This window comes from Neorhizobium sp. SHOUNA12A, from assembly GCF_023006505.1.
Taxonomy (GTDB): Bacteria; Pseudomonadota; Alphaproteobacteria; order Rhizobiales; family Rhizobiaceae; genus Neorhizobium.
Window position 1 is genome coordinate 57,672 of record NZ_JALBGV010000010.1, and the last position, 57,671, is coordinate 115,342.

51 protein-coding genes and 1 tRNA gene (1 of these 52 only partly in view) are annotated in these 57,671 nt (G+C 61.1%); 22 read left to right on the top strand and 30 right to left on the bottom strand.

Annotated elements, in window-relative coordinates; genetic code table 11:
- Positions 1-206, bottom strand: the 5' portion of a protein-coding gene (locus MOV63_RS07255) for a hypothetical protein (RefSeq protein ID WP_247032972.1). The gene continues 97 nt to the left of window position 1, outside the view; only the first 206 of its 303 coding nucleotides appear in the window; it begins with the start codon at positions 204-206; its stop codon lies off the left edge, out of view.
- Between the two features lie 142 nt (positions 207-348).
- Between MOV63_RS07255 and MOV63_RS07260 the strand changes: the two genes are divergently transcribed.
- Positions 349-855 carry a hypothetical protein gene (locus MOV63_RS07260; RefSeq protein ID WP_247032975.1) on the top strand — a complete coding sequence of 169 codons (507 nt, stop codon included), beginning with the start codon at positions 349-351 and terminating at the stop codon, positions 853-855.
- 3 nt (positions 856-858) lie between these two features.
- A complete protein-coding gene (locus MOV63_RS07265; protein ID WP_247032976.1) occupies positions 859-1,671 on the top strand; it encodes a ComEC/Rec2 family competence protein in 813 nt (270 codons plus the stop codon).
- Positions 1,672-1,834: 163 nt separating this feature from the next.
- Here MOV63_RS07265 and MOV63_RS07270 read toward each other — a convergent pair whose 3' ends face one another.
- From MOV63_RS07270 to MOV63_RS07290, 5 genes are all read right to left on the bottom strand, one after another.
- Positions 1,835-3,784 (bottom strand): ParB/RepB/Spo0J family partition protein, encoded by a 1,950-nt coding sequence (locus MOV63_RS07270; protein ID WP_247032977.1) that lies wholly within the window; start codon positions 3,782-3,784, stop codon positions 1,835-1,837.
- Positions 3,785-4,288: 504 nt separating this feature from the next.
- A complete protein-coding gene (locus MOV63_RS07275; protein WP_247032978.1) occupies positions 4,289-4,969 on the bottom strand; it encodes a hypothetical protein in 681 nt (226 codons plus the stop codon).
- Positions 4,966-5,106 (bottom strand): hypothetical protein, encoded by a 141-nt coding sequence (locus tag MOV63_RS07280; protein WP_247032979.1) that lies wholly within the window; start codon positions 5,104-5,106, stop codon positions 4,966-4,968. Before MOV63_RS07280 ends, MOV63_RS07275 begins: the two co-directional genes overlap by 4 nt.
- Positions 5,107-5,248: 142 nt before the next feature.
- On the bottom strand, positions 5,249-6,226 hold the full coding sequence (locus MOV63_RS07285) for a hypothetical protein (protein WP_247032982.1): 978 nt from the start codon (positions 6,224-6,226) through the stop codon (positions 5,249-5,251).
- Between the two features lie 206 nt (positions 6,227-6,432).
- Entirely contained in the window at positions 6,433-7,284 is an 852-nt protein-coding gene (locus MOV63_RS07290) for a hypothetical protein (protein WP_247032984.1), read from the bottom strand.
- Between the two features lie 394 nt (positions 7,285-7,678).
- Between MOV63_RS07290 and MOV63_RS07295 the strand changes: the two genes are divergently transcribed.
- Together MOV63_RS07295 and MOV63_RS07300 are read left to right on the top strand one after the other, a co-directional pair.
- On the top strand, positions 7,679-9,412 hold the full coding sequence (locus tag MOV63_RS07295) for a type IV secretory system conjugative DNA transfer family protein (protein WP_247032986.1): 1,734 nt from the start codon (positions 7,679-7,681) through the stop codon (positions 9,410-9,412).
- Positions 9,372-10,307, top strand: coding sequence for a M48 family metalloprotease (locus tag MOV63_RS07300; protein WP_247032988.1), 936 nt, complete (start codon positions 9,372-9,374; stop codon positions 10,305-10,307). The genes MOV63_RS07295 and MOV63_RS07300 overlap by 41 nt, the downstream gene beginning before the upstream one ends.
- A 343-nt stretch (positions 10,308-10,650) precedes the next feature.
- Here MOV63_RS07300 and MOV63_RS07305 read toward each other — a convergent pair whose 3' ends face one another.
- The 8 genes from MOV63_RS07305 to MOV63_RS07340 all read right to left on the bottom strand — a co-directional run bounded on the left by MOV63_RS07305 (position 10,651) and on the right by MOV63_RS07340 (position 15,798).
- Complete coding sequence (locus tag MOV63_RS07305) at positions 10,651-11,004, bottom strand: hypothetical protein (protein ID WP_247032989.1); 354 nt, start codon at positions 11,002-11,004, stop codon at positions 10,651-10,653.
- An 88-nt stretch (positions 11,005-11,092) separates the two neighbouring features.
- Entirely contained in the window at positions 11,093-11,716 is a 624-nt protein-coding gene (locus MOV63_RS07310; protein ID WP_247032990.1) for a hypothetical protein, read from the bottom strand.
- 659 nt (positions 11,717-12,375) lie between these two features.
- Positions 12,376-12,678, bottom strand: coding sequence for a hypothetical protein (locus MOV63_RS32745; RefSeq protein WP_293402058.1), 303 nt, complete (start codon positions 12,676-12,678; stop codon positions 12,376-12,378).
- Positions 12,678-12,875, bottom strand: a complete 198-nt coding sequence (locus tag MOV63_RS07320; protein WP_247032991.1) for a hypothetical protein — start codon at positions 12,873-12,875, stop codon at positions 12,678-12,680. The genes MOV63_RS32745 and MOV63_RS07320 overlap by 1 nt, the downstream gene beginning before the upstream one ends.
- 377 nt (positions 12,876-13,252) lie before the next feature.
- Positions 13,253-13,672 (bottom strand): hypothetical protein, encoded by a 420-nt coding sequence (locus tag MOV63_RS07325; RefSeq protein WP_247032992.1) that lies wholly within the window; start codon positions 13,670-13,672, stop codon positions 13,253-13,255.
- A gap of 212 nt (positions 13,673-13,884) precedes the next feature.
- Positions 13,885-14,355, bottom strand: coding sequence for a hypothetical protein (locus MOV63_RS07330; RefSeq protein WP_247032994.1), 471 nt, complete (start codon positions 14,353-14,355; stop codon positions 13,885-13,887).
- A gap of 24 nt (positions 14,356-14,379) precedes the next feature.
- Complete coding sequence (locus MOV63_RS07335; RefSeq protein WP_247032996.1) at positions 14,380-14,694, bottom strand: hypothetical protein; 315 nt, start codon at positions 14,692-14,694, stop codon at positions 14,380-14,382.
- Positions 14,695-14,733: 39 nt separating this feature from the next.
- Positions 14,734-15,798, bottom strand: coding sequence for a MobA/MobL family protein (locus MOV63_RS07340; protein ID WP_247032998.1), 1,065 nt, complete (start codon positions 15,796-15,798; stop codon positions 14,734-14,736).
- Between the two features lie 329 nt (positions 15,799-16,127).
- Between MOV63_RS07340 and MOV63_RS07345 the strand changes: the two genes are divergently transcribed.
- Positions 16,128-16,301, top strand: coding sequence for a hypothetical protein (locus MOV63_RS07345; protein ID WP_247033000.1), 174 nt, complete (start codon positions 16,128-16,130; stop codon positions 16,299-16,301).
- Positions 16,302-16,338: 37 nt separating this feature from the next.
- Here the strand turns inward: MOV63_RS07345 and MOV63_RS07350 are convergent, their stop codons facing one another.
- Positions 16,339-17,505, bottom strand: coding sequence for a site-specific integrase (locus MOV63_RS07350; protein ID WP_247033002.1), 1,167 nt, complete (start codon positions 17,503-17,505; stop codon positions 16,339-16,341).
- Positions 17,506-17,591: 86 nt separating this feature from the next.
- A tRNA-Lys gene (locus tag MOV63_RS07355) sits at positions 17,592-17,667 on the bottom strand.
- 205 nt (positions 17,668-17,872) lie between these two features.
- On the opposite strand from MOV63_RS07355, the gene MOV63_RS07360 reads away from it, so the two are divergent.
- Both MOV63_RS07360 and MOV63_RS07365 read left to right on the top strand, forming a co-directional pair.
- The gene (locus MOV63_RS07360; RefSeq protein WP_247033004.1) at positions 17,873-18,631 is read left to right on the top strand and encodes a cytochrome c biogenesis CcdA family protein; all 759 of its coding nucleotides are present in this window, start codon (positions 17,873-17,875) and stop codon (positions 18,629-18,631) included.
- 46 nt (positions 18,632-18,677) lie between these two features.
- Positions 18,678-19,640 (top strand): AEC family transporter, encoded by a 963-nt coding sequence (locus tag MOV63_RS07365; protein WP_247033006.1) that lies wholly within the window; start codon positions 18,678-18,680, stop codon positions 19,638-19,640.
- Here the strand turns inward: MOV63_RS07365 and MOV63_RS07370 are convergent.
- Positions 19,617-20,819: a UbiH/UbiF family hydroxylase gene (locus MOV63_RS07370; protein ID WP_247033008.1), complete on the bottom strand. Its 1,203-nt coding sequence runs from the start codon at positions 20,817-20,819 to the stop codon at positions 19,617-19,619. The two genes, MOV63_RS07365 and MOV63_RS07370, sit on opposite strands and share 24 nt — an antisense overlap.
- Before the next feature lie 186 nt (positions 20,820-21,005).
- Here MOV63_RS07370 and pcsA point away from each other — a divergent pair, with 186 nt between their 5' ends.
- The 9 genes from pcsA to MOV63_RS07415 all read left to right on the top strand — a co-directional run bounded on the left by pcsA (position 21,006) and on the right by MOV63_RS07415 (position 32,437).
- A complete protein-coding gene (gene pcsA / locus MOV63_RS07375; RefSeq protein ID WP_247033012.1) occupies positions 21,006-21,734 on the top strand; it encodes a phosphatidylcholine synthase in 729 nt (242 codons plus the stop codon).
- Between the two features lie 167 nt (positions 21,735-21,901).
- Positions 21,902-23,476, top strand: coding sequence for an ABC transporter ATP-binding protein (locus tag MOV63_RS07380; protein ID WP_038586812.1), 1,575 nt, complete (start codon positions 21,902-21,904; stop codon positions 23,474-23,476).
- Positions 23,466-24,557, top strand: a complete 1,092-nt coding sequence (locus MOV63_RS07385; RefSeq protein WP_038586814.1) for an ABC transporter permease — start codon at positions 23,466-23,468, stop codon at positions 24,555-24,557. The genes MOV63_RS07380 and MOV63_RS07385 overlap by 11 nt, the downstream gene beginning before the upstream one ends.
- Positions 24,557-25,483: an ABC transporter permease gene (locus MOV63_RS07390; RefSeq protein ID WP_247033014.1), complete on the top strand. Its 927-nt coding sequence runs from the start codon at positions 24,557-24,559 to the stop codon at positions 25,481-25,483. The genes MOV63_RS07385 and MOV63_RS07390 overlap by 1 nt, the downstream gene beginning before the upstream one ends.
- Before the next feature lie 47 nt (positions 25,484-25,530).
- Positions 25,531-26,604 carry a BMP family ABC transporter substrate-binding protein gene (locus tag MOV63_RS07395; protein ID WP_038586820.1) on the top strand — a complete coding sequence of 358 codons (1,074 nt, stop codon included), beginning with the start codon at positions 25,531-25,533 and terminating at the stop codon, positions 26,602-26,604.
- 128 nt (positions 26,605-26,732) lie between these two features.
- Positions 26,733-28,094, top strand: coding sequence for a bifunctional UDP-N-acetylglucosamine diphosphorylase/glucosamine-1-phosphate N-acetyltransferase GlmU (gene glmU / locus MOV63_RS07400; protein WP_247033016.1), 1,362 nt, complete (start codon positions 26,733-26,735; stop codon positions 28,092-28,094).
- A gap of 120 nt (positions 28,095-28,214) precedes the next feature.
- Positions 28,215-30,041: a glutamine--fructose-6-phosphate transaminase (isomerizing) gene (glmS, locus tag MOV63_RS07405; protein WP_046601002.1), complete on the top strand. Its 1,827-nt coding sequence runs from the start codon at positions 28,215-28,217 to the stop codon at positions 30,039-30,041.
- Between the two features lie 92 nt (positions 30,042-30,133).
- The gene (locus tag MOV63_RS07410; protein WP_038549191.1) at positions 30,134-30,817 is read left to right on the top strand and encodes a DUF502 domain-containing protein; all 684 of its coding nucleotides are present in this window, start codon (positions 30,134-30,136) and stop codon (positions 30,815-30,817) included.
- Positions 30,818-30,952: 135 nt separating this feature from the next.
- The gene (locus MOV63_RS07415) at positions 30,953-32,437 is read left to right on the top strand and encodes an esterase-like activity of phytase family protein (RefSeq protein WP_247033018.1); all 1,485 of its coding nucleotides are present in this window, start codon (positions 30,953-30,955) and stop codon (positions 32,435-32,437) included.
- Between the two features lie 98 nt (positions 32,438-32,535).
- Here the strand turns inward: MOV63_RS07415 and recG are convergent, their stop codons facing one another.
- A complete protein-coding gene (gene recG, locus MOV63_RS07420) occupies positions 32,536-34,641 on the bottom strand; it encodes an ATP-dependent DNA helicase RecG (RefSeq protein ID WP_247033019.1) in 2,106 nt (701 codons plus the stop codon).
- Between the two features lie 90 nt (positions 34,642-34,731).
- Here recG and MOV63_RS07425 point away from each other — a divergent pair, with 90 nt between their 5' ends.
- Together MOV63_RS07425 and mfd are read left to right on the top strand one after the other, a co-directional pair.
- The gene (locus tag MOV63_RS07425) at positions 34,732-35,061 is read left to right on the top strand and encodes a succinate dehydrogenase assembly factor 2 (RefSeq protein WP_038542977.1); all 330 of its coding nucleotides are present in this window, start codon (positions 34,732-34,734) and stop codon (positions 35,059-35,061) included.
- An 11-nt stretch (positions 35,062-35,072) separates the two neighbouring features.
- Positions 35,073-38,579: a transcription-repair coupling factor gene (gene mfd, locus MOV63_RS07430; RefSeq protein ID WP_247033070.1), complete on the top strand. Its 3,507-nt coding sequence runs from the start codon at positions 35,073-35,075 to the stop codon at positions 38,577-38,579.
- On the opposite strand, the gene MOV63_RS07435 is transcribed toward mfd, so the two are convergent.
- The 3 genes from MOV63_RS07435 to MOV63_RS07445 are packed head-to-tail and all read right to left on the bottom strand — an operon-like array spanning position 38,580 to position 42,047.
- On the bottom strand, positions 38,580-39,518 hold the full coding sequence (locus tag MOV63_RS07435; protein WP_247033021.1) for a DMT family transporter: 939 nt from the start codon (positions 39,516-39,518) through the stop codon (positions 38,580-38,582). It lies immediately after the preceding gene.
- A 14-nt stretch (positions 39,519-39,532) separates the two neighbouring features.
- A complete protein-coding gene (locus tag MOV63_RS07440; protein ID WP_247033023.1) occupies positions 39,533-40,204 on the bottom strand; it encodes a DsbA family oxidoreductase in 672 nt (223 codons plus the stop codon).
- A gap of 37 nt (positions 40,205-40,241) precedes the next feature.
- Positions 40,242-42,047, bottom strand: coding sequence for an extracellular solute-binding protein (locus MOV63_RS07445; protein WP_247033072.1), 1,806 nt, complete (start codon positions 42,045-42,047; stop codon positions 40,242-40,244).
- 285 nt (positions 42,048-42,332) lie between these two features.
- Between MOV63_RS07445 and MOV63_RS07450 the strand changes: the two genes are divergently transcribed.
- Complete coding sequence (locus MOV63_RS07450; RefSeq protein WP_038542985.1) at positions 42,333-42,980, top strand: invasion associated locus B family protein; 648 nt, start codon at positions 42,333-42,335, stop codon at positions 42,978-42,980.
- A gap of 117 nt (positions 42,981-43,097) precedes the next feature.
- On the opposite strand, the gene hspQ is transcribed toward MOV63_RS07450, so the two are convergent.
- From hspQ to MOV63_RS07465, 3 genes are all read right to left on the bottom strand, one after another.
- Positions 43,098-43,427, bottom strand: coding sequence for a heat shock protein HspQ (gene hspQ, locus MOV63_RS07455; protein ID WP_007753924.1), 330 nt, complete (start codon positions 43,425-43,427; stop codon positions 43,098-43,100).
- Positions 43,428-43,699: 272 nt separating this feature from the next.
- Positions 43,700-45,109: a type I glutamate--ammonia ligase gene (glnA, locus tag MOV63_RS07460; protein ID WP_037087011.1), complete on the bottom strand. Its 1,410-nt coding sequence runs from the start codon at positions 45,107-45,109 to the stop codon at positions 43,700-43,702.
- Between the two features lie 69 nt (positions 45,110-45,178).
- Positions 45,179-45,517, bottom strand: a complete 339-nt coding sequence (locus MOV63_RS07465) for a P-II family nitrogen regulator (protein WP_038542987.1) — start codon at positions 45,515-45,517, stop codon at positions 45,179-45,181.
- Between the two features lie 343 nt (positions 45,518-45,860).
- Between MOV63_RS07465 and MOV63_RS07470 the strand changes: the two genes are divergently transcribed.
- Positions 45,861-47,342, top strand: a complete 1,482-nt coding sequence (locus tag MOV63_RS07470; protein ID WP_247033026.1) for an NAD(P)H-hydrate dehydratase — start codon at positions 45,861-45,863, stop codon at positions 47,340-47,342.
- Here the strand turns inward: MOV63_RS07470 and MOV63_RS07475 are convergent.
- Both MOV63_RS07475 and uvrA read right to left on the bottom strand, forming a co-directional pair.
- The gene (locus tag MOV63_RS07475; protein WP_247033027.1) at positions 47,339-48,151 is read right to left on the bottom strand and encodes a DUF72 domain-containing protein; all 813 of its coding nucleotides are present in this window, start codon (positions 48,149-48,151) and stop codon (positions 47,339-47,341) included. The genes MOV63_RS07470 and MOV63_RS07475 overlap by 4 nt on opposite strands.
- Positions 48,152-48,175: 24 nt before the next feature.
- Positions 48,176-51,097, bottom strand: coding sequence for an excinuclease ABC subunit UvrA (gene uvrA, locus MOV63_RS07480; protein ID WP_247033029.1), 2,922 nt, complete (start codon positions 51,095-51,097; stop codon positions 48,176-48,178).
- 249 nt (positions 51,098-51,346) lie between these two features.
- Between uvrA and MOV63_RS07485 the strand changes: the two genes are divergently transcribed.
- Positions 51,347-51,895 carry a single-stranded DNA-binding protein gene (locus MOV63_RS07485; protein ID WP_007763736.1) on the top strand — a complete coding sequence of 183 codons (549 nt, stop codon included), beginning with the start codon at positions 51,347-51,349 and terminating at the stop codon, positions 51,893-51,895.
- A 49-nt stretch (positions 51,896-51,944) separates the two neighbouring features.
- Here the strand turns inward: MOV63_RS07485 and MOV63_RS07490 are convergent, their stop codons facing one another.
- Together MOV63_RS07490 and MOV63_RS07495 are read right to left on the bottom strand one after the other, a co-directional pair.
- Complete coding sequence (locus MOV63_RS07490) at positions 51,945-53,093, bottom strand: HPP family protein (RefSeq protein ID WP_247033074.1); 1,149 nt, start codon at positions 53,091-53,093, stop codon at positions 51,945-51,947.
- A 106-nt stretch (positions 53,094-53,199) separates the two neighbouring features.
- Positions 53,200-53,829 (bottom strand): MarC family protein, encoded by a 630-nt coding sequence (locus MOV63_RS07495; protein WP_247033031.1) that lies wholly within the window; start codon positions 53,827-53,829, stop codon positions 53,200-53,202.
- A 227-nt stretch (positions 53,830-54,056) separates the two neighbouring features.
- Here MOV63_RS07495 and gyrA point away from each other — a divergent pair, with 227 nt between their 5' ends.
- Positions 54,057-56,873: a DNA gyrase subunit A gene (gyrA, locus tag MOV63_RS07500; RefSeq protein ID WP_247033034.1), complete on the top strand. Its 2,817-nt coding sequence runs from the start codon at positions 54,057-54,059 to the stop codon at positions 56,871-56,873.
- A 119-nt stretch (positions 56,874-56,992) separates the two neighbouring features.
- On the opposite strand, the gene MOV63_RS07505 is transcribed toward gyrA, so the two are convergent.
- A complete protein-coding gene (locus MOV63_RS07505; RefSeq protein WP_247033037.1) occupies positions 56,993-57,136 on the bottom strand; it encodes a hypothetical protein in 144 nt (47 codons plus the stop codon).
- A gap of 29 nt (positions 57,137-57,165) precedes the next feature.
- Positions 57,166-57,321, bottom strand: coding sequence for a hypothetical protein (locus tag MOV63_RS07510; protein WP_155414821.1), 156 nt, complete (start codon positions 57,319-57,321; stop codon positions 57,166-57,168).
- Between the last annotated feature and the right edge of the window lie 350 nt (positions 57,322-57,671).

The following is a 57,671-nucleotide window of genomic DNA, read 5'->3' on the forward strand; positions in this document are numbered from 1 at the left end:
ACCACGGACGCCACAAACGAATTTGAGGAATGGGAACCCAGCCGCTCATCAATCAGCTGCTCGGCGTGAGTTATTGCTGCCTCGATGCTGCCGGGATCTTCCGGATCAAATTTGACGCTCCCAAGCTCGCCGTCCATCTCGGCAAAGGCTTTCTCGATCTGCTTCAGTTCTTTGGTAAGCTTGTCCAGCCCTTCAATCTTGAACATGGATATTCTCCTGCTTCCGCCTCTTGGCGTTATATCAGAACGTCCTCCCGCAATCGAAAAATTACTGGCGGGGCGTGCGGGTATCCACAGGGAAAACATAACCTTAAATTGAGGCGGAGGCTGTGTTGTAGTAGAATAGGCTATGAACGATCTTATCGCCAAACTCTCTTCCTACGATATCTTCATCAACGTCATACCGGGCGCGGTTTTCGTCCATTTCCTCTCCGTGACGGGCATCTACGTCTTGGCGTCGGAAACTTTGGTGGGCAACCTTGTCCTCTATTACTTCTCAGGCCTCATCATTAGCCGGATCGGATCGGTCGTTATTGAGCCATTGCTCCGACTGCTGCGGGTCGTGAAGTACGGCAGCTATAATGATTTCATTGTCGCGTCCGAAAAGGACCCCAAGATCCTGATTCTGCTGGAAGCGAGCAACCTGTACCGCTCCATCCTCGCACTGATTGTGGTCTGCGCCGTGGGCTACAACTGGGATGCAATGGCTGGTGCCGTTGGTTTTTCCCGGCGGACGTGGGTTCTCATGGGCTGCGTAGCGTTGGTGATCCTGTTCACGGCATCATTCAAGAAGCAAAACCGGTTCATTACACAACGCGTCCACCGCCACAGCATTGCACATAACCAGGACAGCTGACGCATGGAGATCAGGATTTTCGACGTTGAGCACGGTGGGTGCGCGCTTGTCTCAACTGACAATCATAAGCATTTCTTAATTGATGCAGGACACAACTCGACCACCGGGTGGCGGCCGTCGATCTACCTGCCGCAGATGGGTATTCACAGCCTTGAGCGCCTCATTATCACCAATATGGATGAGGATCATGCAAGCGATCTCCACCACCTGCGAAACCGCGTTTCCATCGAGGCTCTCTATCGGAATCCCTCAGTCACCGCTGAGAACATCCGTTACCTGAAGGGCCAGGATGGGATTGGGCCAGGTATCAGCGCGTTGGCCGATATAATGTCCTCCTATATCGGCGGAATACCTTATATCCCGGACTTGGGCGGCATTACTATCGACACGTTTTGGAACCGGTATCCCCACGACTTCGAGGACGAAAATAACCTGAGTTTGGTGTGCATCCTCCGCTGCCCGGGCCTGGTGGTCTGCTTTCCGGGGGACATGGAATTGCATGGCTGGCGCCGTCTCTGGGAAAGGGCTGATTTCCGGGCGGCCATGGCTGACGTGCATGTTCTGGTAGCTTCACACCACGGGCGCGCCAATGGCTGTTGTCCGGAGCTCTATCAGTACGGGTGGAAGCCGCAGATAACGATCATCTCGGATTCCGGCATCCAGTATGCGACCCAAGAGACGGTGGCTTGGTATCGAGAGCGAACATTGGGCGTAATGCTGGACGGGGAACGCCGTCGGGTGCTGACGACACGGCGGGACGGTAGGATTCTGATCGCCACATCGCCGCATGGTGCCTATGTCCGAACGGGTGTCTAGTACGATCCCATTATTGCGGGCGGGAAGAGAGTGCGAGGGGAGGGGCTTGGGGCTCTCCTCGCGCTGACGCGGCTCGGGTCGAACCCGGCCACGTCAGCCCCTAGCCACCATGCAAACAGCCCGGAACCAAGTCCCGGGCTGCTTCTGTGGAATGTGGCCTCGTTCACTCGGCGGCTTCACCTCCGGCAACACGCAGCTGGAGAGGAAGCCAACCCTTACCTTCCATTTGCTTTGCGGCCTCCGCCACTGCCTCGGTTTTCGGGGCCTTTTCAATCATCCGCACTGTCTGTGACGCGCAGCCGGCTTCGGCCAGCACTTCGGCAATGCCTGCCTTGGACAGGCGGTTGAAGAATGCCGCGTCCGCTGTCCAGTGCTCGCGCATGTCGAGCGCGACGGCGATGGCGATCTGGTCGGCATTCGCGAGCCGCCCCTTGCTCTGGTCGTGCTTGGCCTTCACGCCGTTGAGGTTGGCGGCGGTCACGAAGGCCAGCAGTTCGAGCAACCTGTCGGTCGGCTGTTCGAGCAACCATGCCCACAGGTCAGCAGGCTGGCCGGGGAGGATGTCGCCCCATGCTTCCTTTGTCGCCTGCCATGCGGCAAGGGCGCGGACCTCACTCGGCTCCTTGACCGAGGCCGCAAGGTCTTTCCGCTGCCCGCTCACTTCCACCGCCGCATCAAAGGAGGTGTAGCCGCTCTGGAAGACGCGGCCCGCGATGGGATAGAGCAAGGCGGCAAGGGCGACGGTGGGACGGTTGGCCAGTTCCACCCGCATGGCGGCGGTGCGGATGGCGGTAAGTTCCTCCACCAGCGCGGCGGAGTATCCCGCTTCCGGCTCCGGCACCGACAAGGCAGCGGCCTCGTCCTGCGTTTCCGCGCTTTCCCCCCGGCGCAGCTGGTCGACCGCGGCCTTGTCCTCGGCCTTTATGTAGCCTCGTCCGACCTGCAATGCGCCGTAGTGGTCCACGTAAACGATGCACCCTGCCAACGCCTGTTCCTGCGGGTCGTAGGTCTTGGCGGCATTCCGGATGGCAGCAATGCGCTGCTCCATCTCGGCCAGACGTGCCTCGTCGGCCTCCATGGCGGGGTCACCCTCGGCATAGGCTTCCAGCCGCGCCTGCACCTCGTCAAAGCTCTCCCCGAGGGCCGAAAGCTCGGCCTGCTCGTCTGGGCTTGGTTCCCGGAGTTGCGGGTAGACCCGCCCGAAGTCCCCGCTGTAGATGGTGGACGCGTCAAGATTTGTTTCGACCCATTTCCACCCCTCGGATTTCAGGGGTTCCGCCGCCCGTTCGAGAGCGTCCACGGCCAGCGCCGTCAGCAACGACTGGTCAGTCAGGAACGTGCTGGTGTCCTCGCCAAACAGGTCGCGGACAATGCTGCCACCTGCGGCCTTGTAGGCCTCCAGCCCCACGAACCGCGCCAGCCGGTCGGTGCCGCGCACATGCTCACGGGTCAGCATGGCGCGCAAGCTGCGCGGGTCGCGGTTATAGGATTGGGATTCAAACCACACCCGCTCCTGTTCCTCGTGACTGTCGCTGATGACAAGTGCGCGGGCCTGCTCGATGCTCATGCCGTCCTCGCGCAACACCTCCAGCACCCTCGGGGAAAGCCCCGCCAGCTTCAGGCGCTGGCGCACGGTGATGACCGATTGCCCGAACCGCGCCGCGATGTTTTCGGGAGCCATGCCGTTGTCGACAAGCTCGCGGTAGGCAAGGATTTCATCCACCACATGCATCGGTTCCCGCTGCACGTTCTCCGCCAGCGACAGTTCTGTGTCGCTTCCGGCGTCCCGCACGTTGCAGGGGATTTCGGCGTCGTCGGCCAACCGTCCCTCCTTGGCCAACAGGCGCAATGCGGCCAGACGGCGAGCACCGGCGACGACCTCGTACCGGCCTTTCTTCGCCTTGCGCACGGTAAGGTTATGGAGAAGGCCGTGGGCCTCGATACTGTCGGCCAGTTCCGGCACGCCCACGGCGGCGTTGACGCGCCGCACATTGGCCTTGCTCGGCACCAGACGGTCGAGGGGGACGGCTTCTACGGTGTGCCGGATATCGACGGCAGCCACGGGGATGGGGTTTTCGGCTGCCGGTTCGGCAGCCAAGGTGATAGCGTTCATGGGTCTGTTCCTTGTTCGTTGACTAAGGACTGCGATGCAGGGCCGCGTCCTGCCTCCCGGGGCCGCGTGAGTGGTGGGGCTGGAAGGGGACAACAGCCTTCGCGGGGAACCGGCTGCACGGAACAGAGCGCAGCGGCGTAGAGGAAGCTGGGCGGAAGGCTGTTTGGGGGAGAGAAGGGGCTAAGCTCCTCGGCCCCCGCAGGCGGAAAGCTCGACGCTGTTCAACTCAGATCGTCGAAGCCAGCGGCCTGCAGTCTGACACGAGGGGAGCGGCTTGGCGCTCTCCTCGCCTGGCGCGGCTCGGGTCGAACCCGGCCGGGGCAGGATGTCGCAAACCTCCCGGAAGCGCAAAGGCCCGGACCTTCGTGGTAGGTTGCGACAGATAAGGTGCTCGAATGGCTGGCCGAGCATCCCCGATGGACCTTTTATTTCACCCCGACATCCGCATCATGGCTCATGCCGTAGAGAACTGCCTGTACCGTCTGGATGAGTCAGTGCATTAGATCAGTTCGTCGGCGTCTTGGGATAGATGACCGCATCGCAAGGTATCGTCGCCAGAAGATCGACGTACTGCTGTGCGAACGCAGCCTTGAACGGCTTCTTGCGGTACTCGACCAACCAGCCGCCGAACTTCCGATCGGCCCGGCAATAGGCCGTTTCCATGTTCCGGATCAGCGCCGTCCGGCTGCAGCCGTCCGTCGCGCAGATCGCCGTGTTGTTCATGGCAGTGTAGAACGTCTGAATGGTGTCGTTCATCTTGAAGTCGCCTTTGATAATCGCAGCGGCTTGCGCCTTGTAGGCCACGGTCATGTAGTACGCCTTGTTCTCGTCGCCAGCAGCGCGCGCCGCGTCGATGTCCTCCATCGAGGGCTTAATGTCCTTCGTCACCTCGAACAGAGGCGGCAGCAGGGTGGCAGCCTCCTGATTGTAGATTATGGTGACTTCGTCGGCCTTCTTGGAACCCGCCACGTAGATATCCCAGAGCTGGGCCACTCCGACGATGAAGCTGACGACGCCCGCGACAGCCACGGCGATGGCAACGAAGTGCTGCCGAGCCTTCGACGGGTCGCGCCACCAGTCACCCAGCTGCGAGCGTCCGTCCGGGAAGTTGCCGATCACCATCTTGTCGGCGTCGGGCTTGGTGGGCGGTCCGATGCGGGCGGAAATAGAGGTTTCGTAAGTCATTGCATGGTCCTCGCTCCGAAGATGGTGGCGATCCGCCGCCAGTCGGCGGGGATCACGCCCTTCCGCGCCGTGGTTTCTTTTTTGTGGCCTTCATTGGCGACGCGGGGCTCGCGCGTCTTATTGCCAATGCGGTGCATCGTTGTCTCCCAGCTTGGACTAGGTGCGGTCTTGGGTTTTCGCCTACCGCAGAAATTATTTAGGAGCGCCAAGAGACGCATCTTCTCTAATCGCACGGCAATGGATGGACCTCGGTCCGGGAATACGCCATGGCACAGGAGATCAGGCCTGTTCCGCTGTCTTCCCTGGCTTTTCTCCCGTACCCCGAATGCTGATAAACTTCGCAAGGATATCAAACCAAAGAGGGGCGCCCAACGAGAGGGCCAGCCCCGTCAGGAGCCAGCCAACGATCTTAAGGCCCCACCAGAGAGAGGGGTTCGGCTCGTTGCTTTGAGGCAGATTGTCCGCAGACCATCCGAGAGGGAGTGGTCGGAGGCGTTCGACGTGGGATGTCAATGTTTTCAGCTGACAGTCCAGGCTGGACGACAATGCATGTTGTATCGATGCGTCCTCCCCTTCCGCCGCGACTTGGACTGGACAGGCTGCAGGAGCGGATGCCAGGAACGTTTCCGCGGCTGATACTACCGCTTGTTGTAGAGCCGTGTCCTTCCAAACCCTCGCACTTACAGCGAAGCTATCCGCGTTGAGAACGATTGCGATTAGGACCCCCACCGCCAATGAAATGTAACGCAGTTGACGTTTGTACTCGCCGGTCAGGCGGTCCATTGCAGTGTCGAACCACTCTGCGAGGCCATTCCGAAGTTTGACGATATCCCCGTTTGCGGTAGCGAGCGCCGAGCCGATGACATCGCGCATGCCGCTGTCAGGAAGCTTCGAGATGGTCTCTTCAATCTCTTTGATCCCCGGGATTGGATTCTGGGGATTGAGGCTGGCGAGCAGCGCCATGGCGAAATTCTTGCTGTCAATGTACGAGGAATGTCCCGCGGGCGAAGGAATACCGTTCTGCGCAACGCTCCCTCGTTGCGACGCAGAAATCGATCCGGTGATTAATCCATTGCGGTAAAATACAGCGATAAGTGCCTGATCTGCTAGGATTTTTGTCACTGCCACACTTAGAGACCGGCTTCTGAGTTTCAGAACCGTCGCAACCAGCTCATTGACCGTTGTGCAAATCAGGCTCAGCACCAGATACATGAAAGCCAGGCTGATCATGACATTCAATAGGCCACCGAGCGCCATCCCGTCTCTCCCATGGTTGGCCGCGCCTGTTTCGTGGTGCGCAAGGACAAAGCGCGGCGCTGACAGGCCCGCGGTCATTGATGCTGCTTCTGATTGGTGTGCTCGCAGATTATTGCGCCTCTGGCTGCCACAGGGGACCAGCCTCAATAACCGGAAGACCGGAGCTTCGAGCGGTCCTGAGCGCCCGAAGCTCTCAATCGCTCGCTTTATGCCGCGAGTGGGAGGGGCGATGGAACCCCGTTCACGGCCTGATCCCGGGCGGCCACCAAGTCGGCGAGCTTCTTGCGGAGGTTGACTTCTCCGGATTCGGCCGGAACCTTGATGGGATCGACGCCTTTCGCCACCAGCTCATCGATACCCTTCTGGAGCGCGTTGATTGCCCCATCATATTCGGCTCCGATACTTTGTTTCACGACGGCTGCCGACTGGCCGGAAACAGCGGTCAATCCACCAACGACCGCCTCGATCTCGGATTTCATACGAGCCGCGAGCTTCTCGCCCTCCGCTTTCAGCGCCTCGCCGCGTTCCTTTATTTTTGCGGTTTCCGCCGATACCTTGCGGACCGTTATTTGCGGCAAGCCGACAACCACCTTGATCGTTTCCATCTTGAATTCTGGAAGATCGAGCTTGAATTCCTGGCGTTTCATTCGCACGGAGGGCAGATCAAAGATGATCCGCTGCTCCTGCATGAACGGTTCAGGCACAGAGATTATGATGTCTTTCCAGACTATTTTGAACGGTCCATGCCACTCTGGATACTGGCCGACTTTCCTGTCCACCATCCTGACTGATGGGGTATGGAACACGATCGTTTGGCGCTCCGGGAAGACCTCCGGGATGTCGAGGGACAACGTCTGCGTCCTCATCGTGACCGTGGGAACATCGAACGAGAATGTCTGGTCGCCCCACGTAACGTCGAAATCAACATTGATCACGGCTTCCCAGGAGTCCGGCTTGTGGAAGTCCTGTTCCAATTGCTTTCCGCGGCTCTCCAGCGCCTCGATCTCGGGTTTGTACCTCTCCTGGATTGCGGCGATCTGCTCCTGTATAGATGGCATGACGTCCTCCCTTTTTGCATCCTGCGATTGATGGGCAGATACTTAGACTTCTACCTGGCGAAGAATGATCATCTTACAATGCGCGGCGGAATTGTTGTAGTTGCTGCCTTCGCCTCAAAAAGGGGAAGTTCTGGGGAGAGATGCAACTATAGAATGCCATCAGTCCTGCAAAAGCGGTACTGGTTGATCAATCCAGAGTTGGCGCACTTCGAAGCCCCGGCCGTTCCAGCCATGTTTGCGCTTCATGGCTTCAATTCCATCCGAGCCTTGAGCTGTCGTAGAGCATTGTGAGCGAGTGGAATCCCAACCGACTGATCCGAAATAGGTTGCGGACGATCATTGATTTTCCAGCTGCAGTTGCTAAACTCCCGTCGGTTGGGTCGGGGGCGACAATGTGACCAACAAGTTTGATCCGCTGGGTGATTTGGCGCGCGGTTTTTCGCGCGGCCTGAAGTGGGGAAAATGGGGCTTCACGGCTGGCAGGCACCTCAAGGCGCGCTCGGCGCGCCGTCAGGTGGAGGAGCTCTACGGCCCGGAAGTCGCTGACGCGGTCGAAGCCGCCGTCCGTTCCGGCCGCGATCCCCGCCCGATCATCGAACGCGCGAAACGCGACCTGGCGCAACGTCTGGAGCGCGAGCGCCAGCTCGCCGATCCGCCGCCGCTATACGGCTCGGCTCGATGGCCGAATTCGGCCGATCTCACGTCTTCCCTGCGGGGCAGGGACGGCTTCGATGACCCCCGTTCGCTGCTCCTCGGCACCTTCAGCGACGAGGGCCAGGAGAAACCTGCCGGATTTGTCCACTGGGACGGGGACGGCCATCTGCTAACGATCGCGCGGACGCGCTCCGGCAAGGGCAAGACCAGCATCATCCCCAACCTCCTGCGGTACCGCGGGAGTTGCGTCGTCCTCGACCCGAAGGGGGAGCTGTTCGAAGCCACCTCACAGTGGCGGAGCACCCTGGGGCCGGTTTACCGCATCGCGCCGCTGGATGACGGCTTCGGCAAACCGGTGCATCGGTTTGATCCGATGAGCCGGGTACGGCGGGAAGCCGACGCACGGTCCATCGCCCAGCAGATGTTCCCGCACGACCCGAAGTCGCCGTCGTTCTTCGCCGATGATGCGGTGGGCTTCATGACCGCCGTCATCATGTACGTGCACCACAAAGCACCGCCGCATCGCCGGTCGCTGGCGACCGTCTGTCAAATGGCGTCCCTGAAAGGCGCCAGCCTGCTCAAGATCATGAAGGAAATGCAAGCGTTTCCGCCGACGGCGGTCACGGCCAGCGCGGTCCTGGAAAAGGACCCGGCCCGCGGACTGAAGGTCTTGCAGGAGACCCTCACCAGCAAGCTTTACGAATGGAAGGACCCTGACATCCAGCGCAGCGTCAGCGGCAACGACGTCAGTTTCGAAAGCCTCAAGGACGGGCCCGCCACGGTCTATATCGAACTCCCGTTCGACATGATGAAGACCTTCTCCGGCTGGCTACGCGTGGTGCTGAAGGCGGCACTGGACGCCATGCTCGCCAACCCGCGCGTCCCGGAGATTCCGGTGCTGTTCGTGCTCGACGAGTTCCTCAACATCGGCCCGTTTCCGGAATACCGGGACGCCATAAACACGCACGCAGGCGCGGGGGTCAGGCTATGGTTTTTCCTGCAGAACCTCTACGGCATCCAGGAGCACTATCCGGGCAACAGCTGGCAGCCGTTCCTCAACTGCGAGGTCAAGCAGTTCTTCGGCATCAACGATGACGAGACCGCCAAGCTGATCGGCGCCTATCTCGGCCACAAAACCCATGCCATCCGCACGACCACGGCCAACGCTAACGTCTCGTCCCATCTCGGCGGATTCCATGGTGAGGCCTCCACCAACACCGGGTTCTCGATGACCGAGGGCATCCAGTTCCTCGGCCGACCGCTGCTGACCAGCGATGAGGTGCGGGAACTGCTTGGCGGCTGGCAGGGCGACGGCTGGCGCTACGGCATCACCGACATCGCGGGCACCCGCCCGTTCAAGACGCAGCTCGTCGTGCACGAAAAGAGCGAGAAGTGCCGCTCGCGTATTGGAATGATCTCACAGGGGGACCGACATGACCGAAAGGACAATCAATTACCGCCGTCTTCGTCATAGCAGCGTGCCGACCTGGATCGGCCTCGTGCTCGGCAGCTGGTTCGGGCTCGCCTGGGGCAGCTTGATCTCCATGCCGATGGGCATCGGCCTCGGGGTCGCAGGCCTCAGTGTGGCCGGTGGCTTTTGGATGGTGCCGCTCTGGGGCACCATCTGGGGCCTGATCGGGCTCGGCGGGCAACGCGAAAGCGCCATCCGCCAGCATGGCATCACGCTGCTCAAAAACGACGATCCGCTGGCCCAGCGCGTCTACATCCTAGCGGCCAAGCTTGGGCTCAAAACCTTACCGTGGGTCGGGGTCATGCCGCACAACAACGCCTATGCCATCGGTGCCAGCGTCCATAACGCGCTCGTCGTCATCGGCAAGCCGCTCCTCGACACCCTCACCGAGGCCGAAGTGGACGCGATCATCGGCCATGAACTCGGCCATGTCGTCAACAATGACATGCGGCGCATGGGCCTGGCCCGTTCGTTCCAGAACTCGCTGGTCTGGTATTTGAGGTTTTCCGACACCCTGCAGCGCTGGGGCCGCTGGATCCTGACGTGGCTTTCCGAACTGTTCGTGCTGCGCCTGTCGCGTAACCGCGAATACTGGGCCGATGCGATCGGCGCCGCGCTTACCAGCAAGGAGCACATGATCGCCGCGCTGGAAAAGCTTCATAACGGGCCAAAACTTAGTGACTTCGAGCGCCAACATGCGAGGCTGATGTTTCGTGGAGTCGCACGCAATTCGCTGCTGTCCACGCATCCCACCCTGAAGCAGCGGCGGGCCGCGCTTGAGAGGGAAACATATCTGAGGCGCATTCCACGACTGAAGGTACAGGTACAGGAGCTGACAGTTGTGCCGGCACCTCAGACCTTGCCCAAGGCGGAGGATATTGCCTATGCAAAACGATAGCGGGCGGGAAAGCGCCAATGCCGTAGGGGCGAGGTGTCACCTTCCGGTGTCGGGCTCGAACGTCGAACGCGTTCGGGCAGCACTTTATCCGCCCGTGTAAAAATCACGCCTGAGGGTGGATGTGGAGACTGTCTGTGTGGCTGCTGTCGTGGAAAACATCGGCGGTTCGCGTCAGCGGGCCGCCGCCGTCACTACCTACGGCTTCGCTCTGGTAGTGACGGCTGGCTACGCCTGCCTGTGTCGATTGCGCCACGGGCGCAACGAGCGGGAAGTGTTCCGCACCATCTGTGCCAAGCCGGACGGCGTGGCAATGGGGATTGCCCTCCCTAAACCCCTGCCTTCGCTACGCGCGGGCCATATTCACCATACGGGGCGTCCAGTTGAAGAGCGGGAATGTGTTCCAAATCCAATCGTGAAACTGCGTCCATGCCTCTTCATCATTGGTTGCCGGGCTATTGACCTTGATCACCCAGAGGCGATTATAGCGGCTCCATTCAAGGAACGTCGTCGGGATCATGATCGCGCCCCTGCTCAAGATGCGCGCCCCTATTGGAGCGATTTCATAGTTCGAACGCAGGCTTGCAAACACGAAAATAGGCATATCTGCCGGAGACGGTACAGTATACCTGAAGCTCTGGTAACCTGGTTGTGTGGCGAGGAATTCTGGCTTCGGACTTTCTGGATCATTGGAGGACATTGGGGTTTTCCTTGGCAAAGGTGTGACGGTCGCAAAAACCGCAGTTTTTGCGTTGGTTATGGCGATGGGGTATGCTTGCTAACTCTGGCTAATCGGCCGATTTACGCGGCTTAGGGCGTCCCAAAATGAAGGGCGCCCCGTTGTTGAAGGACATGCCGTACAAGATTCGCGTGTTGTGCCGGTCGGCTACAATCGCGCCGATATGACCGGTATCGGTTTTCTGGAAACCGATCACCTTGCCGAGCATGTAGCTGTCGCCGTCATACGGAACCCAGAGCTTCTGGTCTTTCCACCACTGCTTCTGTCGGTCTTCAGACAGCGAAAAAAGCGTCTTGGCCATCGGATGGTAATATCCGGGGGCAACGAACGCTTCTTCCTCACTTGACGAGGTTTCGGGAAGGGGGGATGCCTTCGGCTCGGTTCCGCTGGTCACCGACGATGCAGCAGGCGCATGTCCGGGGTCCATCTTCTTGAAAAAGATGATCTCCTGATCCTCAGGATCGACGACGAGCACGTCCCTCCTGCCTGTCGAAGGATTTCGATAGATCGCAACATCCATATCGTCGATGATATCGAGTTCTTCGAACACCCAGTCGTCATATCCGATGCCGAGAGTTGTTGCATTGCGCAGCAGTTTCTGCCGTGCTCCGCGCGTAAGCGCTTTCGGGGTCTCGGGCGCTGGCTTCGAGCGTCCGGGCTTTACGGTAGCCATTCATGATCTCCATCATGGAGACGAGCAGCCGCGACCGCCATCTCGGCGGACGCGCCGCCAAGATAGCGAACACCAATGATGTCCAGAAGACACTCTGATCGAAGCAGTCGTACTCGGTTTCTACTAAGGCACGTTCCGCGCCTTCGAGCTTGGTCGGATCGAAGGCGCAATCATCAGCTAGCCACATTCGTCGAGCAAATTCAAGATGTGTGTACGAAATATTAATGGTGTGCTCGATCAGCGATTGACAGTTCGTCTTAACGGAGTATTTCTTTTGGCAAGTCCGCGTTACAGACCATCTTGTCCCCGCTGCCTCGCAGCCTTTCCCTCGATGCTGCCATATGCATCACCCAACTCACCGAACGCTCTTGCGTTAATCCAGTTGGCTATGGGGAAATCGGTACGGACTACTCACCAAGGAAGGATTTTAGGAAATTTTTCCTAAAATGTTTTGACATGCGCTGAAAATAAGTTTAGGCAGGGTGTAACTTTTGGTTGCATCTGTCAAAATTTATTTACAGCTTGCGGTGCCCCTCGGGACTATCGCACGTTCGGACTAGGCGAGCTTGGTCGCTTATAGAGTCTAGTCCACCCCAGGCGCTCCCTTATGGGAGTGGCAGCCTTTCTTCGGAAAGGACGGAAACCATTCAAGGTTTCCACTAAGCCCACAAAAGTGGGTTTCCACATGAGCCGTCTGCTTCGCGCAGACGGCTTTTTAAATGCCGATTTTGTATTAAATCGCCGATTTCACTAGAAAAATTGGCGCCTGGTCCGATTGCGTATCTCTGTGGCGAAAAGAGCCACGAGGCATTGTTGTCGTTGGCCACGGTGCGACCGCTGCGGTCGCGGTAGCGGACCAGATACGGCGGATCGGTCAGGATGAAATCCACCGACCCGCCCGGCAGGCGCTGCATCAGGTTGATGCAGGCGCCCAGCAGGATGGTGTTGCGGGCCGGGACCATTAGGCGTCGTCCCGGTCGGGTTTCGGTTTGCGGATGACCAGGCGGCCGTTCAGCGGCAGCGCTGTCAGGGTGATGTTCAGTCCCTCGTGGTCCTTGTGGCTCCAGGCGGCGCCGATTTTGGTCCACTGGGCCTTATCGCCGGCTCCCTCGACCGTATACACGGCGTAGTCGGGTTTGCTGGATTTGGTCTGTTTCATGGTGGTTCTCCCGTTGGTTTTCCGGCTGCGTCCATCGCGGCCGGTCGGGGGATTGCAGCGGCCGCGACGCTGAGCCGAAGGCGGACGCAGGCAACGGCAACTCGGGAGCGCAGCGAAGGAGCGGGCAGCCGATTGCCGGCGGCAGAGACCGGACGCATACCCCGACCGATTCCGGCCGCGTGGTGCAGCCGCAACCGGGAGATCCCTGAAACACCTGATCATCCGCAAACCTGCGGAGCGGGCCTGGCGTGAGAGGAGGGGAGGCCTATGACCAACATGGAAGCACCCTGACGCGGCAAATGCCCTGCATGGCTGGGCTTCTCGCTCAGCGCGGATACACCGCTCCAGACCCTGTCCGATCCATCCGAAACGGCAGACTAGGGTTCTTGGCCGCCATCGTCCTGCGGAAACGGTATCCGCTGCCACATCGGCGGCTCGCGCTCGGCCATCCGCTTCGCCATCGCGTCCAGTTCGGCGAACACCTCGTCGGCCGGAATGCCGGGGCGGGGATCGTCCAGGCTCTTTGTGATTTCCCGCTTCAGCAGTTCCTTGCGCAGATCGGGATGCGCCTCCAGTTCCATGAACACCTGCATGGCGACGAAGACGGCATCCGAAGGACCGAGGAAGCGGCCTTGCTCGACCTGGGCCAGCACCCATTCAGCGACCTCGGGCACGAAAAACGCTTCGAAGCGTAAGCCATGCTCCGCCGCATCGGCTTTCAGCTCTGCAGCCTGGGCCTTGTGGGCCGCCACATATTCCGGCGGGAAGAGCTCGCCCTGTTCGTCTGCGTTAGCCATGGCGGTCACCTCATCTTATTGTTGTCCTGAGAGTGTGCCCCCGCTTGAGACGCACCTCAAGACGCCCTATCTCACGCCGAGGCGTGGCGATGCCGAAAAGCCGCGTGGCACATAGATCACCCGGCAAAGCGGACGACATGGCCCGCGCGGTATGTGTCGCCGTCACAGTCATCTACGACTCCCGGCATGCCACGCCGACCAGGCGACAACGGTCACTTTCGCCACCAGTCGAGATAATCGTCCGGCTCCAGATCCTCGCGCTGCATGTCCCGCAGCATCCGCTCTTCCCCCTCATGATGCGGGTGCCGCTCCTCCCGACTTGGCCCCACCAATTGTTCCGGCGCGTCCAGCACCGGCCGCAGCCAATCCAGATGGTCCTCCTGCGCAACCGGTATCTCCGCCTGCCATTCCTGCGCGGCCCGCTGCTCCTCACCGCGCTCGTCCTGCTCGCGGACACGGTTCTCTAGGTCGGCGATCTGCGCTTCCACCTTGCCCAACTCGAACATCAGGCCCAACTGGTCATTGTGGCGGTCCCGCACCATGGCAATCGCCCGGCCGGTATCGGTCGAGCCGGACGCGGCGGCGTGAACCGCACGCTCGATGTCGTGGTCCAGGTCCTGGATCGCCTGGTTCAACGACAGCGCCCGTTCACGGAGGCGCTCCAGTTCATCCTGCTTGTCCATCGTCCCCTCCGGGCGAACGTTACGTCAGTGGGCGTACTGATAGGCGGGCCGGTGATCCGGCTGGTCCTGCAGTTCCGCGACGAGATAGGCGCGCAGGCGTTCGCCGGAGTTGACCAACTCCTCGGCGCGCGCGTGAAAATAGAAGGCGCTTTGGCGCAATTCCTCACGAATGCCCGGGATGGTTTCGGCCTGCGTCTTGCGCAGGCTCCAGTAGGCCAGCCGGTTCCGGCGCCGGATCAGATCGGCTTCCAGCCATGCCAGCTCCTTGCCCGTAGCCGCGCGCTGCTCATCCGTCAGCTCGCGGATGCCGAACACCGATCCCGTGTAAACCGTCGTCATGGCTCTGATGATGGGACGGGTTGAGCGGTTCCGCAAGTGCTACCTGCGGCTTTGCTCGGGCTCCTGCCAGATTCTGTCTTCCGACGGCGAAGCCGAGCGCTGCTGCTCGACGTCCAGCCAATCAAGATGGTTCTCCCACCGCTCCAGCACCTCCGTGTCGGCTGGTGTGGCTGGGTCGGACAGCCAGTCCAGCATGTCCTCGGGCGCCAGCCGATAGGCGGCGGCCTGGTCCTCGGTCATCTCGCGGCCGTTCTGCCGGTCAATCGCTGCCCGTGCCGCCGCCACGTCGCCTTCGCGACCCGTGGCGGCAGGCGTGATATCGCCGTGCATGTCGTCCAACATGCGGTTTTCCGCCGCCGCGAGTTCTCGCGGGTGGATCGGCGATCCGTCCGGGTCGGGAACGGGCAGATCGTGTTCACGCTCTTCGGGTTGCATGGACTCCCTCTTGTGTTGCGCGCGGGCGCGTCGGGCCCGGCGTTCTTCCGGGTTCGGGCCGCGATGCGGCCCCGGTGCACGTGTCAGATTTCGTGTGGCATAGCTGCGGCTGTCGATGGTTGCGGCGATTCCGGCCTTGCCCAAGGCCTCGTTGGCAATTCGCGCCCAGAGGGCGCGGGCGCCGGTCACGAACTGCACCCCGTCAGCACTACGGATCTTCAGCCCAAAGCCCGTCGAACTGACCACCCGTGTGGTCAGCAGCAGGTGCACATGCGGATTGTGGCGGGTGCCATCCTCGTGGATGGCGAGGTCGGCGACAAAGCCCTGCGCCGTGTAGCTGTCGGCCATCGCCCGTGCGACGGCCAGCCAAGCCGTGCGTGGCAGCTCGCGGGGCAGGGCGAATTCCAGTTCCTTCGCCAGCCGCGCATCCTTGCGCTTCTCGGCGACCTCGACCTCGTTCCACAATTTCGTACGGTCGGCCATCCAGGGCGGCGCGCCCTCGGGGAGGCGGATTTCAGAGGCGAAGATGTCGCGCCGCCCGCCGAACACGGACAGCCGCTCCTCTGCTTCGTTCGGGAGTGTCTCACCGGCACGATAGGCCGCGGCATCCACGATCGAACGCCCGTCGCCCCGGCTGATGTTTTTGACATGCAAGTGGTAGATGGCCACAAGCCTCTCCCTGGCACGGAGGGGGTTCCACAGGGGGCTTGCCCCCTTGGCGCACTTGCCGGTTTTCTCCGGTCCGCCCCTTTGCGGCCGGTAGAAAACCGTGCAACGCATCGCCTCTTTCGTCCAATGCGTACACATTCGGCGATGCGTAAGTGCGCTTTACGCATTGATACACGCTCGCGTTGATATCTTTCAAGGGGATAGATGAATGGCGGGCGACTGCGACTCCGCAGCCCTTGCGGCCGGGCATCAACACTTGGTTAGTCATCAAAACGTAGGGTTGAACTCAACTCAGTTTTTTATATCTTTTGGATATGGACGGAATAGCCATGGATGATTTGAAAAAGGTGGTCGAGCATCTGCGCGGGGTTGTAGAGCTCGTCACGCGCCATCCGAATTTGACCATGGTCGGATATCTCTTGGAAATGGCCCTTGTCGAAGCCGAGGAAGAACTCGCTCGTCATGGCTCGAGCGTGCTTAATCCATCATCTCCAAAGCAGTGACTGTGGCTCGGCTGGTTTCGTTCCCGAACGTCGGAGACTATTCCAGCACGAGCGCCGGTGCCAGTTTGGCCCGACGCCGCACGTTGATCGCCTTGGCGTCCAGCGTGTTTTTGAGATGCACCGCATAGTGCTTTTCGATCATTTCGACGCTGGTCCGGCAGTTCTTGGCAATCTGGTAGATGTCGGCACCTTCGAGCAGGCGCAGGCAGATATAGGTATGCCGGAGGCTGTAGGCCGAGCGGCGGTTACCCTGGCGGTCGAACTTCAGGTCGCAGTCCGTGAGGACCCGGTTGAACTGCTTCTTGTGATCCTGCGGGAAGACGAGGTCCGTGGGCTTGGGTTTGTTGCGCTTCTTCAGCCGTTCAAAGGGGAACACCGCCCCGGTGGTGCTTTTGCAGTAACCGACGCCGCGCTTGCCGCGCACTTCGATCACTAAAATCCGTTCCTTGCTCTCCGGGTCCTTCTCAATGGTGACGTCGCGGTATTCCAGCCGGTTGGCCTCGTCGGGCCGCAAGCCGGTATTGGCCATGAACAGGATGAAATCATGCAGCTGTTCGGCCGCATGCTGCCAACTCAGCCCGAAAGCCGATTTGGCCCGGTCGCGGGTATGGGAATAGAGCTGCTTGTATTCCTCCGGCGAGAACCACGCCCGATGGTTGATCTTGCTCGACGCGCGGTACGGCGCGGAGAAGTCGGGCAGGTGGCCTATCCAGCCATGCCGCAGGGCGGTTTTCATGACCTGACGGAGGGTTACCGTCTCATGGTGAAGGGTGCTGCGGGACGGCGGCTTGCCGGTCCGGGCTTTCGTCTGGAGCCGCATCACCCGGTATTCCTGCAATACGCCAGCGGTGACGGCGCTCAGGGCCTTGTCCCCGAAGTAGGGAATCAGGTGATTGTTTATCCGGGCCTCGTGGTCCTTCACGTAGCGGGGATTACGCTCCCCGCTGGTGATTGCCTCGTACTCTAGGAAAAATTGCTTGGCGGCATCCGCGAAGGTTTTTTCCTTCTTCAGCCCTCCGGTGCGGCTCTTGCCTTTGAGTTCAAAATACCAGTCCTCGGCAAACTCCTTAGCCTGAGAGAGGCTGTCGGTCTTGGTGCTGACCCGCCATTCTTTTCCTTCAAGGTAGGTGGAGCACTGCCAGACGGAACTGTTCGGGCGACGGTACACGCGGACCTTATCACCGAGCACTTTGTGGGATACCATTTTACCCTCAAAACTGTGCGAGAACTGTGTGAGGGTATTTTAGCTGGTTTTCGACCAAGTTCAAGGCGATAAGCCGTTGAATTTGTTGGTGAGAGCGTCGGGGTTCGAACCCGAGACCTACTGATTAAAAGTCAGTTGCTCTACCGGCTGAGCTACGCTCTCCCGCGGCCGCGGATGAGCGCGTCCTTGAAAGTGCGCGGAACATAGGCAGGTGACCTCTTGCGGTCAACCCGCAAAAACAGCAAAAATGCGGCTATCTGCCGCTTTTTCACGGCAATGCGAAAAGGTGATTGGCATTCGCCGCTTCGGGCCATTACCTCAAGCGCAAGACGCGGGCTCGCAAAAGGCCCGCCAGCCGGAGCCGCACGTGTCGATTGCCGAAATATCCCTGTTGAGCGCGCTTCTTGCCGGCGCCCTATCGTTTCTTTCTCCCTGCGTGCTGCCCCTCGTGCCGCCTTATCTTTGTTACATGGCGGGCATTTCGGTCGAGCAGTTCCGCGGCGGCGGGAGTGCGGCGGTCATCGAATCGCGGAGCGGCACGCGTCGCGCGGTGCTGAAGTCGGCGCTGTTCTTCACCCTCGGGTTTGCGACTGTGTTCGTAGCGCTCGGAGCCGGCGCCTCGACGATCGGCGTGCTCCTGCGCCAGCATCTCGATCTCCTGTCCAAACTCGGTGGCCTGATCATCATCGTCATGGGCCTGAATTTTCTCGGCGTCTTCCGGATTGGTATTCTCGCCCGCGAAGCGCGTTTCCAGGGCGGCGGGCAGCCGGCGACACTGTCCGGCGCCTATGTCATGGGACTCGCCTTCGCGTTCGGCTGGACGCCCTGCATCGGTCCGGTGCTTGGCGCCATCCTCGGGGTCGCCGCATCGCGCGATACGGTCGGCGAGGGGGCGGCGCTGCTCGCCATCTATTCGCTCGGCCTTGCCGTACCGTTCTGGATCGCCGCCGGTTTCTCCGGTGCCTTCATGCGGTTCCTCACCCGCTTCCGCCGCCATCTCGGCATGGTCGAGAAGGTCATGGGAGTCTTCCTGATCCTCACCGGGCTTGCCTTCATCTTCGGTTTCGTCACGTCCGCCGCAATCTGGTTCCAGCAGACCTTTCCAATCCTGACGCAAATCGGCTAACGGAAAACCGTCTTCCAATACGGCCCGGTCAGCGGGCAGGGTACCGATGACCGATATCATTGCATTGCTGTTGCCCTTCTTCGGGCTGATCTTCATCGGTTATCTTGCCGCAAGGGTGACGAAACAGCCGGCTGAAGCGCTCGGCTGGATGAATACCTTCATCATCTACGCGGCCCTGCCGGCGCTCTTCTTTAAGCTCGTGTCCCGCACGCCGGTCGAGCAACTGACCCGCGCCGACTTCATTTTCGGCGAGATCGGCGCGACTTACCTTGTCTTCCTGGTTCTCTTCCTGATCGGCTTCTTCATCCGCCGCAATACCTTTGCCGATTGCACCATCCAGTCGTTTGCCGGCGCCTACGGCAATATAGGCTATATGGGGCCGGGCCTGGCGCTGCTTGCTTTCGGCGAGGCGGCAGCGGTACCGGTGGCGCTGATCGTCTGCTTCGAGAACGCCGCGCATTTCATCGTCGCACCGGCGATGATGGCAATGGCGGGCGGCGACAAACGCCCAGCCGCCCACGTGGTTGCCGATATCGTCCGGAAAGTGGTGATGCATCCCTTCATCATCTCGACGGCGCTGGGCTTCTGCTTCGCGGCATTTACGGTGCAGCCGCCGGCAGCCTTCCAGCGGCTCGTCGATTATCTCGCGCAGGCTGCAGCACCGTGCGCGCTATTTGCCATGGGAGTGACGCTGGCGCTGAGGCCGATCAAACGTGTGCCGGTGGAGATCGGTTATATCGCGGTCTTCAAGCTGATCCTGCTGCCGATGACGACCTATATGGTCCTGTCACTGATCGGCAATTTCCATCCGGTCTGGATCTATTCCGCGACGCTGCTTTCGGCACTGCCGACGGCGACCAATGTCTTCGTCATCAGCCAGCAATACGGCGTCTGGCAAGAGAGGGCGTCGGCTAGCATCCTGATCATCACCGTTGCGTCAGTGGCGACTCTCCCGGCGCTGCTCTACCTCATCAATTCCGGAACGTTACCGCCGGATCTCTTTCCGTAAGGCATCGACGACAGCGCGCAGGCCCCGACCGGGCTCGATCCCCTCGCGCATCAAAAGGTTTCGGAGCGGCGGCGCATTGGTGAGGATGTGCAGGCCGGCGGCCCGCAGCATCTGCACCGGCAGGAAATCCGACAGCAGCGAACGGTTGAGAAGATCGACGCCGACGGTGCGGCTGACGATGTCCGGCCCGCGGCGCCGGTTGAAGCGATCGCCGGCATCGGCTGCGATCGGGCGATTGCTGGTTGCGACGAGCAGTTCCGAAAGTGCGATGATATCGCGCAGCGACAGGTTGAGGCCCTGCGCTCCGATCGGCGGAAAGGCATGCGCGGCCTCGCCGATCAGCGCCAGCCGACCCTTGCCGAACCGCTCCGCCATCAGGCTGGAGAGCGGCCAGGCCTGCGCAGTGCCTTCGACAGTCACCTTGCCGAGCATCGATTGCATGCGGTTTTCGACCAGCCGCGACAGTTCCCCGGTCGGAAGTTCGACAAGTCGGCGAGCTTCATCCGGCTTCACCACCCAAACGAGGCTGGAACGCAGGCCCGGCAGGGGAACCTGCGTGAACGGCCCGCTTTCGGTATGGAATTCGGTCGAGATATTGCCGTGTGGCACGCTGTGGGCGAAATTCAACACCACCGCCGACTGTGGATAGGACCAGCGACGCACGCCGATGCCGGCGGTCTCACGGGCTTTCGAATTGCGTCCATCGGCGGCAGCCACGAAGTCGGCACCGATCGAGGCGCCGTCCGACAGCGTCAGCATGGCTCGTTCGGCCGAGAAGTCGAACGTCTCGACGTTTTGCGCGATCCTGCTGATATTCGGTTCGGCGGCAACGGCGGCATCCAGCGTTTCCGATAGCGCCCGGTTGGGAATGTTGTAGCCGAAGGCATAGAGTCCGACGTCCTGCGCCCGGAACTGCGCCGTCGGTGCGCGCAGCAGCCGTTTGGTGCCGTCGATGATCTGCATCACCGAAAGCGGGGCGGCCGAAGCCGCAATGTCTTCCCAGACGCCAAGCCGTTCGAGAAAACGGATGGACTGATCCATCAGCGCGGTCGTGCGTTCATCGGTCTTTTCGGATGGCGGTGCGATCAGCGCCACCTTGCGGCCGGCGCGCGCGAGCGCCAGGGCGGCAACCGATCCGGAAAGTCCTCCGCCCACCACCGCAATCTCGAAATGCTGCATGTCCGTCGTCCTGCGCTGCAAATGTACGGTGGATTATCTAGAGCTTCGGGGCGAGCATATCCATGGGGCACGGCAGCGCAGCATAGAAAAAGCAATGCTTTATGTCTGGCGGCGGCCCCAAGCCGGTTGCAATGCGCGGTGATTGGCCGCATACCTCGCCGGATGAGGGAAAGACGGGACTGACGCGTGATCAGACGAATCTTCAATTACAAAAAAGTCCCGTATGCTGAAATCCGCGCCTTCTCGGTTCATCTGCTGACGGCGTCCGGCTCGTTCCTTGCTTTCCTCGGCGTCGTCGCTGCAGCCGAGCATCGTTTCGTCGACATGTTCTGGTGGCTTGGCCTTGCGCTTCTCGTCGATGGCATCGACGGGCCGATCGCCCGCAAGGTTCGGGTCAAGGAAGTCCTGCCCAACTGGTCGGGCGATACGCTCGACAACATCATCGACTACGTGACCTACGTGCTGCTTCCGGCGTTTGCGCTTTATCAGAGCGGCATGATCGGCGAACCTTGGTCCTTCGTTGCCGCAGGCGCAATCGTCGTCTCGAGCGCGGTTTATTATGCCGACATGGGCATGAAGACGGACGAGTACTTTTTCTCCGGTTTTCCGGTCGTCTGGAACATGGTGGTCTTCACACTGTTCGTCGTCGACGCGAGCGCAACGGCGGCTCTGGTCCTCGTCTCGGTCTCTGTCATTCTCACCTTCCTGCCGATCAACTTCCTGCACCCCGTGCGCGTCAAACGGCTCCGTCTGCTCAATCTGGCTATCTGCCTCATCTGGTGCGCGCTCGGCGGCTATTCGCTGCTCCTGCATTTCGAGACGCCCGCCTGGGTCGTTTACGGTGTCGTCCTGAGCGGCATCTATCTCTATTGCATCGGCGGCGTGCTGCAGCTTTTCCCCAGTCTTGGAAAATAGTTGGACCTTCCTGCAACCCCCTTTCTTTAGTGTTGTGCGAAGCAACAAATACGGTATCAATATCAGTCGAACGTCCGGAGTGATCGCCGGATGTCGGGAAAATCAATACGCTGCGTCGCCCTGAAAAACCTCGAAGAAGGTAGGCCCGCGGTGAACGAGGGGGTTCAGTGACGTTATCCGAGGGTCCGACGACCGTTCCGCTTCTGTCGGTTCGAGGTTTGACCAAGCTTTTCGGCAGCTTCGCAGCCTGCAACGCGATCGATCTGGATATCGCGCCCGGCGAAATCCACGCATTGCTGGGTGAAAACGGCGCGGGCAAGTCGACGCTGGTAAAAATGCTGTTCGGCGTGCTGCAGCCGAGCGCCGGCCAGATCCTCTGGCAGGGCGCGCCGGTGACGATCGCCTCGCCGGGCGAGGCCCGTCAACTCGGCATCGGCATGGTCTTCCAGCATTTCTCGCTGTTCGAGGCATTGACGGTGGCGGAAAACATCGCGCTGTCGCTCGACCCGAAGATTTCGCTTGCCAGGATCTCGGACGAGGCGGCGTCGCTTTCCAAGGCATACGGCCTGCCGCTCGATCCCAAGGCGCATGTGGCGGACCTTTCCGTCGGCGAGCGCCAGCGCATCGAGATCGTCCGGGCTCTGCTTCAAAACCCCAGGCTGATCATCCTCGACGAGCCCACATCGGTCTTGACGCCACAGGAAGCGGACCGGCTGTTCGAGACGCTGTTCAAGCTGAAGGCCGAGGGTCGGTCAGTGCTTTATATCAGCCACAGGCTGGAGGAAGTGCGCCGCATCTGCGACCGCGCCACGGTTCTGCGCCACGGGAAGGTGACCGGCGCCTGCGATCCGAAACAGGAAACGCCGGCCTCGCTCGCCCGCATGATGGTCGGCTCCGACGTCGCCGAAGTCCATCGAGACAACGCAGCAGCACTCGGCGATATCCGCATCGAAGTCAGCAATCTGTCGGTGCCGGCGCGCACGCCTTTTGCGGTCTCGCTAAAGAACGTCGCCATGAAGGTCCGCGCCGGCGAAGTGCTGGCGATCGCCGGCGTTGCCGGCAATGGCCAGGGCGAACTCTTCGATGCGCTCTCCGGTGAATATCCGGTCGCCGCGGATGAGGCGATCCGCATTCGGGGCAAGGCGGTCGGCCGCACCGGCATCAACGGCCGGAGACTGCTTGGTGCCGGTTTCGTGCCGGAGGAGCGGCACGGCCACGCCGCCGTCTCCGCCATGGTGCTTTCGGACAATCTCCTGCTTGCCCGCAGCCAGTCGGACAAAAAGGCCTTTCTGTCCGGCGGTGCCTTTTCCGTCATCCGCTTCGATGCGATCCGCTCTGCCACCCGCCGCATCTGCGAGGCGATGGATGTCCGCAAGAGCGGCGAAGATCCGCAGGCGGGCTCGCTTTCCGGCGGCAATCTTCAGAAATTCATCGTCGGGCGCGAGCTTGACCGCCAGCCATCGGTGCTCGTCGTCAACCAGCCGACCTGGGGTGTCGATGCCGGTGCGGCAAGCCGCATCCGCCAGGCGCTGATCGATCTCGCCAAGTCGGGCTCGGCGGTGGTGGTGATCAGCCAGGATCTCGATGAGATCTTTGAGGTGGCGACGAATATCGCGGTGATCTCGGAAGGCCGTCTTTCCGAGCCCCATCCGGCCGGCACGCTGACGTTGGAACGTATCGGTCTGCTGATGGGCGGTATCCACGAAAGCCATTCCAATCCGGAGGCGGCGCATGCGCATTGAGCTCCAGAAGCGCGCCCGCGTCTCGCCGCTGTTCTCGATCCTCTCGCCGCTGCTCGCCCTGGTGCTGACGCTGCTTTTCGGGGCCATTATGTTCTGGCTGCTCGGGAAGAACCCGCTGAGCGCGCTCTACATATATTTCGTCGAGCCGTTGCTGGAGATCTGGTCTCTCCACGAGCTGGCTGTGAAGGCAGCGCCGCTGATCCTCATCGCCGTCGGGCTCGCTGTCTGTTACCGGTCCAACAACTGGAATATCGGTGCCGAAGGGCAGTTCACCATAGGCGCGATTACCGGATCGATCCTGCCAGTCATGTATCCGGCCTGGCACTCGCCGATGATCCTGCCGCTGATGCTGATCCTCGGCATGATCGGCGGCGCGCTTTATGCGGGCATCCCAGCGCTTTTGAAGACAAGGTTCAACACTAACGAAATCCTGACCAGCCTGATGCTGGTCTATATCGCCCAGCTTTATCTCGACTGGCTGGTGCGCGGACCATGGCGTGATCCGCAGGGCAACAATTTCCCGATCACGAAGACTTTCCAGATCGAGGCCGTCGTGCCGGAGATTCTCTCCTCGTCCGGCCGCGCCCACTGGGCCTTCGTCTTCGCCATCGTCGCCGCCGTGGCGTTGTGGTTCATGATGCGCTTCATGCTGAAGGGCTTCGAGGTGTCGGTGCTCGGCCAGTCGGAGCGGGCAGGGCGGTTCGCGGGCTTCTCCGCCCGCCGGATGGTGTGGTTCTCGATGCTGCTGTCGGGCGCGCTCGCGGGCCTTGCAGGCATTTCGGAGGTCTCCGGCTCGATCGGCCACCTGCAGCCGGTTATCTCGCCGGGCTACGGCTTCACGGCAATCATCGTCGCCTTCCTGGGGCGGCTCAACCCTCTCGGGATCATTGCTTCCGGGCTCGTGCTGGCGCTCACCTATCTCGGCGGCGAAGCGGCGCAGCTGTCGATCGGCATTTCGGACAAGGTCAGCCGCGTCTTTCAAGGGTTGCTGCTCTTCTTCGTGCTCTCCTGCGATACGCTGATCCACTACAGGATCCGGCTGATCTTTGCGGGCGCGAAAACGGCGGAGGTAAAGGGCTGATGTTCGAGGCGATCCTTCTTACCGTCATCACCGCATCGACCCCGCTGGTTCTGGCAGCTCTCGGCGAACTGGTGACCGAGCGCTCCGGCGTGCTGAACCTCGGTGTCGAGGGCATGATGATCATGGGCGCCGCCTGCGCCTTCGTCGCCGCGCAGCTGACCGGTTCCCCCTATATCGGCCTCCTCGCCGGCATCTTGGGCGGAGGGGTGTTCTCGCTGCTCTTCGGATTACTGACGCTGACGCTGGTGGCCAATCAGGTCGCGACCGGGCTTGCGCTCACCATCCTGGGGCTCGGGCTTTCCGGCCAGATTGGCGAGGCTTTCGTCGGCCAGCCCGGCATCAAGCTGCAGCCGATCGTCTTCCCGCTTCTCTCCGACATCCCGTTCTTCGGCCGCGTCCTGTTCGCGCAAGACCTCACCTTCTATCTCTCGGTCGTGCTCGTGATCGGCATCAACTGGTTCCTGTTCAGGAGCCGGACCGGTCTGAAGCTGCGGGCGATCGGCGACAACCATGCCTCCGCCCATGCGCTCGGCATCAACGTCATCCGCACCCGTTATCTGGCCGTCATGTTCGGCGGTGCCTGCGCCGGGCTGGCAGGCGCGCAGCTTTCGCTCGTCTACACGCCGCAATGGGTGGAAAACATGTCCGCCGGCCGCGGCTGGATTGCGCTTGCACTCGTCGTTTTCGCCTCCTGGCGGCCGTGGCGGGTTCTGGCCGGCGGTTACCTGTTCGGCGCAGTCGGCATCGGCCAGCTGCATGCCCAGATCCTGGCCCAGAATCTCGGCATCGTCATCCCGTCTCAGTTTCTGTCCGCACTTCCTTATGCGGCGACTATTGTCGTGCTGATCATCATTTCGCATAATCGTCGCACGACGCTCATCAATACGCCGGCTTCGCTCGGGAAACCCTTTGTCCCCGACAGGTGACCGCGGAACCAAAAACAAAACGTCTTCAAGCCAATAGAGGTCAGGAAATGAAGAAACTGATTATCGCCCTTGCCGCATCGGCCGCCCTGATGGGCGGTTTTTCGACAGGCGCCCAAGCCCAGGAGAAGAAGAAGGTCTGCTTCATCTACGTCGGTTCAAAGACGGATGGTGGCTGGACCCAGGCGCATGAACTTGGCCGCCAGCAGCTCGACAAGGCACTCGGCACCAAGGTTGAAACGCCCTTCCTCGAAAACGTTCCGGAAGGCCCGGATGCGGAACGCGCCATCGAGCGAATGGCTCGCTCCGGTTGCTCTCTGGTCTTCACCACCTCCTTCGGTTTCATGGACGCCACCGTCAAGGTCGCCGCGAAATTCCCGGATGTGAAGTTCGAGCATGCGACCGGCTTCAAGGCCGCTCCGAATCTCGCCACCTACAATTCGCGCTTCTACGAAGGCCGATACATCCAGGGCCAGATCGCCGCGAAGATGTCGAAGAAGGGCGTTGCCGGTTACATCGCCTCCTTCCCGATCCCGGAAGTGGTAATGGGCATCAACGCCTTCGAACTCGGCGCGAAGTCGATCAACCCGAACTTCAAGCTGAAGGTCGTCTGGGCCAATACCTGGTTCGACCCGGGCAAGGAAGCCGATGCCGCCAAGGCGCTGATCGACCAGGGCGTCGATATCCTGACCCAGCACACCGACACGACCGCTCCGATGCAGGTCGCCTCCGAGCGCGGCATCCTCGCCTTCGGCCAGGCCTCCGACATGATCGCGGCCGGCCCCAAGACGCAGCTGACCGCCATCGTCGACACCTGGGGTGCGTATTACATCAAGCGCACCAAGGCGCTGCTCGACGGGACCTGGAAGTCGGAGCAAATCTGGGACGGCCTGAAGGACGGCATCCTGACCATGGCGCCCTATACCAACATGCCGGACGACGTGAAGGCGATGGCGGAGGAGACTGAAGCCAAGATCAAGTCGGGCGAACTGCATCCGTTCACCGGTCCGATCAACAAGCAGGACGGCAGCGCATGGCTGAAGGCCGGCGAAAAGTCGGATGATGGCACCCTGCTCGGCATGAACTTCTACGTCGAAGGCGTGGACGACAAACTGCCGAAGTGAACCAGGACTTGTCCGTAGAAAGGGCGCCTTCGGGCGCCCTTTTTGTTTCTGGCGCACATAAGGCTTTTATCGCACGTCAATCATCTTGCTGGTATGAAGCGGCAAATCGCCTGAGAAGGAGAATCCCCATGAGCCGTTCCTGCCTTGCCGTCATCCTCGCCGCCGGCGATAGCACACGCATGAAATCGTCGATGTCGAAGGTGCTGCATCCGATTGCCGGCCGTCCGATGATCGCGCATGTGATGGCGGCGGTGGCATCGACCGGCGTGACTGAGGCGGCTCTGGTCGTTGGCCGCGACGCAGACGGAGTGGCCAAGGCCGGCGCGGTCGAAGGCGTTTCCGTCGAGGCTTTTCTCCAGGCGGAGCGCCGCGGCACCGGCCATGCGGTCCTGACGGCTAAACAAGCGATTGTTCGCGGTTACGATGACATCCTGGTCGCCTACGGCGACGTGCCGCTGATCACCTCCGCGCCCTTCGCCGAGGCGCGGGAAAAGCTTGCCGCCGGCGCGGATGTCGTGGTGATCGGTTTCCATACGGACAAGCCGACCGGTTACGGCCGCCTGCTGGTCGAAAACGGCGAGCTGATTGCCATCCGCGAAGAGAAGGATGCGACAGAAGAAGAGCGCAAGGTCACCTGGTGTAATAGCGGCCTGATGGCGATCAACGGGCGCAAGGCGCTTGCGCTGCTCGAGAGCATCACCAATCAGAACGTCAAGGGCGAATATTATCTGACGGACATCGTCGAGATCGCCCGTGCCACGGGCGGCAAGGTCGTGGCGGTCGATGCGCCGGAAACGGAAGTCGCCGGCTGCAACAACCGCGCCGAACTGGCCATGCTCGAAAGGCTCTGGCAGGAACGCCGCCGCCACGAACTGATGATCTCGGGCGTCAGCATGATTGCGCCGGAAACCGTGTTCCTTTCATATGATACGCAGATCGGTCAGGACGTGTTGATCGAGCCCAACGTCGTGTTTGGTCCGGGCGTTCGGATCGACGGCGGGGCCGTGATCCACGCCTTTTCGCATATCGAAGGCGCTCATGTGAGCGGCGGCGCGACCGTCGGACCTTTCGCGCGGCTTCGCCCCGGAGCCGATCTTGCGGCCGGCTCCAAGGTCGGCAATTTCTGCGAGGTCAAGAATGCCAGGATCGACGAAGGCGCCAAGGTCAACCACCTGACCTATATCGGCGATGCCTTTGTCGGCGCCCATGCCAATATCGGCGCCGGCACGATCACCTGCAACTACGACGGCGTCAACAAGCACGAGACCCGCATCGGCGCCAACGCCTTTGTCGGTTCGAACTCGTCGCTCGTCGCACCCGTCTCGATCGGCGACGGCGCCTATGTGGCCTCGGGAAGCGTCATCACCGAAAATGTCCCGGCCGATGCGCTCGCCCTCGGCCGTGCCCGCCAGGAGATGAAGCCGGACCGCGCGAAAATCCTCCGCGAGCGGGCACTCGCCCTCAAGGTCGCCAGGAAGGCGCAAAAGTAGCCCGGCCATTAACATTTGCGCGTTACTTTCCGACATCGAAAGTGACCGGCGGGCCGATTGCGCAAAACCTGCAATCGGCTAGGAGTTCGCGCGGGTTCCACGAAGCGAAGAGGGTCGTTCATGTGCGGAATTGTCGGGATCGTCGGAAATTCGCCGGTGGCGGCGCGTCTCGTCGATGCGTTGCGAAGGCTCGAATACCGCGGTTATGATTCCGCCGGCGTGGCGACCGTCCACGAGGGCCGGATGGACCGCCGCCGCGCCGAGGGAAAACTCTTCAATCTCGAAAAGAAGCTCGACGCCGAGCCGCTGCCCGGCACGATCGGCATCGCCCATACCCGCTGGGCAACCCACGGCGTCCCGAACGAAACCAACGCCCATCCGCATTTCGTCGATGGCGTCGCCGTCGTCCATAACGGCATCATCGAGAACTTTTCCGAGCTGAAGGACGAACTGCTGGCCGAAGGCGCCGTCTTCGAAAGCCAGACCGATACGGAAGTCGTCGCACATCTGCTCGCAAAATACACCCGCCAGGGCCTCGACCATCGCGCCGCGATGCTGGCGACGCTGAACCGGGTTTCCGGCGCCTATGCGCTGGTGGTGATGTTCGAGGACGACCCGGGCACGATCATGGCCGCCCGTTTCGGACCGCCTCTCGCGATCGGCCACGGCCGCGGCGAGATGTTTTTGGGGTCCGATGCCATCGCGCTGTCTCCGTTTACCAACGAGATCACCTATCTGGTCGACGGCGACTGCGCCGTCATGACCCATAAGGGCGCCGAGATCATCGATTACGATGGCAAGCCGGTGACCCGGCAGAGCCAGATTTCCCAGGCATCGGCCTTCATGGTCGACAAGGGCAATCACCGCCATTTCATGGAGAAGGAAATCTACGAGCAGCCGGAAATTATCTCCCATGCGCTCAGCCATTATATCGATTTCGCGACCCATACGGTGAAGGCGAACGATACGGCGATCGATTTCGGCAAGGTTTCCGGCCTGGCGATCGCCGCCTGCGGCACGGCCTATCTGTCCGGCCTGATCGGCAAATACTGGTTCGAGCGTTATGCGCGTCTGCCGGTCGAAATCGACGTCGCCTCCGAATTCCGCTACCGCGAACTGCCACTGTCGCCCTCCCAGGCGGCACTGTTCATTTCCCAATCGGGCGAAACAGCCGATACTCTGGCCTCGCTGCGTTATTGCAAGGACAACGGCCTCAAGATCGGCGCGGTCGTCAACGTCAAGGAATCGACCATCGCCCGCGAATCGGATGCGATCTTCCCGATCCTCGCCGGCCCGGAGATCGGTGTCGCCTCCACCAAGGCCTTTACCTGCCAGCTTGCGGTTCTTGCTGCGCTCGCGATCGGTGCCGGCCGCGCCCGCGGCACGGTGACGGCGGGCGATGAGAAGGCGATGGTGAAACACCTCGCCGAAATGCCGCGGATCATGAGCCGGGTACTGAACGACATCCAGCCGCAGATCGAGGCGCTGTCGCGCGAGCTGTCGCGGTTCAAGGATGTCCTTTACCTCGGCCGAGGCACCAGTTTTCCGCTTGCCATGGAAGGTGCGCTGAAGCTCAAGGAAATCTCCTATATCCACGCCGAAGGTTATGCCGCCGGCGAGCTGAAACATGGGCCGATCGCGCTGATCGACGAACATATGCCGGTAATCGTCATCGCGCCGCATGACCGTTTCTTCGAAAAGACCGTTTCCAACATGCAGGAAGTGGCGGCGCGCGGCGGCAAGATCATCTTCATCACCGACGAAAAGGGGGCGGCGGCTTCCAAGCTGCCGACCATGGCGACGATAGCATTGCCGAATGTCGACGAGATCATCGCCCCGATGATTTTCTCGCTGCCGATCCAGCTGCTTGCCTATCATACGGCTGTCTTCATGGGCACCGATGTCGACCAGCCGCGCAACCTGGCAAAATCCGTCACGGTGGAGTGATATCCACCGGCTTTTCCTTGCATCGCAACATCGCATCCGGCATTGTCGCAACAGATGATTGCGGCGATGCTCAGGGTATGCAGGAAAATCGGATGAGCGACAGTCCAGAGCGAATATCGCTGGCCGGCCGTCTCAGGAACAACTTCCTAACCGGCCTGATCATCTGCGCGCCGCTTGCCATCACCATCTGGCTCACCTTCACCTTTATCGACTGGGCCGATAGCTGGGTTACGCCCTACATTCCGCGGCGCTACGATCCGCAATATTATTTCAACATCACCATTCCTGGCACCGGTCTGCTGATCGCCGTGGTGCTCATCACCATTATCGGCTTTCTCGGCAAGAACCTGATCGGTCGCTCGATCGTCAAGTTCGGCGAATCGATCCTGCACCGGATGCCGCTGATCCGCAGCATTTATAAGAGCATCAAACAGATCTTTGAGACGGTGCTGAAGGAACAGTCGACCTCCTTCAAGAAATGCGGACTGATCGAGTTTCCGAGCCCCGGCATGTGGGCGCTGGTCTTCATCTCCGGTGACGCGCAGGGGGAGATCGCGGCAAAGCTCAATGCGGACGGAGAGGAAATGGTCGGTGTCTTCCTGCCGCCGACCCCGGTTCCGACCGCCGGCTTCCTGATGTTCGTGCCGAAAAGCAAGATCATCATGCTCGACATGACGCCGGAAGAGGGTGCCAAGCTGCTGATATCGGGTGGCCTCATCGCGCCGGACTACAAGCCCATCCCCGGCCTGCCGACCGCCGTCCTGCCGGCGCCATAAGCGCCCGTGCGGGGCGTCACGTCAGTGTCACCGCAGCCGCCTAAGAAGAAGCAGGGAGCGCGCGTCGCAACGTTCATTCGACGCGCAACGGCGGGAAGCCGCTGGCCCTTCTAGGCTTGAACAAGGAACCATTCCATGGGTTATGCGCGTAAGGCCGCACTGCTTGCGGCCACAATGATTGCTTCGTCTTTGATTTCGAACTCGGTCCTGCTGGCCGAGACGAGTGCTACGGGCGCCGGCATCACCATCGTCAACAAGGGCCTCGTCGCCGTCGGCCGCATTCCGGCCAGCCAGCGTGACAAGTTCGGCGAAACCTTCGGTTCCGGTTCCGGCATGGCGATCGACCCGACCAACTGGAAGAAGGATGCCGACGGCTATGACGGTTCGCTCTGGTTGCTGCCCGATCGCGGCTACAATGTTGACGGCACGACCGATTACAGTTCGCGTATCAACAAGATCGAGATCCGGCTGGCGCCGGCCGCCGCCGGCCAGGCCCTGTCCCCGGACAAGCAGCAGGCTGGCGTTCAGGCAAAGCTCGCGGAGACCATGCTGCTGACCGACGACGCCGGCAAGAACATGACCGGTCTCGATCCGGAATCGGGCGTTCGCGCCGCTGCGGCTAAAATGCCGGCCATGCCGCAGGCCTCGACCGGCAAGGTCTCTCTCGATTCCGAGGCCGTCATCCGCCTGGCGGACGGTTCGCTTTTGATCAGCGACGAATACGGCCCCTATATCTATCACTTTTCCATTGATGGTAAGCTGATCTCCGCTACTCAGCCGCCGAAGGCCCTGCTGCCGATGCGCAAGGGCCGGTTGGACTTCTCTTCCAACAATCCCGGCCCTGGCGGCAAGGTACCGGATCCGAAGGATCCGGAAAGTGGTCGCCAGAACAACCAGGGCCTCGAAGGCATGGCGATGACCCCGGATGGCAAGTTCGTGATCGCTCTGCTGCAGTCCGCGCCCATTCAGGATGGCGGCGACTCCAGCTCGACGCGCATGAATACCCGCGCCTTGGTCTATGACGCTTCCGACATCGACAACCTCAAGCTCGCGCATGAATATGTCGTGCCGCTGCCGACCTTCGACAACAAGGGCAAGGTTGCCGTTGCCGCCGAGAGCGAAATCCTGGCGCTGTCCGACAAGGCCTTCCTGGTTCTGGCGCGCGACAGTAACAACGGCCAGGGCGTGAAGGGCGACACGTCGGACTACCGCAAGATCAGCCTGGTCGATCTTACCAGTGCAACCGATATTGCCGGCACCGATTTCGACGGTCTCAAGCCGGTCGCTCCGAAGGGCAAGCTCGACGACTCGGTGAAACCTGCGATCCTGACGTCGTTCATCGACATCAACGACGCCCAGGAACTTGCCCGCTTCGGCCTGCATAACGGCGCGCCGAATGACAGGAACAATCTTTCGGAAAAATGGGAAGCCATGTCGATCGCAAGCGTGCTCGATGCTTCGGCTCCGGACGACTTCTTCCTGTTTGTCGCCAACGACAACGACTTCCTGACTCAGGACGGTTTCCAGGTCGGCAATGCCTATAAGGCGGCCGGTGGCGCGGATGTCGACACCATGTTCCAGGTTTTTCGCGTCACGCTTCCGGGCGTTGCCAAGAAGTAAGGTCCCTAACGCAAGCCTTCTCCCCGACGGTCGGGGGGAAGGCCGAAGATCAACGTCAGATGATCTTGACCATCGTACACCCCCCGCCGACGGCCGCATCACCCGGCTCTCAGGAACCGGATCGCCTCGTCGCGGCGGTGCAGATAAAGCAGCACGCGCATGTTCTGGCCCCGCTCGCTGGTGAGTTCCGGATCCCGCTCCAGCAGATAGGCCGCATCCTTGCGGGCGATCTCCAGCAGGTCCGCATGCGCTTCCAGGCTGGCAATCCGAAAACCGGGCGTGCCTGACTGCCGGGTGCCGAGCAGTTCTCCTTCGCCGCGCAGCTTCAGATCCTCTTCGGCGATCAAAAAACCGTCTTCGCTGTCGCGCAGGATCGATAGCCGCGCCCGCCCGGTTTCGCTGAGCGGTCCCTTGTAGAGCAGGATGCAGGTCGAAGCCTCGTCGCCGCGCCCGACACGGCCGCGCAACTGGTGCAACTGGGCAAGCCCGAACCGCTCGGCATGTTCGATGACCATGATCGTCGCGTCCGGCACGTCGACGCCCACTTCGACGACGGTGGTCGCGACCAGCAACCGGATTTCGCCACTCTTGAAGGCGCCCATCACCGCATCCTTCTCAGGCCCGCTCATCCGCCCGTGGATCAATCCGACATCGCGGCCCAATTCCCTGGCGAGAACCGCATGACGCTCCTCCGCCGACATCAGGTCGGAAGCATCCGATTCCTCGACGAGCGGGCAAATCCAATAGGCTTTTTTCCCTTCGCCGATCGCGCCCGTGAGCCGAGCGACGATGTCGCCGATCCGCTCGGTGGGAATGGTGACCGTCTGGATCGGCTTGCGGCCGGCCGGTTTTTCGGTGAGCTTCGAGACGTCCATATCCCCGAACGCGGCGAGCACCAGCGTGCGCGGAATGGGTGTCGCGGTCATTACCAGCATATGCGGTGAAATTCCCTTGGCCGTCAGCCGAAGGCGCTGATGCACGCCGAACCGGTGCTGTTCGTCCACCACGGCGAGCATCAGATTGTGATAGTTGATCGCATCCTGGAAGAGCGCGTGGGTGCCGACGATGATCTGCGCTTCGCCTGACGCAATCCGCTCGATGATCTGGTCGCGCTCGCGTCCCTTGGTGCGGCCGGTCAGCACCTCGACCGCGACGCCTGCAGCACCCGCGAGCTTGGAGATCGTCGAATAATGCTGGCGGGCGAGAATTTCGGTCGGCGCCATCAGCACCGCCTGGCCACCAGCCTCGACGGCCGCCGACATGGCGAGCAGCGCCACCAGTGTCTTGCCGGCGCCGACATCGCCCTGCAGCAGCCGCAGCATGCGGTCTTCGCCGGCCATGTCCTTGATGACATCTGCGACAGCCGACTTCTGGCTGGGTGTCAGCGAGAATGGGAGGTTTGCGATGATTTTTGCGGCGAGATCGCCCTCCACGCGGATCGGCTGGCCCGGGACCTTGCGCACTCGCTGGCGCACCAGCGACAGGGACACCTGGCCGGCGAGGAACTCGTCATAGGCGAGCCGGCGGCGGGCAGGGGCCTGTGGATCGATATCCGCTGCGTCGCGCGGATCGTGCAGTCCGCGAAAGGCCTCTGCCACGGACGGGAAGCCCTGACGTAACGTCAGCTCCCCGTCTGCCCATTCCGCCAGCTCCGGCAGCCGAGCTACGGCACCGTCCACGGCCTTGCGCAGAACCTTGGGCGTTAGGCCGGCCGTCATTGGGTATACCGGTTCCACCAGCGCCAGGCTTTCCGCTTCGGAGGATTTGACGATGAAATCCGGGTGCACCATCGAGGGGCGGCCGTTGAACCAGTCCACCTTGCCGCTGACCATCACCATCTCGTCGATCGGCAGCGACTTTTCCAGCCAGTTGCCTTTGGCGCGGAAGAAGGTCAGCGCCAGTTCCCCGGTATCGTCGTGCAGGAAGACGCGATAGGGCATATTGGACTTGCCGGGCGGTGGCGGCTGATGCCGGTCGACCCGGCCTTCGATGGTGACGATCGCCCCTTGCGGCGCAAGTGCGATGCCCGGCCGGTTGCGCCGGTCGATCAGCGAGGAGGGGGCATGGAAAAGCAGGTCCACGACACGACAATCGTCAGGGTCCTCACGGCCGGTGACGCGGGCGATCAGTTCGGCAAGCTTCGGCCCGACACCGGCAAGCGAGGCGACGGGCGAGAACAGCGGATCGAGTATGGCGGGACGCATGGCGCGCAAAATGCGATGGATTTTGCCCATTTGGCAAGGTGACGAGGGCGGAAAAGCGTCCTATATGAACGGCAAAACAAGGACACGGCCATGACAGGACTATCCCGCACCAGCGCGGATCTCGACCCGCGCCGCCGGCGCATCCTCTACCGCTGCTGGCACCGCGGCATAAGGGAAATGGACCTGGTTCTGGGCAGCTTCGCGGAAGCCGAGATCGCCAATCTTGGGGATGCGGAACTCGACGAGTTCGAGGCGATCATGGGCGAGGACGACCACGACCTGCATGCCTGGATCACCGGGGCTCAAGTCCTGCCCGAGCATAGGAAGACGCCGCTTTTCGCGCGTGTCGCTGCCTATAACCCGGATTTCGATCCCGTCACCAAAGCCTCCCTGGAAGCAAGGCTCGGAAACAAGATATGAATTCTGGCCCAATGATTCCCGGCTTCGACGCGAAGAAGATCGCCGCGGCGCAGACCCCGCTGACCATAGGCAACGTGCCGCCGGGGATGGAGCCGCTGATCCTTGCCGAGCTCGCTCGCGCCGGCCAGGCGGTCGCCTATGTCCTGTCGGACGGCCAGCGCATGTTCGATCTGGAACAGATGCTGTCCTTCGTGGCGCCGGAAATCCCGGTCCTGACGCTGCCCGCCTGGGACTGTCTTCCCTATGACCGCGTCTCGCCGAGCGCCGACGTTTCGGCTCGCCGACTGGCAGCCCTGTCCGGCCTGATCTCTCATGCCAGGAAGCCGCATGCAGCGATCGTGCTCGTCACCGTCAATGCAATGCTGCAGAAAATCGCTCCCGCCGAGATCATCGAAAGCCTCGCCTTCTCCGCCAAGCCGGGCAACCAGATCCGCATGGACGATATCGCGGCGCGGCTGGAGCGCAACGGCTTCGAGCGGGTCGCGACGGTCCGCGAAGTCGGCGAATTCGCCGTGCGCGGCGGCATTCTCGATGTCTTCGTGCCGGGCACGGAAGAGCCGGTGCGCCTCGATTTCTTCGGCGATACCCTGGAATCGATCCGCTCGTTCGATCCCGCCAGCCAGCGCACCACCGGCCAGGCGCGCGCCCTCGATCTCAATCCGATGAGCGAGGTGACGCTGACGCCGGACACCATCAGCCGTTTCCGGAAAAATTACCTCTCGCTCTTTGGTGCCGCGACCCGCGATGATTCGCTCTATCAGGCAGTCTCCGAAGGCCGGCGCTACCCCGGCATGGAACACTGGCTGCCGCTGTTCTACGACGGTCTCGAAACCGCCTTTGATTACTTCAAGGGTTTCCGGATCGTCACAGACCACACGGCTCGCGAGGCGGCCGCCGAGCGTTCGAAACTGGTGCTCGACTATTACGAGGCACGGCGCGACAGCGGCACCCAGGGCAAGGGTGCGGCCGCCCAGGCGGCGCCCTACAAGCCGGTTTCGCCGGGTCAGCTTTATCTCGAAAGCAAGGCATTCGCCGCAGCGCTGGACGCCGTCAACGCGGTGCGCCTGACGCCGTTCAACGAGATGGATGCAGAAGGTCGCCGAGTGGTGACTTTGGATGCGCATGCCGGCCCGCGCTGGGCGAAAAACCAGACTGAGGAAAAGGACCGCGACGAACGCGTCAACGTCTTCGACCTTGTCGTCAAGCATATCGCCGACAAGCGCGCCGAGGGCGCCAAGGTTCTTGTCACCGGCTGGTCCGCCGGCTCGCTCGACCGGCTGCTGCAGGTGCTCGACGAACGCGGGCTGAAGCGTATCAACCAGATCGACAAGCTTGCCGATCTCGACAAGCTGGAAAAAGGCGAAGCGGCTTCTGCGGTCCTCAGCCTCGAAGCCGGTTTCGAGACGGGCAATATCGTCGTCATCGGCGAGCAGGACATTCTCGGCGACCGCATGGTCCGCCGCGGCAAGCGCCGCAAGCGCGGCGCCAATTTCCTGACAGAAGTTGCTGGCCTCGACGAAGGTTCTCTGGTCGTCCATGCCGAGCATGGCATCGGCAAATTCGTCGGCCTGGTGACGATCGAGGCCGCCGGCGCCCCGCGCGCCTGCCTCGAACTCCACTATGCCGACCAGGCAAAGCTCTTCCTGCCGGTCGAAAATATCGATCTCCTGTCGCGCTATGGCTCGGATGCGGCAGAAGCCCAACTCGACAGGCTTGGCGGCGGCGCCTGGCAGGCTCGCAAGGCCAAGCTCAAGAAACGCCTGCTCGATATGGCGGACGCGCTGATCCGCATCGCCGCCACCCGCATCACCCGCCGCGCGCCGGTTCTGACCACGCCGGAAGGGCTCTACGACGAATTCGCCGCCCGTTTCCCTTATGACGAGACCGAAGACCAGGCGAATGCCATCGATTCCGTGCGCGACGATCTCAGCGCCGGCCGGCCGATGGACCGTCTCGTCTGCGGCGACGTCGGTTTTGGCAAGACGGAAGTGGCGCTGCGCGCTGCCTTCTTCGCGGCAATGAACGGAGCGCAGGTCGCGGTCGTCGTGCCAACCACGCTTCTCTCCCGCCAGCATTTCAAGACGTTTCGCGAACGTTTCCGCGGTCTGCCGATCAAGGTCGAGCAGGCCTCGCGGCTGGTGCCTGCCAAGGAACTGGCCCAGACCAAGAAGGACATTGCCGACGGCAAGGTCGATATCGTCGTCGGCACCCACGCGCTGCTCGGCGCCGGCATTCAGTTCGCCAATCTCGGTCTGCTGATCATCGACGAGGAGCAGCATTTCGGCGTCAAGCACAAGGAGCGGCTGAAGGAACTGAAGAGCGACGTGCATGTCCTGACGCTCTCGGCAACGCCGATCCCGCGCACGCTTCAACTTGCCATGACCGGCGTTCGCGAGCTGTCGCTGATCACCACGCCGCCGGTCGACCGCATGGCGGTCCGCACCTTCATTTCACCCTTCGATCCGCTGGTTATCCGCGAGACGCTCATGCGCGAGCATTATCGCGGCGGCCAGAGTTTTTACGTCTGCCCGCGGCTTGCAGACCTGCCGGAAATCCAGGCTTTCCTCCAGTCCGACGTGCCGGAATTGAAGGTCGCGGTTGCGCATGGCCAGATGGCGGCGGGCGAACTCGAAGACATCATGAATGCGTTCTACGACGGTAAATACGATGTGCTTCTGTCGACCACGATCGTCGAATCCGGCCTCGACGTGCCGACCGCCAATACGCTGATCGTCCATCGCGCCGACATGTTCGGCCTGGCGCAGCTCTACCAGCTTCGCGGCCGCGTCGGTCGTTCCAAGGTGCGCGCCTTCGCGCTGTTCACCCTGCCGGTCAACAAGACGCTGACGCAGATGGCCGAGCGCCGCCTCAAGGTGCTGCAATCGCTCGACACGCTCGGTGCCGGTTTCCAGCTCGCCAGCCACGACCTCGACATCCGCGGCGCCGGCAATCTGCTCGGCGAAGAACAGTCCGGCCATATCAAGGAGGTCGGTTTCGAGCTCTACCAGCAGATGCTGGAGGAAGCGGTCGCAGAAGTGAAGGGCGACGACGAGATCACCGATACCGGCTGGTCGCCGCAGATCTCCGTCGGCATCACCGTGATGATCCCCGAAACCTACGTTCCCGACCTGCATCTGCGCATGGGCCTCTACCGCCGTCTCGGCGAAGTCACGGACCTGTCGGAGATCGATGGTTTTGGCGCGGAAATGGTCGACCGTTTCGGCCCGATGCCGGTCGAGGTGCAGAACCTGTTGAAGGTCGTCTACATCAAGTCGCTCTGCCGCAAGGCGAATGTCGAGAAGCTCGACGCCGGCCCGAAGGGCATTGTCGTCACCTTCCGCGACAAACAGTTCCCGAACCCGGCCAATCTGGTCGGTTATATCGCCAAGCAGGGGACGCTCGCCAAGATTCGCCCGGACCACAGCGTTTTCCTCACCCGCGACCTGCCGTCCCCCGAAAAGCGGCTGACGGCCGCCGCGCAGGTGATGACCCAGTTCGCCGAACTGGCAAAATCGTGACTATGTGTCGGAATTATTGTCGGGGACGGTGACGACGGCGGCTTGCTGATCGGTCGCGACAGAGGCGGGCAGGGGCACGTGGCGTGCCCGCTCGCGGGCGAGCGTCAGGAGGCCGGAGCCGATGATCAACACGATACCAATCAGCATCGGCAGGTCGACCTTGTCGCCGAAGATCAGATAACCGAACAGGATGGCCCAGAGCATCTGGCTGTATTGGGTCGGGCCGATCACGGCGGCGGGCGCGTTATTGGCGGCATACATCAGCCAGACGGTGGCGAGCGCCGCCAGCAGGCCGTAGCCCGCCAGCATCGCCCATTGCGGCAGTGTCGGCCAGTTGAAGTCCGGGATCATCAGCACGCCGAGGATAATGAGAACGCCAAGGACGCCGGCGCCGTAGAGCGAGATGTGCTTCTCCGACGGTCCGATGGCACGATAGACGATGATCGAGATCGCCCCGGAAAACCCTGCAAACACCGCGCCAACATGCCCGATCGAAAGCTCGCGGAAGCCCGGACGCAATATGACCAGAACGCCGATGAAGCCGATGATCACGGCGCTCCAGCGCCGGATGCCGACCGTCTCCTTGAGGAACAGCACCGACATGATCGTCACGAAGGACGGCAGCAGGAAGATCAGCGCGAAGGCTTCCGCCATCGACAGATAGGTGAAGGCCGCGACGCTGCCGATCGTCCCCATCGCGGCGGAAAAGAAGCGCAGGACCCATAGCGGCCGGTTGGTGCTTCTCACCACGTCGAGCCAGCTGTCGCCTGGTTTCATGAGATAGGGAAAACCGGCCAGCATGAAGACGGCGCCGAAAAAGCCCATTTCATAGGGCGTCAGCGCGCCTTCGATCATCTTGACGCTGGCATCGCTCCAGGAATAGGCGGCAAACGAGGCGAAGGCGAGAAGAACGCCTTTCAGGGTCTGGTCGGTGCGCACACGTTTCGCCGTTCTCAGATCATGCCTTTGCGGGCTTCCGCCTTCAGCTTGGCGATTTCCCGCAACGCATTGGCAAATACGTCCGGCGTCTGGGCGCCGCTTACGGCATACTGTCCGTCGATGATGAAGAACGGCACGCCGGTCACGCCCATCTTCTGGGCCGCCTCGATCTCCCCAAGGACGGTGTCCTTGTCGGCGTCGCTTGCCAGCAGGTTTTCGATGACCTTCCGGTCGAGGCCCGATTTTTCGGCGATGTCGGCGAGCACGGCGTGGTCGCCGACATTGCGGCCCTCCTCGAAATTCGCCTTGAACAGGGCCGTCGCGACCTTGTCCTGAATCTGGCGGTCTTCGACGATTGCCCAATGCAGCAGGCGATGCGCATCGAGTGTATTGGGGCCGATCTTGATCGCCTCGAAATCATACTTGATCCCGACCTCTTCGCCGAGCTTCTGCAGCATGTCGTGAGCGCGTTCGACGGCTTGCCTGCCGCCGAGCTTGGCGGCCAGATCCGCCTGGTGGTCGACGCCCTCGGGCGGATGGTCCGGGTTGAGCCGATAAGGGCGCCAGTTGATGTCGACCCCGATCTCGTCCTGCACTTCGGCGACCGCCAGTTCCATCCTAGCCTTGCCGAGGTAACACCAGGGGCAGACGATGTCCGAAACGATGTCGATGGTTACGCGCTCCATGGCGGCGTCCTTTCTTCGGTAACCGTAAGAGGCTGGATTATTGCGCCCGCTTATCCCACCAGGTGTTGAGCTGGTAGCCATAGAGCGGCAGTTTCTCCGGATAACCGATATACTTGCGACGCGCCACCCATTGATCGGGGATATGATAGAGCGGAACGAGATAGTGACCTGAAATCAGCATTCGGTCATAGGCACGCACGGTCGCCTCGAAATCCTCCTTGCTGCGCACCGTCAGCATGGTCTCGATCAGCTTGTCGAGATCGGCATCTGCAGTGCCGGCAAAATTGAAACTGCCGTCGCGATTGCGGGAATCCGATCCCCAGCGCCCGGCCTGTTCGATGCCGGGCGACAGCGACGAGGGATAGGATTTGACGATCATGTCATAGTCGAAATTGCCGGAGCGGGCCTGGTATTGTGCATCATCGACGGTGCGGATCGACATCTCGACGCCGATCATCTTCAGCGTCCGCTGATAGGCGATCGCCAGCTTTTCCTGGTCCTGGCTCTGGGTCATCACCTCGAAGGCAAGTGGTCTGCCGGAAGCGTCCGACATCCTGCCGTTCTTGATCGCATAACCGCCCTTCTTGAGAAGATCGACCGCATTGCGCAGCACCTTGCGATCCGCGCCGGAGGCATCGGTCTTCGGGAGGTGGTAAGTGCCATTGAGGACGGCCGGTTCGATCCTGTTCTTGATAGCCCCCAGGATCTGGAGCTCCCGCTCGTCGGCCGGCTTGCCGAGCGAGGAGAGGGGCGAGTTCTGCCAGAAACTTTCGGTGCGGGTGTAGGCGCCTTCGAAGAGGTTCTTGTTGGCCCATTCGAAATCGAAGGCGAGCGACAGGCCGGCGCGTACGTTCACGTCGGCAAAGATCGCTCTTCTCGTATTGAACACGAAACCGAGCATGCCGGTCGGCAGCTGCGGCTTGAACGCATCCTTGATCACATCGCCGTTCTGGACCGCCGGGAAATCATAGGCCCGCGCCCAGTGTGTCGGACTGCCGTCGAGATAGATATCGATCGCGCCTTTCTTGAAGGCCTCGAACAACGTGTTGTCCTGCAGGAAATATTCGACGCTGATCTGATCGTAATTGTCGAAACCCACCTTGGCGGGAACATCCTTGCCCCAGTAATCCGGATTTCGCTCATAGACGATCCGTTCTCCGGGCGAAACCGATTTGACCCGGTATGGTCCGGAGCCGACCGGCGGCTTCAGCGTCGACTGGTCGAACGTGGCCGGATCGATCACATGTTTCGGCAGGATCGGCGTCGAGGTCGCGAGAATCAGCGGAAATTCCCGGTCGGCCTTGCCGTTGAAGGTGACGCGGACACCATGCTCGCCGACCTTCTCGATTTTGTCGACGGGTGACAGCCGGCTCGAAAACGGGATGCGCCCCTTGTCGCGCAGCAATTCGAAGGTGAAAATCACGTCGTCCGGTGTCACCGGCTGTCCGTCCGACCATTTGGCCTTCGGATTGAGATTGAACTGGATGAAGCTGCGGTTGTCGTCCCATTCCGCGCTTTCGGCCAGCAGACCGTAAAGCGTGAAGGCTTCATCGCTGGAGCGGGTCATCAGCGGTTCGTAGATGAGGTGCCCGAGGATCGTATCCCACAGGCCACGCGCGGTAGTGCGCATGCTTTTGAGGATGAACGGATTGAGGTTGTCGAACGTGCCGACGACGCCATAGGATATCTTGCCGCCCTTCTTCACAGCCGGGTTTACATAGGGAAAATGCTTATAGTCGGGGCCGAGCGCCGGGCTGCCGTGCATGGCGATCCCATGGACCGGTTCGGCCAATGCCGGAGCGCCGATCAGAAACGCGGCGATGAGGGGAAGAAAGCGTCGCATGGCACCCATGGCGGTGAAATCCTCGCTGATTCGCCTGCAAAATAGCGCATGCCATCAGGCCCACCAACCACCGCTATGTGCAAAAGAGTGATCGTCGGCATTAACTCCTTGTCAAAAAATACGAAAGAGGGACTGGATATCGATGCCTGCCCGATGTAACAGGTTGGCCAGACGGGCGGGTCATTCAATTGCCTCATTTGACCGACAGGTCACAGGCAGTAGGACACCCCGAGGGAGTTGACGGCGTCTGCCGTACCCAGCTGATTTCAGGAGACGGATCTCGTTATGATGCTTAAGGCAACCCAAGTTCTGCGGACGGCAATGTCTGCTCTCGCTCTTTCGGCCGGCGCAATCGCGCTGCCGGTTGCAGCTCTTGCACAGGATGCTCCGGCTGCGGGGGCTCCTGGCGCACCGCCGCTCGGCTGGTTCAAGACCTGCACAAAGCAGGACGACAGCGACCTCTGCGTCGTGCAGAACATCATTGCTGCCCAGAACGGTCAGCTCATCACCGCCGTCGGCCTGATCACGGTCGAAGGCAAGGTCAACCGCAAGATCATGCAGGTCTCTGTACCGACCGCGCGCCTCGTGCCCCCCGGCATCGTCATGCAGATCGATGGTGGCAAGGGCCAGAAGCTCGATTATATCGTCTGCCTTCCGGACAAGTGCACCGCCGAGGTGCCGCTGACGGACGCGATGATCGCCAGCCTCAAGAAGGGCAGCGAGGTGGTCTTCACCTCGATCAATTTCCGTCGCGCTCCGAACCCGATCAAGGTTCCGCTGACCGGCTTTACCGGCATCTTTGATGGCCCGGCCATGCCGCAGGAACAGATCGCCCAGAGCCAGCGCAGCCTTGAAGAAGGCATGCAGCGCAAGGCGGAAGAAACCCGCAAGAAGCTGGAAGACGCCCAGAACGCTGCAAAGCAGGGCCAGTAAGCTTTCAGCGGGAGCCAGACAATTTCAAAGCCCGGCCACGCGCCGGGCTTTCTGATTCCGGACACAAAAAAAGCGCCGGCTGGGATGCCGACGCCTTTCCAGTTCTCGGAATGGAGTTTAGTGGGCCAGTATGATCTTGGGCTTCAACTGGCCCGATGGTCCGCGATCGAAGATCTGGTAGACCTGCGGATTGCGTAGCGGGGCATCATTTTCGTCATGCTCCAGGTTCTGCTCTGAAACATAGGCGACATATTCCGTCTCGTCATTCTCCGCGAGGAGATGATAAAAGGGCTGGTCCTTGTTCGGCCGGATTTCTGCGGGAATGGAATTCCACCATTCTTCCGTATTGGCGAATTCCGGATCCACATCGAACACGACGCCCCGAAACGGAAAAACCTTGTGGCGGACCACTTCTCCGATGGTAAATTTAGCGTTGCGTTGTTTCATGGTGCGATGTCCTTTCGCATCCTAATGTGGGAATAAAATTCTCCGACATCAAGAGATTAATGCAGGCGGGCCCACTTCGTTCCACGGATAGACTTAAGGCCTAGTGAGCCTCCACGGCCCTTTCGTCGCCAGGACTGCGCCGCCCACAACGAGCACCATGCCGGGTGCGTAACTATGCTTCGAAAAATTCGCTGAAGAGATATCGCTGCCATGGAACGACAAACGGCGGGCTTGTGACCCGCCGTTTCCAGTTTCACGAGGCGCTGACCGGATCAGGCCGAGTAATACATGTCGAACTCGACCGGATGCGGCGTCATTTCGAAGCGCATGACTTCCACCATTTTGAGCTCGATATAGGCGTCGATCTGGTCGTCGTCGAAGACGCCGCCGGCAGTCAGGAACTTGCGGTCGCGATCGAGGTTTTCGAGCGCTTCGCGCAGAGAGCCGCAGACGGTCGGGATCTTCTTCAGCTCCTTCGGCGGCAGGTCGTAGAGATCCTTGTCCATGGCCTTGCCGGGATGGATCTTGTTCTTGATGCCGTCGAGGCCGGCCATCAGCATGGCGGCGAAGGCCAGATACGGGTTTGCCAGCGGGTCCGGGAAACGGACTTCGACACGCTTCGACTTTGGCCCGGTGCCGAACGGAATGCGGCACGAAGCCGAGCGGTTACGAGCGGAATAGGCAAGCAGAACCGGCGCTTCATAACCCGGGACGAGACGCTTGTAGGAGTTCGTCGTCGGATTGGTGAAGGCGTTGATTGCCTTGGCATGCTTGATGATGCCGCCGATATAGAAGAGGCAGCTTTCGGAAAGGCCGGCATATTCGTCGCCGGCGAAGGTCGGCTTGCCGTCCTTCCAGATCGACTGGTGCACGTGCATGCCAGAGCCGTTATCGCCGAAGATCGGCTTCGGCATGAAGGTCGCGGTCTTGCCATAGGCATTGGCGACCTGGTGCACGACGTACTTGTAGATCTGGATCTTGTCGGCGTTGCGCACCAGCGTGTCGAACTTGACGCCGAGCTCGTGCTGGGCAGAAGCCACTTCGTGGTGATGCTTTTCGACGACCACGCCCATTTCGGCAAGCACCGTCAGCATTTCGGAGCGCATGTCCTGGAGGCTGTCGACCGGCGGAACCGGGAAATAGCCGCCCTTTACGCGCGGACGGTGGCCGAGATTACCGGTCTCGTAATCGGTGTCGTCGTTCGACGGCAGTTCCGACGAGTCGAGCTTGAATCCGGTGTTGTAAGGATCGGCCTTGTACTTGACGTCGTCGAAGACGAAGAATTCCGGCTCGGGGCCGACAAATACCGTATCGCCGATACCGGATGCCTTCAAATAGGCTTCGGCCTTCTTGGCGGTGCCGCGCGGATCGCGGTTATAGGCTTCGCCCGAAATCGGATCGAGAATGTCGCAAAAGATGACCATGGTCGACTGAGCGAAGAACGGGTCCATGTGGACCGTCGCCGGATCCGGCATCAGCACCATGTCCGACTCGTTGATGGCCTTCCAGCCGCCGATCGAGGAACCGTCGAACATGACGCCATCGGCAAACATGTCCTCATCGACGCAGACGACGTCCATGGTCACATGCTGCAGCTTGCCCTTCGGGTCGGTAAAGCGCAGGTCCACGAACTTGACGTCGTTTTCCTTGATTTGTTTCATGATTTCGCTTGCGCTCGTCATATGACCTCCTCGATGTACGATGACGATGAAACCCCGGCCTTTGGCCTTGGGGCGGTATTTTGCGGGCGTTTAGATGGCGTCCACGCCCGTTTCACCGGTGCGGATGCGAATGACTTCCTCGATGTTGGAGACGAATATCTTGCCGTCTCCAATCCGTCCAGTCTGTGCAGCGTTGCGGATCGCCTCGATGACCGCATCCGCATTCTCGTCCGCCAGGACGACCTCGACCTTCACCTTGGGCAGAAAGTCGACGACGTATTCAGCGCCGCGATAGAGCTCCGTATGGCCCTTCTGGCGGCCAAAGCCCTTGGCTTCGGTCACTGTGATCCCCTGCAAGCCGACTTCCTGAAGGGCTTCCTTCACTTCGTCGAGCTTGAAAGGCTTGATGATCGCTTCGATCTTTTTCATGAGAAACTATATCTCCGCTTCTCTCTTGAAGCAGGCCGTTACCCGCTCGCCCATGCCAATGCAGTTATCGTGCCAAACTCACATGGCACTTTCAAAAAAACAATGCGGTTTTGCACCGATTCCCCATAAAACAGCAGGTTCAGTGGCAAAATTGCTTCCGTTTTTCTCGAAATTTGTGCGTTGCGACACAAGAATCGGAGTTTTTTGAAGTTTTCTCGGAACTTAAGTGATGTCGAATATAGTCAGGACAAAATCACTTATTTAGGCAATTGCATAATTCTTGTGCCGTTCTGGCTAGAGAAGAGGCGCTTGTTTTCTGATCATCTTTCCGTTCAATAGCACTATGGATGCTTCTCTTGTTTCACTGCTGCTGACGCCCGACGAGATGGCGGCGGCGGATGCCGCCTCTGCCCGATCCGGCATTCCGTCCTTTGACCTGATGGACAGGGCAGGCCGTGCGATTGCTGCCGCCGCGCTTCGGCATTTTCCGGGCGCCTTGCGTTTTGTCGCATTCTGCGGTCCCGGAAACAATGGGGGGGACGGATATGTCGCGGCCCGCGCGCTTGCCGAAGCCGGCGCCACCGTTGACGTCCATCATCTCGGCGATCCCAGAACACTGAAGGGCGATGCAAGGCAGGCGCGCGACCTCTGCGGCCGGCCGTCGAAACCGCTCGAAGTCTATCAGCCGCGGACCGGTGACGTGGTGGTCGACGCGCTGTTCGGTGCCGGCCTGACGCGCGAAGTGCCGGACATTGTCGCGGAGGTGATCCGCAAGGTCGGCGAGGCGGGGATATCGGTTCTTGCGGTGGACCTGCCGTCCGGTCTCTGCGGGAGGCGGGGCGTGCCGCTCTGCGCCGCCTTTCAGGCCGCCCATACGGTCACTTTCATGGCCCGCAAGCCGGGCCACCTGCTGCTGCCGGGCAGGTCTCTCTGCGGTGACGTCGAGGTTTTCGATATCGGCATTCCAGCCCGCATCATTCGCGAGGTTGCCGGCAGGACGAAAGAGAATTGCCCTGAATTGTGGCGCGGTCTCCTGATCGAGCCGGGAAGTGAGACCCATAAATACCGACGGGGACATCTGGCCGTGTTTTCCGGCGAAGCCGGCAAAACCGGGGCCGCCCGCCTTTCGGCAACCGCGGGCCTGAGGGCCGGGGCAGGGCTGGTGACGGTCGGTTCGCCGAAGGACGCCATGCCGGTCAACGCGGCCTCGCTGACCGCGATCATGCTGCACCGGGTGGACACGCTCAAAGACCTGGAAAACTGGCTTCGCACGGCAAAACTTGCCGCTTTCGTGCTCGGACCGGGTTTCGGCATCGGCAAGAAGGCGAGGCAATTTGCACTGGCGTTGAAGGACCGCCCTCTGGTGCTCGACGCCGACGGCATTACCTCCTTCAAGGAAAAGCCCTCGGATTTGTTCGATGCCTTTGCCGGCGGAGAGCCCCATCTGGTGCTGACGCCGCACGAGGGCGAGTTCGCCCGGCTTTTCCCCGACATCGCCGCGGATGACAACCTGAGCAAGGTGGAAAAGGCGGTGGCGGCTTCCGCCCGCGCTCACGCTGCCATTGTCTACAAGGGTGCCGACACGGTGATCGCCAGCCCCGACGGACGCGCCTATATCAATACCAACGGGCCGCCGTGGCTCGCGACGGCCGGTTCCGGCGACGTTCTGGCCGGCATGATCGGCGCATTGCTCGCCCAAGGCATGCCCGCCTTCGAGGCAGCCGCGGCAGGCGTCTATCTACATGGCGAAGCCGGCAAGCGGGCGGGCAGGGGCATGACGGCCGAAGATCTCGCCGTCCATGCCGGCATCTTTCTGGATCCCTAGCCTCGGCTTTCCAGAAGTTCGCGCATCGCCATCGCGCCATAGGGCGCGTTCACCTTGCCCTCATGAATGAAGAAGGCGAAAACGTCGCGCGGCTCCTTCTTCGGCTTATGTTTGTTATCGACCAGCGGCAGGTCGTCCGGCACGCCGCCCTCGGCCCAGGTTTCCAGCCTTTTCGCCCAGGCCTTCATGTCATCTTCGGCGTAGCAGGTCTTGATGTCGTCCGAGCCTTTTTGCAGGCGCGTGTAGACGAAATCCGCCGTGACATCCGCGATCATCGGATAGTCGAAATGGTCGGCACAGACCGGCGCGATATTATATTTCGCCAGCAGCGCGATAAATTCCGGGACCTTGAATGTGTCGTTGCGGACCTCGACCACATGGGTCAGCTTCAGCCCGTCCAGCTTATTCGGCAGCAATTTCAGGAAGGCTTCGAAATCGTCCGCCTCGAACTTCTTGGTCGGCGCGAACTGCCAGAGCAGCGGCCCGAGATGATCGCCGAGCTCGGTCAGACCCTGGGTCAGGAATTTTTCGATCGACTCCCCCGCCTCGGCCAAAACCTTGCGGTTGGTAGTGAAGCGGCTGGCCTTCAGCGAAAAGATGAAACCGTCTGGAACCTCGGATGCCCATTTGGCAAAGGTCTCGGGCTTCTGCGATCCGTAATAGGTGCCGTTGACCTCGATCACCTTTAGCTTGCTCGCGGCATATTCGAGCTGTTTCTTCTTGGCCAGTTTTTCAGGATAGAACGTGCCTTCCCAAGGCTCGAAGGTCCAGCCGCCGATGCCCGTGCGAATAGTGCCGGCTTTGGTCATCAATTCCCTCCCACATGCAGAGATTCACTCCGCCGCTTCCACCTTCTTGACCGGCCGACGCTCAAGCAGTTCCTTCAGGAATTGGCCGGTATAGGACCGCTTTTCCTTGACGATCTGCTCGGGCGTGCCGGCCGCGATCACTTCGCCGCCGCCTGTGCCGCCTTCAGGGCCGATATCGATGATCCAGTCGGCCGTCTTGATGACCTCGAGATTATGCTCGATAACCACCACGGAATTGCCCTGGTTCACCAGTTCCTGCAGCATTTCCAGCAGTTTGGCGACGTCATGGAAATGCAGCCCGGTCGTCGGCTCGTCGAGGATATAAAGCGTGCGCCCCGTTGAACGTTTCGACAATTCCTTGGCTAGCTTGACGCGCTGCGCCTCGCCACCCGAAAGCGTATTGGCCTGCTGGCCGACCTTGATATAGCCGAGCCCGACCTCGAAAAGCGACTGCAGCTTGTCGCGCACCGCCGGTACCGCCGAGAAGAACTCGACGCCTTCCTCGACCGTCATGTCGAGCACGTCGGCGATCGATTTGCCCTTGAAGGTGACGTCGAGCGTTTCGCGATTGTAGCGCTTGCCGTGGCAGACGTCGCAGGTGACGTAGACGTCCGGCAGGAAGTGCATCTCGATCTTGATGACGCCGTCGCCCTGGCAGGCCTCGCAGCGGCCGCCCTTGACGTTGAACGAGAAACGGCCCGGCTGGTAGCCGCGGGCTTTTGCCTCCGGAAGACCGGCAAACCAGTCACGGATCGGCGTAAACGCGCCGGTATAGGTGGCCGGGTTGGACCGCGGCGTGCGGCCGATCGGCGATTGATCGATATCGATCACCTTGTCGATATGCTCGAAGCCGTCGATCCTGTCGTGTTCGGCCGGAATCTCGCGCGCACCCATGACGCGGCGTGCGGCGGATTTATAAAGCGTCTCGATCAGGAAGGTCGATTTGCCGCCGCCTGACACGCCTGTGACGGCGGTAAAGACGCCGAGCGGAATGGCAGCCGTGACATTCTTGAGGTTATTGCCACGGGCGCCAAAAACCTTGATTTCCTTGCCCTTCTTCGGCTTGCGGCGCTCGGCCGGTACCGGCACGCCGAGCTCGCCCGACAGATATTTGCCGGTCAGCGATTTCGGATTGGCCATCACTTCGTTGGGCGTGCCTTCCGCCACCACCTGTCCGCCGTGGATGCCGGCTGCCGGGCCGATATCGACCACGTAGTCGGCACTCATGATCGCGTCTTCGTCATGCTCGACGACAATCACCGTATTGCCGATGTCGCGCAGGTGTTTCAGCGTGTCGAGCAGGCGGGCATTGTCGCGCTGGTGCAGGCCGATTGACGGCTCGTCGAGAACGTAGAGCACGCCGGTCAGGCCGGAGCCGATCTGCGAGGCAAGCCGGATGCGCTGGCTTTCGCCGCCGGACAATGTGCCGGAATTGCGCGACAGGCTGAGATAGTCGAGGCCGACATCGTTCAAGAACCGCAGGCGTTCGCGGATCTCTTTCAGAATGCGGACCGCGATCTCGTTCTGCTTGGCGTTCAGCCGCTCCGGCAGCACCTCGAACCAGTCGCGCGCGATCCGGATCGACATCTCGGTGACCTGGCCGATATGCAGCTTGTTGATCTTGACCGCCAGCGCTTCGGGCTTGAGGCGATAGCCGTTGCAGGCCGGGCAGGGGGCCGCCGACATGTATCGTTCGATCTCTTCGCGTGCCCAGGCGGAATCTGTTTCCTTCCAGCGGCGTTCGAGGTTCGGCACGATGCCTTCGAAATTCTTGACCGTCTTGTAGGAGCGGGCGCCATCGGCATAGTGGAATTCGATCTTTTCCTCGGTGCCCTCGAGGATGGCTTTCTGCGCCTCCGCCGAAAGCTCGTTCCAGCGGCTGGAGAGCTTGAAATCGAAAACCTTGCCAAGCGCTTCCAGCGTCTGGTTGTAATAGGGCGAGGTGGATTTCGCCCATGGCGCAATCGCGCCGTCGCGCAACGTCCGGGCAGGCTCCGGCACGATCAGCGCCTCGTCCACCTTCTGCTGCGATCCGAGACCGTCGCAGGTGGGGCAGGCGCCAAATGGATTGTTGAACGAAAACAGCCGTGGCTCGATTTCCGAAATGGTGAATCCGGAGACCGGGCAGGCGAATTTTTCCGAAAAAAGCACCCGTTCGTGCGTTTCGTTGAGGGACTTGTTCGCGGATCCGCCGGCCGAAGTCTCTCCCGGCGGCAGCGGCTTGTCGGCGAATTCGGCGACCGCCAGCCCATCGGCCAGTTTCAGCGAGGTTTCGAGACTGTCGGCCAGGCGCGCGGCAATATCGGAACGGACCACGAGCCGGTCCACGACGATATCGATATCGTGCTTGTATTTCTTGTCGAGCGCCGGAACGTCGGCGATCTCGTAGAACTGGCCGTCGACCTTGACGCGCTGAAACCCCTTTTTCATCAGGTCGGCGAGTTCCTTCTTATACTCGCCCTTCCGTCCACGGATCATCGGCGCCAGAATATAAAGACGCGTGCCTTCCTCGAAGGCCAGGATGCGGTCGACCATCTGGCTGACTGTCTGGCTTTCGATCGGCAAGCCGGTCGCCGGCGAATAGGGCACCCCGACGCGCGCAAAAAGCAGGCGCATATAATCGTAGATCTCGGTGACGGTGCCGACCGTCGAGCGCGGGTTGCGCGAGGTCGTCTTCTGTTCGATCGAGATCGCCGGCGAAAGCCCGTCGATCTGGTCGACATCCGGCTTCTGCATCATTTCCAGGAACTGGCGTGCATAGGCCGAAAGGCTTTCGACATAACGCCGCTGGCCTTCCGCATAGATCGTGTCGAAGGCGAGCGACGACTTGCCCGAACCCGACAGGCCGGTCATGACGATCAGCGAGTTGCGCGGCAGATCGAGATCGATGCCCTTCAAATTGTGCTCGCGCGCACCACGTATAGAAATGCTCTTCAGTTCGCTCATCTTCATGCTCTCGGGAGGATTGAAGGTCCTTATGTAGTGATAGATCCGTGGCTGTCGAGACGAAACTGCTGCGATGCGGCACCGTTCCCGAGTCGGTTGACAGCACTATAGGAATAAATTAGAACAAATAAAGAACAAATTTGCCTGTGGATTAAAGGTCGCAAAAACCCCAATGGCTGAGCCCGATGGGCTAAAGTGCCGCGATTGATTTTTGGTGCCGCCGGCCGGGCGGCAGATGAGGTGACGAATATGGCTGGTAGTGTGAACAAGGTAATCCTGGTGGGGAATGTGGGGGCTGATCCTGAAATCCGCCGGACGCAGGACGGCCGGCCGATCGCCAACCTTCGCATCGCCACGTCCGAAACCTGGCGTGATCGCAACAATGGCGAACGCCGCGAGAAGACCGAATGGCACACGGTCGTCGTCTTCAACGAGGGCCTCTGCAAGGTCGTCGAACAATATGTGAAAAAGGGCGCCAAGCTTTATATCGAAGGCGCGCTGCAGACCCGCAAGTGGCAGGACCAGACAGGCAACGACCGCTATTCGACGGAAATCGTGCTCCAGGGCTTCAACTCGACGCTGACTATGCTGGACGGTCGCGGCGAGGGCGGCGGCGACCGTGGTGGTGCTGGCGGCAATCGTGTCGGCAATGACTTCGGCGGCAACGATTTTGGCGGCGGTGACGACTACGAGCGCCGGCCCGCTGCGGGCGGTGCGAGCCGGGGAGGTCAGTCCTCCGGCGGTCAGCCGGCAGGCGGCAATTTCTCCCGTGATCTCGACGACGACATCCCGTTTTGATCTGTCGGTTACCATCGATCTTTGAAATGGCAGCTGCCTGAATTGCTGTTCAGGCGGCCGCCTTGTCGGCGAGCATCGCGACCAGGACGTCTGATTGCGATAGAATGCCCACCAGTTTGTTGTTCTCCCGGGTGACCGGCAGGTAGTGCAGCCCCTCTTCGGCAAAGATGACGATCGCATCTGCGATCGGCGTGGTCGGGCCAACCGTCCTGACCGGCGCTGTCATGATGTCCTTGACCGTGTCGTTCGGTGCGCTGGCGCCCGACAGGACGAGGCGCATACGCTGGGCAAAGCCGATTTTCGGCCGACCTCTCGTCCAGTTCGCCTTGTCGAGAAAATCTGTCTGGGTGACGATCCCCACCACTTCCGCCCTGTCGTTGGTAACCGGCAGGGCCTTGAAATGGTGGGCGCGCATCAGGTCGTGCGCCTCCTTCAGGGTATTGTCGGGTGCGACCGCCACCACGTCGCGCGACATGATGCTGGCGCAATCGAGGTGGCCGGCGCGCCGGCGATAGGAGCGCAATTCCGTCCGGCGCAGGATCGTTTCGAGGTCGTCGCGATCGATATCCAGGAACTCGTCGTATTCTTTCAGGACATCGTCGAGGTCGGCGGAGGTAAAGCCGATGCGCTGGATCGAGGCGGGATCTCTCGTGCCGTGATCGGCCGCCGCCGGCTTGGCCGCGTGCGGGTAACGACGTCCTGTCAGATTGTTGAAGGCCAGCGCGATCAGCAGCAGGACGAGCGAATTGCCGGCGACCGGCCAGATCACGAAACCGTATCCGAGTTCATGGATCGTCGGTCCGCCGAGCACTGCGGTCAGCGCGATCGCGCCGCTCGGGGGATGCAGGCAGCGAAGCGTCATCATCGCCGCGATGGCAACGGCGATCGCCACCGCCGAGGCCAGGAACGGATTGGTTATCAAAAGAGCGGCGGTCACGCCGACCAGGGCGGCGACGATATTGCCGCCAATGATCGACCAGGGCTGTGCAAGCGGGCTGGAAGGCACTGCAAACAGCAGCACGGCCGAAGCCCCCATAGGGGCGACCAGTGCCGGAAGCGTTGCATCTGCCTTCAAAGCCAGGCTTCCCAGCAGTCCGGTCACCAGAATGCCGGCGAGCGCGCCAAGCGCTGCACGCAATCTTTCCTTGGGGCTGACGGGGGTGGCTTCCGGCAGGAGCCGGCGCAACATGCGGCGCATCATGGAGACCTTCGAGTGAGGTGGGGTTGAATCGCGTTTTAGCAGAAAATTCCGCTCTGTCGCCCGGGTCTTACCGAAGGGTGCGTCCTACCCGAAGAGTGCGGGCCTAAAGATTGAAGGCCGAGCGTACTCCGTCGACGACGAACTGGACGGAGAGCGCCGCAAGGATCACGCCGAGCAGACGGGTGAGGATTGCCCGTCCGGTGACCCCGAGAAAACGGTCGAGCCGTTCGGCGACCAATAGCGTTGCGTAGACGAGCAGCATGATCAGCGCGATGACGCCGATAAGAAGCGCCCGGTCGAGAATGCCGGGCAGGGTGCCGGAAAGCAGGACTGTGGCTGAGATCGCGCCCGGACCGGCAATCAGCGGCAACGCCAGCGGAAACACCGCGATATTGTGGATATGGTCGATGGTGATTGCGGCCTGGGACGTCTTTTCCTTCCGCTCCTGGCGTTTCTCGAACACCATTTCGAAGGAGATCCAGAAGAGCAGCAGGCCGCCGGCAATGCGGAAGGCGCCGATCGATATGCCGAGCAGCCCGAGCACGCTCGAACCGAACAGCGCAAAGACGGCGAGGATGCCGAAGGCGATCAGCGATCCTCGGAAGGCGACCTGGCGCCGCTGAAGGGCAGTCATGCCGACGGTCAGGCCCAGAAAGACCGGCGCCAGCCCGGGCGGGTCGAGTGTCACGAGCATCGTGGTCAGGGCATTGACCAGCATATCGGGGGTCGCCATATCCTCTCCCTGTCAGGCTGCAATCCTTGCAGTCGCATGCGAAGATTGTTAGGACAGGCCGGCAGCGAAAGAAAGCCCACCCCGTCAGCGTCGCGGCATGTTTCGACCTTGTTCAAAAGCCGTGTTAAAGCCGCAAAAGCTGTTCAAAACCATTGTGGAAATTGGCGCTCGGAACCGCTTTCCGCTATAAAAAAGAAACTGATTCCGAACAGAGATCGTGATCCGATTTGACTGAGCAAAGCACACCCGGCGGCGGAAAGCTGCCTCCAGGCATCGAACCCATTTCCATCATGGAAGAGATGCAGCGGTCGTACCTCGATTACGCCATGAGCGTCATCGTCAGCCGCGCCCTTCCTGACGTCCGCGACGGATTGAAGCCGGTCCACCGGCGCATCCTCTACGGCATGTCGGAACTCGGCATCGACTGGAACAAGAAATACGTCAAATGCGCCCGTGTGACCGGGGACGTGATGGGTAAATTCCATCCCCACGGCAACTCGGCGATCTATGACGCGCTGGCGCGCATGGCGCAGGACTGGTCGCTCCGCCTGCCGCTGATCGATGGTCAGGGCAATTTCGGTTCGATCGACGGCGACCCGCCGGCGGCCGAACGTTACACCGAATGCCGCCTCGAGAAGGCGGCCCATGCGCTGCTCGACGATCTCGACAAGGAAACCGTCGATTTCCGCGACAACTACGACGGCACGCTCTCCGAGCCCGTCGTGGTGCCGGCGAAATTCCCGAACCTTTTGGTCAACGGCGCAGGCGGCATCGCCGTCGGCATGGCGACCAACATCCCGCCGCACAATCTGGTGGAAGTGATCAACGGCTGCATCGCCCTGATCGATAACCCGGCGATCGAGCTGCCGGAAATGATGGAGATCATTCCCGGTCCGGACTTTCCGACAGGTGCCCTGATCCTCGGGCGCGCCGGTATCCGTTCCGCCTACGAGACCGGCCGCGGCTCGGTCATCATGCGTGGCGTCGCGGCAATCGAGCCGATGCGCGGCGATCGCGAGCAGATCATCATCACCGAAGTTCCCTTCCAGGTGAACAAGGCGACCATGGTCGAGAAGATCGGCGAATTGGTGCGCGAAAAGCGTATCGAGGGCATTTCCGACCTGCGCGACGAATCCGACCGCCAGGGTTACCGGGTTGTCGTCGAGCTGAAGCGCGATGCTAATGCGGACGTGATCCTCAACCAGCTCTATCGCTACACGCCGCTGCAGACCTCCTTCGGCTGCAACATGGTGGCACTGAACGGCGGCAAGCCGGAACAGCTCGCGCTGCTGGACATGCTGCGCGCTTTCGTCTCCTTCCGCGAGGAAGTGGTGAGCCGGCGCACGAAATACCTGCTGCGCAAGGCTCGCGAACGCGCCCACGTCTTGGTGGGCCTTGCGATCGCAGTCGCCAATATCGACGAGATCATCCTCCTGATCCGCCGCGCTCCCGATCCGCAGACGGCGCGCGAGCAGTTGATGACCCGTCGTTGGCCGGCTCAGGACGTCGATGCGCTGATCCGCCTCATCGACGATCCGCGCCACAAGATCAATGAGGACGGCACCTACAATCTGTCCGAGGAACAGGCCCGCGCCATCCTCGAGCTCCGTCTCGCCCGCCTGACGGCGCTCGGCCGCGATGAAATCGGTGACGAACTCAACAAGATCGGCGCCGAGATCAGCGACTATCTCGACATCCTGTCGTCGCGCCTGCGCATCCAGACGATCGTCAAGGACGAACTCGCCGCCGTGCGTGACGAATTCGGCACCCCGCGCCGTACGCAGATCCTCGATGCCGGCCTCGAAATGGACGACGAGGATCTGATTGCCCGCGAGGACATGGTCGTCACCGTTTCGCATCTCGGTTATATCAAGCGCGTCACGCTCGGCACCTATCGCGCCCAGCGTCGCGGCGGCAAGGGCCGTTCCGGCATGGCGACGCGCGACGAGGATTTCGTCACGCGCCTGTTCGTGGCCAATACCCACACGCCGGTACTGTTCTTCTCCTCGCGCGGCATCGTCTACAAGGAAAAGGTCTGGCGCCTGCCGATCGGCACGCCGCAGTCCCGCGGCAAGGCATTGATCAACATGCTGCCGCTGGAACCCGGCGAACGCATCACCACGATCATGCCGCTGCCCGAGGACGAGGCAACCTGGGATAACCTCGACGTCATGTTCTCGACCACTCGCGGCACCGTTCGCCGCAACAAGCTGTCGGACTTCGTGCAGGTCAACCGCAACGGCAAGATTGCCATGAAGCTCGAGGAGGAGGGCGACGAAATCCTCTCCGTCGAGACCTGCACCGATCAGGACGACGTGCTGCTGACCACCGCGCTCGGCCAGTGCATTCGCTTCCCCGTCGGTGACGTGCGCGTCTTTGCCGGCCGCAATTCGATCGGCGTGCGCGGCATCACGCTTGGCGACAGCGACCGCATCATCTCCATGACCATTGTCGGCCATGTGGATGCGGAGCCCTGGGAGCGCGCGGCCTATCTCAAGCGTTCGGCGACCGAACGCCGCGCCGCAGGCGTGGACGAGGAGGATATCGCACTTGTGGGTGAGGAAGTCACCGAGGAGGGACAGCTCTCCGATGAGCGTTACGAGGAATTGAAGGCACGGGAACAGTTCGTGCTGACGGTTTCGGAAAAGGGTTTTGGCAAGCGGTCGTCCTCTTACGACTTCCGCACCTCGGGCCGCGGCGGCAAGGGCATCCGCGCGACCGATACGTCCAAGACCGCGGAGATCGGCGAACTGGTCGCCGCCTTCCCGATTGAGGACAACGACCAGATCATGCTCGTGTCCGATGGCGGCGTGCTGATCCGCGTTCCGGTCAACGGCATCCGCATCGCCAGCCGCGCCACGAAGGGCGTCACGATCTTCTCGACGGCGAAAGACGAGAAGGTTGTTTCGGTCGAGCGTATCAGCGAGCCGGAAGGCGACGAGGAGAACGGCAATGGCCTGCCGGAGGAAATCGTCAGCGAAACCGGTGATCTCGGCGCCGCCGCCCCGGAAGCCGGCCCGACGGATGAGGGTGCGGCCGAATAGGCCGCATTCCCCCTAAAAACCGGGCACACTAAAAAGCCGGAGGATGAAAATCCTCCGGCTTTTGTTTGAACCGCTTGCGACGGGAAAGTCTGTGAAGGCGGTTCGCTACAGTGAAATCGTCAGAATGCGCTGTGACGGCGCGCGAAATCCCTGAAATCCTTCATGTCGGCACGTTCGCGCTGGAGCTCGGAAATCGTTGAGGCCACGGAAGCCACGAACATGATGCTGATCAAACCTGCAAGTACTGTCAACGTCACGAACATGGGGATCCTTTCTGGTCCGTGTATCCGCCTCAGTAGTACGAGAGATCGCTATAACGACCCGTTACCTGCGGATAATTCAGATCTGCCAATTGGGATTTATCTTGATAAAGGGTTACTGTTGCCGTCAGCATCACCGCAATCATGGCCGTCCAAACCAGGTTGATCATGGTGATCTTGTCCAGCATGATCGTTTTCCTTCTCGCGATCATCGCCATCTGTCCTTCTTGTTAGCCTGAACGCGCACCGCGCAAACAGGTTCCACCGCATTTTGAGAGATACTTAACCTTGCCGCTCTGAAGCCTCCTTGAATGCTCTGTTCATCTGGCGTTCAGAATTCAAAGTCTTTCAGGCTTCTTCCGATCCGAAGGCGACAACGAAAGCCTCCAGTGCAAAAGCGAGAACCACCGCTCCCATCACCATCAAAGCCAGCATTTGTCGTCGTTTCTCCCGAGATACGGACGGGTCATTCACCCGCCACGATCGTCATAAGACCACAGGGCCGCTGAAACGCCCTTGAACGGGCCATTCATCTTTC

Coding starts and splice junctions, on each gene's coding strand:
- MOV63_RS07465 (WP_038542987.1), bottom strand. CDS start 45,517: ATGAAAAAGATCGAAGCGATCATCAAGCCTTTCAAGCTCGACGAAGTG.
- MOV63_RS07325 (WP_247032992.1), bottom strand. CDS start 13,672: ATGGCTAACGCAGACGAACAGGGCGAGCTCTTCCCGCCGGAATATGTG.
- MOV63_RS07490 (WP_247033074.1), bottom strand. CDS start 53,093: ATGCGCCGCATGTTGCGCCGGCTCCTGCCGGAAGCCACCCCCGTCAGC.
- MOV63_RS07320 (WP_247032991.1), bottom strand. CDS start 12,875: ATGAAACAGACCAAATCCAGCAAACCCGACTACGCCGTGTATACGGTC.
- MOV63_RS07280 (WP_247032979.1), bottom strand. CDS start 5,106: ATGCACCGCATTGGCAATAAGACGCGCGAGCCCCGCGTCGCCAATGAA.
- MOV63_RS07415 (WP_247033018.1), top strand. CDS start 30,953: ATGGGTTATGCGCGTAAGGCCGCACTGCTTGCGGCCACAATGATTGCT.
- MOV63_RS07425 (WP_038542977.1), top strand. CDS start 34,732: ATGACAGGACTATCCCGCACCAGCGCGGATCTCGACCCGCGCCGCCGG.
- MOV63_RS07370 (WP_247033008.1), bottom strand. CDS start 20,819: ATGCAGCATTTCGAGATTGCGGTGGTGGGCGGAGGACTTTCCGGATCG.
- MOV63_RS07390 (WP_247033014.1), top strand. CDS start 24,557: ATGTTCGAGGCGATCCTTCTTACCGTCATCACCGCATCGACCCCGCTG.
- MOV63_RS07275 (WP_247032978.1), bottom strand. CDS start 4,969: ATGACTTACGAAACCTCTATTTCCGCCCGCATCGGACCGCCCACCAAG.
- mfd (WP_247033070.1), top strand. CDS start 35,073: ATGATTCCCGGCTTCGACGCGAAGAAGATCGCCGCGGCGCAGACCCCG.
- MOV63_RS07290 (WP_247032984.1), bottom strand. CDS start 7,284: ATGCCATCTATACAGGAGCAGATCGCCGCAATCCAGGAGAGGTACAAA.
- MOV63_RS07265 (WP_247032976.1), top strand. CDS start 859: ATGGAGATCAGGATTTTCGACGTTGAGCACGGTGGGTGCGCGCTTGTC.
- uvrA (WP_247033029.1), bottom strand. CDS start 51,097: ATGAGCGAACTGAAGAGCATTTCTATACGTGGTGCGCGCGAGCACAAT.
- MOV63_RS07495 (WP_247033031.1), bottom strand. CDS start 53,829: ATGGCGACCCCCGATATGCTGGTCAATGCCCTGACCACGATGCTCGTG.
- glmU (WP_247033016.1), top strand. CDS start 26,733: ATGAGCCGTTCCTGCCTTGCCGTCATCCTCGCCGCCGGCGATAGCACA.
- MOV63_RS07440 (WP_247033023.1), bottom strand. CDS start 40,204: ATGGAGCGCGTAACCATCGACATCGTTTCGGACATCGTCTGCCCCTGG.
- MOV63_RS07410 (WP_038549191.1), top strand. CDS start 30,134: ATGAGCGACAGTCCAGAGCGAATATCGCTGGCCGGCCGTCTCAGGAAC.
- MOV63_RS07385 (WP_038586814.1), top strand. CDS start 23,466: ATGCGCATTGAGCTCCAGAAGCGCGCCCGCGTCTCGCCGCTGTTCTCG.
- MOV63_RS07365 (WP_247033006.1), top strand. CDS start 18,678: ATGACCGATATCATTGCATTGCTGTTGCCCTTCTTCGGGCTGATCTTC.
- MOV63_RS07475 (WP_247033027.1), bottom strand. CDS start 48,151: ATGACCAAAGCCGGCACTATTCGCACGGGCATCGGCGGCTGGACCTTC.
- MOV63_RS07345 (WP_247033000.1), top strand. CDS start 16,128: ATGGATGATTTGAAAAAGGTGGTCGAGCATCTGCGCGGGGTTGTAGAG.
- MOV63_RS07395 (WP_038586820.1), top strand. CDS start 25,531: ATGAAGAAACTGATTATCGCCCTTGCCGCATCGGCCGCCCTGATGGGC.
- MOV63_RS07485 (WP_007763736.1), top strand. CDS start 51,347: ATGGCTGGTAGTGTGAACAAGGTAATCCTGGTGGGGAATGTGGGGGCT.
- MOV63_RS07285 (WP_247032982.1), bottom strand. CDS start 6,226: ATGGCGCTCGGTGGCCTATTGAATGTCATGATCAGCCTGGCTTTCATG.
- MOV63_RS07470 (WP_247033026.1), top strand. CDS start 45,861: ATGGATGCTTCTCTTGTTTCACTGCTGCTGACGCCCGACGAGATGGCG.
- recG (WP_247033019.1), bottom strand. CDS start 34,641: ATGCGTCCCGCCATACTCGATCCGCTGTTCTCGCCCGTCGCCTCGCTT.
- MOV63_RS07330 (WP_247032994.1), bottom strand. CDS start 14,355: ATGGACAAGCAGGATGAACTGGAGCGCCTCCGTGAACGGGCGCTGTCG.
- MOV63_RS07305 (WP_247032989.1), bottom strand. CDS start 11,004: ATGTCCTCCAATGATCCAGAAAGTCCGAAGCCAGAATTCCTCGCCACA.
- MOV63_RS07510 (WP_155414821.1), bottom strand. CDS start 57,321: ATGCTGGACAAGATCACCATGATCAACCTGGTTTGGACGGCCATGATT.
- MOV63_RS07310 (WP_247032990.1), bottom strand. CDS start 11,716: ATGGCTACCGTAAAGCCCGGACGCTCGAAGCCAGCGCCCGAGACCCCG.
- MOV63_RS07300 (WP_247032988.1), top strand. CDS start 9,372: ATGACCGAAAGGACAATCAATTACCGCCGTCTTCGTCATAGCAGCGTG.
- MOV63_RS07445 (WP_247033072.1), bottom strand. CDS start 42,047: ATGCGACGCTTTCTTCCCCTCATCGCCGCGTTTCTGATCGGCGCTCCG.
- MOV63_RS07335 (WP_247032996.1), bottom strand. CDS start 14,694: ATGACGACGGTTTACACGGGATCGGTGTTCGGCATCCGCGAGCTGACG.
- glmS (WP_046601002.1), top strand. CDS start 28,215: ATGTGCGGAATTGTCGGGATCGTCGGAAATTCGCCGGTGGCGGCGCGT.
- glnA (WP_037087011.1), bottom strand. CDS start 45,109: ATGACGAGCGCAAGCGAAATCATGAAACAAATCAAGGAAAACGACGTC.
- MOV63_RS07350 (WP_247033002.1), bottom strand. CDS start 17,505: ATGGTATCCCACAAAGTGCTCGGTGATAAGGTCCGCGTGTACCGTCGC.
- MOV63_RS07505 (WP_247033037.1), bottom strand. CDS start 57,136: ATGTTCGTGACGTTGACAGTACTTGCAGGTTTGATCAGCATCATGTTC.
- MOV63_RS07260 (WP_247032975.1), top strand. CDS start 349: ATGAACGATCTTATCGCCAAACTCTCTTCCTACGATATCTTCATCAAC.
- MOV63_RS07270 (WP_247032977.1), bottom strand. CDS start 3,784: ATGAACGCTATCACCTTGGCTGCCGAACCGGCAGCCGAAAACCCCATC.
- MOV63_RS32745 (WP_293402058.1), bottom strand. CDS start 12,678: ATGGTCCCGGCCCGCAACACCATCCTGCTGGGCGCCTGCATCAACCTG.
- hspQ (WP_007753924.1), bottom strand. CDS start 43,427: ATGAAACAACGCAACGCTAAATTTACCATCGGAGAAGTGGTCCGCCAC.
- MOV63_RS07450 (WP_038542985.1), top strand. CDS start 42,333: ATGATGCTTAAGGCAACCCAAGTTCTGCGGACGGCAATGTCTGCTCTC.